The organism is Nonomuraea sp. NPDC052116, from assembly GCF_040680035.1.
Classification (GTDB): Bacteria; Actinomycetota; Actinomycetes; order Streptosporangiales; family Streptosporangiaceae; genus Nonomuraea; species Nonomuraea angiospora_A.
Window position 1 is genome coordinate 1 of the sequence record NZ_JBFAWA010000054.1, and the last position, 57671, is coordinate 57671.

Genomic DNA, 57671 nt, shown 5'->3' on the forward strand with positions numbered 1-57671 from the left:
GATGGTACTGCACTCGGGAGGGTGTGGGAGAGTAGGTCGCCGCCGGACAATCTTTGAGGGGGTTCGACGCCTTGGGCGTCGGACCCCCTTTTTTTGTGCCATCACGGCCCCCGGTCGGGACCGCTGCCGGCGGTCAGTAGGGTTAAGGGGTGGATTATCGTGCGGTAGAACGCGCGATCATGGAGCGCGGCGTCGAGTGGGATTTCGAGCCGACGCTCGACAGGATCGCGGCCCTTCTTGATGTGCTCGGTTCGCCGCAGAGGGCGTACCCGGTCATACACATCGCGGGCACCAACGGAAAGACGAGCACGGCCCGGCTCACCGAGGCTCTGCTCAAGGAGCGCAATCTCAGAGTGGGGCGGTTCACCAGCCCTCATCTGGTGTCGGTGCGCGAGCGGATCACGGTGGACGGCGAGCCGCTGAGCGAGGAGCGGTTCGCCGAGGTCTACGAGGAGATCATCCCGTATGTCGAGCTGACCGACACCCAGGGGCGGCGCATCCAGTTCTTCGAGCTGCTGACCGCCATGGCCTTCGCCGCCTTCGCCGACACCCCGGTCGACGTCGCCGTGATCGAGGCCGGCATGGGTGGGTCCTGGGACGCGACGAACGTGGCCGATGGCCTCGTGTCCGTCATCACGCCCATCTCGCTCGATCACACCGACCGTCTGGGTCCCGACATTCCCAGCATCGCCGGCGAGAAGGCGGGCATCATCAAGCCCGGCTCGACCACCGTGCTCGCCCAGCAGGAGCTGGCCGCCGCAGAGGTGCTCATGCGGCGGGCGGCCGAGGTGGGCGCGGTCGTGGCCCGTGAGGGGCTCGAGTTCGGCGTGCTCAACCGGGAGGTGGCCATCGGCGGGCAGCTGCTCACCCTGCGCGGCCTCAAGGGGGTCTACGACGAGGTCTACCTGCCGCTCTACGGCGCGCACCAGGCGAGCAACGCGGTCTGCGCGCTGGCCGCTGTCGAGGCGCTGACCGGCGGTGACGACCCGCTCGACGTCGACCTCGTACGGCAGGCGTTCGCGCAGGCCGCCTCGCCGGGGCGGATGGAGGTCGTGCGGCGGACGCCGACGGTCGTGATCGACGCGGCCCACAACCCGGGCGGCATGCAGGCGACCCTGGAGGGGCTGCACGAGGCGTTCGACTTCGCCAAGGTCGTCGGGGTCCTCGCGGTCATGCGGGACAAGGACGTCGACGCGCTGCTCGAGCTGCTCGAACCGATGCTCGACGAGATCATCGTCACGCGTAACTCCTCGCCCAGGTCCATGTCGCCGGAGGAATTGGCGTCCCTGGCCGAGCCGCTGTTCGGTGAGGAGCGCGTACACGTGGTCGAGCGGCTCGACGACGCCATCGACCAGGCCATCGGCGTCGCCGACGCCGATGGCGAGTTCAGCGGCACCGGCGTGTTCATCACCGGGTCGGTCGTGACGGCGGGTGACGCGCGGCAGCTGCTCAAGGCGGATGGTTCGCGATGAATTTCCAGGTGACTCCAGGTATGCGCAGGCTGGGCGCCAGCGTGCTCGGCATGGAGGCCATCGTGGCGGGGCTGATCACGCCCGTGGCGATCACCGTGGGCGGGGTGGCGCCCGCGCTCGCGGTGACCGCCGGCATCGGGCTTGCCGTGCTGTGCGTGGTCGCCGCGGGCCTGCTCAAGCGGCCTTTCGGCTACATCCTCGGCAGCCTCGTACAGGTGCTGGCGATCTGCACGGGCTTCCTCGTGCCGATGATGTTCTTCCTCGGCGCGATCTTCACGGCGCTGTGGATCACGGCGATTATCGTCGCTCGCCGTGTTGAGGGCGCTACTTCCCGCTAAAGTCGGGCGCATGACCGTCCCCCCGATTCAGCGGTCGGCCGGGCCCAGGGTCCCATGGCTGCTCGATGTGACGCTCGGGCTGCTCGTCGTTGCCGCCTTGCCGCTGGCGATCGTCACCGTTCCCAATACGCTCTCCGTCGTCGCCAAGCTGCTGCCCGGCGATGTCGACCAGGTCGGGCTGATGCGCACGCACGGGCTCGCCCTGCCCGCGCTGATGCTGACCGTGCCGCTGGCGGCGGTGGTGCTGCGGCGCGTGCAGGTGGTTCACGTGGTGCTGCTGGGGCTGGCCCTGGTGGCCCTGTCCGACGTCGCCGGTGGATACGCGGACTCGGAGCTTCTCGCCGGAGCGGTGCGGGTGCTGCGCGGCGTCGGCGCGGGCCTGGTCGTGCCAGCCACGCTGGCGGCCGTCTGGGACCGTGTGCCGGTGCTGCGGGCGCTGTGGGTGGGCGTCTTCAGCGTGAGCCTGCTCGCGGCCGAGGCGCTGGCGCTGTGGCCGCTCGACAAGGCGAGCAGCTGGAAGGTCACGCTGCAGCCGTACCCGATGCTGACGGGGATCGCGCTGGCTCTGGCGGGCGCGTACCTGCTCATCTGGATCCTGCTCGGGCGGCCGGCCACGCCGATGCTCAACGACGGGGAGCGGAGCCGGCTGCTGCTGGCCGCCGTGCCGGCGGCGGGCATCGCGGTCGTGGCGATCAGCACCGCGACCGAGGGATGGCGGGCCATGCCGGTGATCGTGCTGGCGGTGGTGGCCGTGGCCGGGCTGCTGGGGCTGGCCACGATAGGGGCCGCAGAGAGCCGTACGCTGGCGTACTCCATGGTGGCGGTCGGCGTGGTGCTGCTGCCCAGCGCGGCGCAGGTCACGCTGGTGGAGATGGGCGGGCTCGGCGGGCCGGGCCTGCGGGGGCTCTGGGTGCCGTTCGCGGTGGCCGGGCTGCTCGCCGTCGGCGCTGCGACGGCCGTGCGCCGGTTCGCGCCGGCCCCCGGGCGATGGCTGGTGCCTTTCGGGTTGCTCGCGATGGTCGTGGGGCTATGCTCGGTGCGGCTCGTCGTGCCGTCGGCCGACGGGTTGGTGCTGGCGGTGCCGTTCACGCTGCTCGCCGTGGGGGCGGCGGTGGCGTTGACGTCGGCGCTGCAGGAGGTGGGGGTCGGGACGGCCGTCTTCGGGCTCTCGCTGTGCGTCGCGGGGGTGCTGGCGGGGTTCCTGCTCGGTACGGGCGTGCAGATGGCGATGCTGGACGGGGTTTCGTCGGCCCAGGAGCTGGTCGACAGCTTCGTCGGGGCGCTGCACTCGTGGGCCCTGATCGGCGGCTTCCTCGTGGTGCTGGTCATCGTGCTCTCCACCGTGATGGCCCGGCGGAGTGCCGCCAGGCCCGAAGAAACGGCGTCCGCGTCACCTGCGGAGGGGGACGACAAGGCGGAGGATGAGGACGAATCTGCCGATTCGGTGCCCGCCGTGCCGCCGCAGGGCCAATCGCCCGAGGACACCGCCTCTCCATGACGCCGTTCCGTAGGAAAGCGAGGGTGGGGGCGCGGGACGGTAAGCTGAGGCCCAAGCCACGGCGACGCGTGGGCCCGTCCCCCGCGAAGCATCCCGCGGCCGGGCCGGGCGCCCGTGATCGCGATCCTCACTCTGTTCGAAGGAGAACTCCAAGTGTCCGAGCGCACTCTTGTCCTGATCAAGCCCGACGGGGTTAAGCGCGGCCTCATCGGTGACGTGATCGCCCGTGTGGAGCGCAAGGGCCTCAAGGTCGTGGCGATGGACCTGCGCACCCTCGACGCCGACACGGCCAAGTCGCACTACGCCGAGCACTCCGAGCGGCCGTTCTTCGGTGAGCTCGTCGAGTTCATCACGTCGGGGCCGCTCGTCGCCCTGGTCCTCGAGGGCCCGCGCGCCGTCGAGGCGTTCCGCGCGCTGGCCGGCGCCACCGACCCGGTCAAGTCGGCCCCCGGCACGATCCGCGGCGACCACGCCCTCGAGATCGGCGAAAACGTCGTCCACGGCTCCGACTCGCCCGAGTCGGCCGCCAGGGAGATCAAGATCTTCTTCCCTGACCGTTTCTAGGCGATTCGCCTCGCCAATCCGCGCCCGCGCAGCATGTCGCTGCGCGGGCGCGCGTTTTTGACGGGCGCCTGTCGTAGGGTGGCGAGGTCTTGGTGTGCGGGGCCGATTCGTGGGCGTGGCGGGGGCGGGATTTTGTCGGCGCTTCGGCGTACGGTTGGCAGGGTCGATACGTGAGGCCTCGGGCCGATGGGCGTTTTGGATCGTTCCAGCAAGCCTTTGGGTGTTGTGGTGCAATCCGGGCAAAATCGCGGTTGAGGTAGGGGCTGGAGATTTTTGTGGGGCGCGAGGGCTCATTGCGCCCATCGGTGGGTACGTCACGTTACGATTCGAATTCGATCCGTAATCATTCGCGAACGACGTTACGGAGGGCTCCGTTCCCCATGGGCAGCAAGCTCGCGTTTCTCGGCCGTGACATGGCGGTCGACCTGGGCACCGCCAACACGCTGGTCTACGTGCGCGGCCGGGGCATCGTGCTCAACGAGCCCTCAGTCGTAGCGATCAACACCGCCACAGGCAAGATCGTGGCGGTCGGCATCGAGGCCAAGCGGATGATCGGCCGTACGCCTGGCAACATCGTCGCCGTCCGCCCGCTCAAAGACGGCGTGATCGCCGACTTCGATGTCACTGAGCGGATGTTGCGATATTTCATCCAGAGGGTGCACCGACGTCGGCATCTCGCCAAGCCACGCATCATCATCGCCGTGCCGAGCGGCATCACCAGCGTGGAGCAGCGCGCGGTGAAGGAAGCCGGCTACCAGGCAGGCGCCAGGAAGGTCTACATCGTTGAGGAGCCCATGGCCGCCGCCATCGGGGCCGGGCTCCCGGTGCACGAGCCGACCGGAAACATGGTGGTCGACATCGGCGGGGGCACCACCGAGGTGGCGATCATCTCGATGGGCGGCGTGGTCACCAGCCAGTCCATCAGGATCGGCGGCGACGAGCTCGACCAGGCGGTGATCGCGTTCGCCAAGAAGGAATACTCGCTGATGCTCGGCGAGCGCACCGCCGAGGAGATCAAGATCGCCATCGGCTCGGCCGGCCCGACCGGCGAGGAGTCGCACGCGGAGATCCGCGGGCGCGACCTGGTCAGCGGGCTGCCCAAGACCATCGTCGTGTCGAGCGAAGAGGTCAGGAAGGCCATCGAGGAGCCGGTCAACGCCATCGTCGACGCGGTCAAGACCACGCTCGACAAGTGTCCGCCCGAGCTGTCCGGCGACATCATGGACCGCGGCATCGCGCTCACCGGCGGGGGCGCCCTGCTCAAGGGGCTGGACGAGCGCGTCAAGGCGGAGACGGGCATGCCTGTGCACCTGGTCGAAAACGCGCTCGACTCGGTCGCCATCGGCTCCGGCAAGTGCGCCGAGGAGTTCGAGGCGCTCCAGCAGGTCCTGGTGCCGGAGTCGCGGCACTGATGAGAGACTCTCGCCATGCGCGGCTGATCCTGGGCGGGCTGCTGACAGCGGCCCTGATCATCCTGACCGTCGACCATCGCACTGGCGACAGCTCGCCGCTGCGGCCGCTGCGAACGGCGGCGGCTTATGTGTTCGGCACAGCGGAACAGTTCGGCGGGGGGCTGGTGCGCCCCGTCAGCGGGTTCGTCCGCGCTCTCGTGGACGCGCCCGGCGCCCAGGACCGCATCAACGCGCTCAAAGCGGAGAACGCCCAGCTCCGGGCCGGCCTGGTCGCCAGCAAGCTCGACGCGACCCGCTCCAAGGAGCTCAAGCAGTTGCTCGGCCTGTCGGGGTCGGGTGGATACAAGGTGGTCCCGGCCAACGTGGTCGCCCGGCGCGGGCTGCCGGGCTTCGAGGACGCCGTGCAGATCGACGCGGGCACGAGTGACGGCATCCGTACGGAGATGACCGTGCTCAGCGGCGACGGTCTGGTCGGGCGCGTCATCAACGCGGCCCCGCACAGCTCGACGGTGGTGCTCCTCAGCGACCCGGCCTCGGCCGTCGGGGCGCGGCTGGAGGGGGGCAAGGAGATCGGGGTGGTGCATGGGGTGGGGGAGAACGGGCGGCTCGTCCAGTTCCGGCTCCTCGACTCCACGGCCCCGCTGACCAGCGGCGCGCGGATCGTCAGCTTCGGCTCGCAGAACGGCAGCCCGTATGTGCCGGGGGTGCCTATCGGGGTGATCGAGCGGGTGGAGTCGACTCCGGGGGAGCTGACCCGCATCGCGTACGCCCGTCCGTACGCGGATCTTTCTTCGCTGGACGTGGTCGGTGTGGTGGTGGAGGCTCCGAAGCGGGATCCGCGTGACGCGGTGCTGCCTGCCAAGGCGCTGCCTGCCACGGAGGGATCACGATGATCGGGCGGCGGGCGGTTTCACGGCGCCTGCCGATCAATGGGCATGGTGATCCGGGTGCGCGCGGAAACGGTGCTGGCGCGTCTCTGGCCTCGTGGGGCAGCGCCGGCGGGAGCGTAGGCGCGAGATGGGGTGCTGGCGGGCGTGTGGGCGCGTGTCAGGGCGGCAGTGGCCACATGGAGCGTTCCATGGGAGGTCGGCGCTGCGCGTCTCTGAGAGCGCTTGTGGCGGCGTCTGACGAGGGTTGGGCGTGGGCGGTGCGGAGGCCTTCCGAGTGGATCGGCCCGCGAGCGCCGCGCGGCAGCTCAGCTCCGGGGCGGGAGCCGGTGAAGACGTCGGCTTGGGTGTCGGGCTCGCGTGGGCTCCGGTCGCCGGCCCGGGGCCGGTCGTTGGCGCGGGTCCGAGCGGCCGGCGGTGGCCGGTGGGCGTCGGTGGCTGTTGGGCTGGATCGCCGGTGGGTGTCGACGGAGACCCGGCTCGATCGCCGGTCTCCGTCGGCGGTGGTCCGGCCGGCTCTCCGGTCCGCGTCGGCGGAGACCCGGCCGGGTCTCCGGTCTGCGTCGGTGGTGGCCGGGGCGGATCGGTGGTGGGTGTCGGTGTCCGCTCGGCTGGATTGCCAGGGGGCGTCGGTAGCGGGTGGGTCGGATCGTTGGTGGCTCGGTTCGCTGGAACGGCTCGAACGACCTGGCCGGGCTCCATCCGGCGGGTCGGGCATGGGGCGGGCGTGCGGGGCGGGGCGGATTGTGAGGGATTCCCGGGAGGGGGCGCGGTGATCGGCGGGTTGTCCGTGTTGTTGGCCTTGCTGGCGCAGGTCATGTTGGTCAACCGATTTCCCCTGCCGGCCGGGGGCTCGCCCGACCTGGTGCTGCTGGCCGTGATCGGGGCGGCGTTGGGGCGGGGCGCGTCGTCCGGGGCGGTGCTCGGGTTCAGCGCCGGGCTGCTCGTCGATGTCATGCCGCCGACCGCGCACCTCGTGGGGCAGTACGCGTTCGTGCTGGCGCTCGTCGGTTACGTGGCCGGGCGCGGCGCGGGTGGGCCGGTCATCACCGTGGTGTTGTGCGTGCTGATGGCGCCGTTGCTGGCGGCGGTCGTGAGCGGGCTGATCGCCGATCCCCGGGTGACGATCTCCACGCTGACCGAGCAGGTGCCCGTCACCATCGTCTACACGCTGGTCGTGTCCCCCATCGTGATCTGGCTGACCACACGGGGCAGGGAGGCGGGGTTCTCGACATGATGCGGATGCGGGCCAGGCTGCTGCTGGTGCAGGTGCTCGTCGTGACGTTGCTGGTCGTGCTGGCCGTGCGCCTGTGGCAGGTGCAGGTGGTGCGCGGGAACGAGTTCGTGACGCGGGCGACGGAGACCAGGACACGGGCCGTGATCGTGCCCGCCGTGCGGGGGCAGATCCTCGACTCGCACGGGCGGCCGTTGGTGCGCAACAAGACCGCGTTGGTCGTGTCCGTGGACCGGACCAGGCTGACCAGGATGAAGGACGGCGGGCTCAAGGTGCTGAGCAAGCTGTCGGCGGTGCTCGGCCGGCCCGTCGCCGATCTGCAGCAGCGCATCACGCCGTGCGGGCCGGGAGTCCGCAAGCCCTGCTGGACGGGATCGCCGTACCAGCCGGTTCCGCTCGACGAGAAGGTGGACACTCGGGAGGCGCTGCAGATCCTCGAGCGGCAGGAGGAGTTTCCCGGGGTGACGGCGGAGATCCACTCCGTCAGGCAGTATCCCGGCGGGCGCGACGGGGCGCAGATGCTCGGCTACCTGCAGCCGGTCACCGAGGCCGAGCTGGAGAAGCGCGAAGGGCTGAAGGCCAGCTTCTCCGGGGTGGACCTGGCGGGGCGTGACGGGCTCGAGTACGTCTACGACGAGGCGCTGCGCGGCAAGTCGGGGCTGCGCAGGGTGCAGGTCGACAGGATGGGCAAGGCGCTCGGCGTTGAGGAGCAGATCACCCCGATTCCCGGCGACCACCTGGTGACCAGCATCGACTCGCGGGTGCAGTCCGTGGTGGAGAAGGCGCTGGCGAAGGCGATGAAGTCCGCGCCGGCGGCTGACGGCGGCGCGGGGGTGGTGCTCGACGCGCGTACGGGACGGGTGGTGGCGCTGGCCAGCGCTCCCGGATACGACCCGGCGGTCTGGGCGGGCGGGATCTCGACGCGCGGATATCAGTGGCTGCTGTCTGATAAGTCCGACATGCCGCTCGTGTCCCGGGCGATCAACGGCCAGTTCGCCCCGGGTTCGACGTTCAAGATCTCGTCGGTGTCGGCGATGCTGAGGTCCGGATACCCGCTGAACGGCACGTACGAATGCCCCGGCTCCTACATGGTCGGCGACCGGGCGTTCAGCAACTTCCGCGGCGTTTCGCTCGGCTCGCTCAGCCTGCACACCGCGCTGGTCAAGTCGTGCGACACGATCTTCTACAAAGCCGCGTACGAGCAGTACCTGAAGGACGGCGGGCGCAACCCGAAGAAGGCCACCAAGGAGATCTTCGCCAACACGGCCAGGGCGTTCGGGTTCGGCAGGCCGACCGGGGTGGATCTGCCGGGCGAGTCCTCCGGGCGCATCCCCGACCGGGCGTGGAAGAAGGACTTGTGGAACCGCACCAACGCCGTGAGCTGCGAGCGGTCGCGCAAGGGATATCCGGAGGTCAAGGATCGGGCGCGGGCCGACTTCCTCAAACGGCTCGCGCTGGAGAACTGCACCGAAGGGTTCCTGCTGCGGCCGGGCGACTCGGCCAACTTCTCCATCGGCCAGGGCGACGTGCTGGTGACGCCGATGCAGCTCGCGCGGGCGTACATGGCACTGGTGAGCGACGGGAAGCTGCGCAGCCCGCGCATCGGGTGGGCGCAGGTGCGGCCTGACGGCAAGGTCGTCAGGACCATCCCGGTGCCGGTCGTGGGCAAGCTGCCGATCAGCGAGAAGGAACGGCTCTACATCAAGAACGCGCTGAGCCAGGTCCCCTCGGACGGCACCGCGGCGGGGGCCTTCGCCGGGTTCCCGATGGACAAGGTGCGCATCGGCGGCAAGACCGGCACCGCGGAGGTCTGGGGTAAGCAGGACACCTCGTGGTTCGCGTCATTCGCGCCCACGAAGAATCCGCAGTACGTGGTCGTGGTCATGGTCTCGCAGGGTGGCATGGGCGCGCAGACGGCGGCGCCGGCCGTGCGGGAGATCTACGAAGGGATCTACGGCATCAAGCGGCCTCCCGCCGTGCCCGGCGGGAAGCTCACGACGAGGCTGCCCAGCTTCTCGCCTGACGGAACGGTGGCCGGAGGATGAGGGCCCAGAGCCTGGAGCCGGGTGCGGGCGGTCGGGTGGTCGGCGCCGGCGGTGGTCGTGGGGGTCGGTCGGTGGTGAGCGGGGGCCGGCCTGTGGCGGGTGGCGGCCGGAGACGTTGGTTGGCGGTGGGGGATCGCCGTGGGGGCCGGCCCGTCGCGGGTGGTGCGGGCCGGGGGCGGTCGGTGGGCGGCGCGCGCAGGGGTTGGCCCGTGCGCAGGGGTTGGCCCGTGGTGGGCGGTGGGCGGAGTGGGGTTCGGCGGCCGGGTGGTGGGCCGGCGGGCCGGTGGGTGGTCGGCCGTGAGACCGGAGGGGTGATCCGCTGCGCGGGGCGGTGGGTGGTCGGTCGCGTGGTCGGAGGGGTGGTCGGCTGGGCGGCCGGGTGGGTGATCGGCTGTGTGGTCGGGTGGGTGACTGGCCGCGTGGTCGGGTGGATGGTCGCTGGGATGGAGGTGCGGAGGTGATCGATCGAACGGTGGCCGTCCGGCGGCCGTCGCTGTTCCGCCGAGTCGCCGGTGAGAACTCGACGGTGCGCAGGCTGGATGCCCTGATGCTGGTCGCGGTGGCCGGGCTGTGCGTGATCGGCACGCTGCTCGTCTGGTCGTCCACCAGAACCTGGGCCCCGGGCTCGACGGGGCTGGTCAAGAAGCACGTCTTCAACGAGATGATCGGGATCATCCTGTGCGCGATCGTGGCGACGGTCGACCATCGCGCGATGCGCGCGTACGCGCCGCTGGTGTTCCTGGTGTCGCTGATAGGGCTGGGGCTGGTCATCACGCCGCTGGGCGCGACGATCAACGGGTCGCATTCGTGGATCCTGCTCGGTGGCGGGTTCGCGGTGCAGCCGTCGGAGTTCGCCAAGGTCGGGCTGCTGCTGATCATCGCGATGCTGCTCGCGCAGCCGGCCGAGGGCAGTGATCGGCCGCGCGCGCTGGACATATGGCTGGCGCTCCTCGCCTCGGGGGTCACGATGGGGCTGGTGATGCTCCAACCGGACCTCGGGACGGCGCTGGTGCTGGCGGTGATCACGGCCGCCGGGCTGATCATCGCGGGGGTGCGCAAGCGGTGGATCGCGGCGCTGACGCTGGTGGCGGCCGGCGGGGTGTTCTCGGTGTTCTACTTCCAGCTGCTCGAGCCGTACCAGGTGGCCCGATTTACGGCGTTCGTCGATCCGAGCGTCGATCCGCGCGGGGTGGGCTACAACAGCACGCAGTCGATGATCGCGATCGGCTCCGGGCAGCTCCTGGGAAAGGGGCTGCTGGGCGGCGGGCAGACGACCGGGCGGTTCGTGCCCGAGCAGCACACCGACTTCATCTTCACGGTGGCGGGGGAGGAGTTCGGGTTCCTCGGGTCGGTCACGGTGGTGCTGCTGCTCGGGGTGGTGCTGCTGCGCGGGCTGAAGATCGCCAGGCAGTGCGACGACAGGTTCGGGACGCTGGTAGCGGGCACGATCGTGTGCTGGTTCGCGTTCCAGACGTTCATCAATGTGGGCATGACGATCGGGATCATGCCGATCACGGGGCTGCCGCTGCCGTTCGTGTCATATGGCGGTACGGCCACGTTCGCGAATCTCATTGCGATTGGGCTTCTCCAAGCCATCAGGGTGCGAAGACAGTCGTTTAATTAGAGACATGTTCTTGGCCTATTGCGATGAGTGCGAGGAGCGCTTTCTGCTGCCCGCGAACCATGTCGTCGGCGTGCACAATCTGGCGAGCGGCGTGATCGCCGTCGAGCTGACCTGCTATGAAGGGCACCGCCTCCTGGTGCTCATCGGCAACGACATCGACATCCCTGGACCTGCCACCGTCTGAGCGCCGCTACCCTGGACCGTATGTCTGTCGAGTCGGTGTTCCCCCGCCTGGAAGCGCTGCTCCCCAAGGTGCAGAAGCCCATCCAGTACGTCGGGGGTGAGCTCAACTCGACCGTCAAGGACTGGGACTCCGCCGACGTGCGGTGGGCGCTGATGTACCCGGACGCCTACGAGGTCGGGCTGCCCAACCAGGGTGTGGCGATCCTCTACGAGATCCTCAACGAGCTGCCCGCCACGCTGGCCGAGCGCACCTACGCGGTGTGGCCGGATCTCGAGGCGCTCATGCGGGCCGAGGGCGTCCCGCAGTTCACCGTCGACGCGCACCGGCCGGTGCGCGCCTTTGACGTGTTCGGCGTGTCCTTCTCGACCGAGCTGGGCTACACCAACATGCTCAACGCGCTCGATCTGGCGGGCATCCCGCTGATGGCCGTGGACCGGGGCGAGGACGACCCGATCGTGCTCGCCGGCGGCCACGCGGCCTTCAACCCGGAGCCGATCGCCGACTTCCTCGACGCGGCCGTGCTCGGCGACGGAGAGCAGATCTCCATCGCCATCTCCGAGGTCATCCGCGAGTGGAAGGCCGAGGGCAGACCCGGCGGGCGGGACGAGCTGCTCATGCGGCTCGCCGAGTCCGGCGGGGTATATATCCCGAAATTTTACGATGTGGACTACCACCCGGACGGTCGCATCAAGCGCGTCGCCCCCAACAGGGCCGACGTGCCGTGGCGGGTGCACAAGCACACCGTGATGGACCTCGACGAGTGGCCCTACCCGAAGAAGCCGCTGGTCCCGCTGGCCGAGACCGTGCACGAGCGGTTCAGCGTGGAGATCTTCCGCGGCTGCACCCGTGGCTGCAGGTTCTGCCAGGCGGGCATGATCACGCGCCCGGTGCGGGAGCGCTCGATCACCACCATCGGCGCGATGGTCGAAAACGGCATCAAGGAGTCCGGCTTCAACGAGGTCGGCCTGCTGTCGCTGTCGTCGGCCGACCACTCCGAGATCGGTGACGTCGCCAAGGGCCTGGCCGACCGCTACGAGGGCACCAACACCTCGCTCTCGCTGCCGTCCACCAGGGTTGACGCGTTCAACATCGACCTGGCCAACGAGTTCTCCAGGAACGGCAGGCGTTCCGGCCTGACGTTCGCGCCGGAGGGCGGCTCCGAGCGCATGCGCAAGGTGATCAACAAGATGGTCACCGAGGAAGACCTGATCCGCACCGTCACCACGGCCTATTCGCAGGGGTGGCGGCAGGTCAAGCTCTACTTCATGTGCGGCCTGCCCACCGAGCAGGACGAGGACGTGCTGGGCATCGCCGACCTGGCCAAGAAGGTCATCCAGGCGGGCCGCGAGGCGACCGGCAGCCGCGACATCCGCTGCACGGTCTCCATCGGCGGCTTCGTGCCCAAGCCGCACACGCCGTTCCAGTGGGCCGGACAGGCCGACCACGAGACCGTCGACCGACGGCTCAAGCAGCTGCGCGACTCGCTGAGAGGCGACAAGCAGTACGGCAGAGCCATCGGCTTCCGCTACCACGACGGCAAGCCCTCGATCGTGGAGGGCCTGCTCTCGCGCGGCGACCGCCGGGTCGGCGCCGTGATCCGGGGCGTCTGGGAGGACGGCGGCAGGTTCGACGGCTGGAGCGAGCACTTCTCCTACGAGCGCTGGATGGCGTCCGCCGAGAAGGCGGGCGTCGACGTCGACTGGTACACCACGCGCGAGCGGGCGGAGAACGAGGTCCTGCCATGGGACCACCTCGACGCCGGGCTCGACCGTGAGTGGCTCTGGCAGGACTGGCAGGAGGCCGTCTCCGGCGGCGAGGTCGAAGACTGCCGCTGGACTCCTTGCTACGACTGCGGCGTCTGCCCGACGATGGGCACGGAAATTCAGATCGGCCCCACGGGGCGAAAACTCCTTCCTCTTACGGTGGTCTAGCGCGCTCAGTGGGCAGCCGGTGCCTCGGCGTACACGTACACGCGCCAGGGCGGCTTATCCTGAGACGAAGGAACTCTTACAAGGGAAGGACGACAAGCTCTGAAACCTGTTCCCGAAGGGCCTCCGCCCGCGCCCACGGTGCAGCGCCTTCGCGTGCGCTACGCCAAGCGCGGCCGCCTGCGCTTCACCAGCCACCGCGACATTTCGCGGGCCGTTGAGAGAGCGGTTCGCCGTGCCGGCATACCGGTGGCCTACAGCGCAGGTTTCTCGCCCCACCCGAAGATCTCCTACGCGGGCGCGGCGCCGACCGGTGTCGCCAGCGAAGCCGAATATCTCGAGATCGGTGTCACCACGCCGTGCGATCCCGAGCAGGTGAGACAGGACCTGGACGGGTCGCTGCCGCCGGGGCTCGATGTGCTCGACGTTGTGACAGCGGGCCCGGGTGGGCTGGCTGACCGCTTGGAGGTCTCCGACTGGGAGGTGCGGCTGCCCGGTGCCGATCGCGAGCTCGCCGAGGTGGCGGCGGAGAAGTTTCTCGCGGCAGGCGCTGTGGAGGTCGAACGCCTCACCAAGAAGGGCCCCCGTCGCTTCGACGCGCGGGAGGCCGTCCTGGGGCTCACGGTGTCCGAGGGAACAGACAGAACTGCAGCTCAGGTGCTCGGAGGGCCGTGTGTCATACTGCGCATGGTTGTTCGGCACATGACGCCTGCCGTTCGACCCGACGATGTGCTCACAGGGCTGCGCCTTGTGGCCGACTTCGCGCCGCCGGTTCCCCCCGAGGTGACCAGGCTGGCGCAGGGGCCGCTCGACGTCAGCACTGGTGCGCTTGCCGATCCGCTCGACCTGGACCGCGACACCACGCGCGGCGGCGAGGCGGGACCGGCGAGTGAGCACGTCGCCGGTTGAGGAGGTGCCTCGCGCGAGCGGGGCACGACCGCTGACAGGACTTAGCGCCGACACCCCCACCTCGGGGGCGTTGGCGGACAACGAGACACGAGGGCTCCTGCGCGGCGCGGCGACGCGCCCGGGAGCTGACGGGAGAGCGCCCGCATGCTCGAGAACGAGCCCAACGCCGGGGCCATTGGCCCTGACGGGGAGACAATTGAACAGCCAGAGGTGACCCCACGTCGCCGCTCCGCCAGCCGCCCGGCGGGTCCGCCGCCGGAGCCGGAGGAGCCTGTCCACGTTCCGGTCACCACTGCGGCGGCGCAGACCGCGCCGTCGGTGGCTGACGTACAACCGGTGCAGAGCACCGCCGCGCAGCGCGCGGCGGGAGAGCCCGCGCCCGAGATCCGCACCGCCGCGCCCGAGCCGGCGACCGCGCCGGAGAGCCCGGTCGAGGCGGCCGTGGCCGAGACCGTGGCCGAGGCCGTGGCCGAGGAGAAGCCCAAGAGGACCACGCGGACCCGGTCCACCGCCACGACGACGCGGCGCCGTACGACCAAGAAGGCCGCCGAGGCCGAAGCCGAGGCTGCCCCCGTGGTGGAGGAGCCGCCCGCTGAGGCCGCCGAGCCGGTGAAGCGGCGCAGGACGCGCAAGAAGGTGGAAGAGCCCGTCGAGGAGGCCGTCGCAGGCGCTGTGGGGGCGGTGGCCGACTCCGAGAAGGCCGCCGCGAGCGAGGGCCCGGTAGGCAAGGCCGCGACGACGGCGCCGACCGCCGAGGCGGCGCCCGCCCGTGGTGCGCAGGCCGAGGCGAAGCGGGCCGGTGATGTCGAGGCGGCCGAGGATGAGGACATCCTTGAGATCCTGCCCGACAACGAGCCCCTCGACGACGAGCCCGCGGGCGAGGACCTCGACGAGGAGCCCGCACGGTCGAGCCTGCTGTCCGACCCGTTCGGGTTCGCCGCGCGCACGCCGGCCGAGCCCGGCACCGCGTTCCAGCGGCCGGCGGCCATCTTCGCGCCGCTGTTCCAGGCGCCCGACCCCAGCCAGGCCAAGCCCGCCGTCACCCGGCGGGCCGAGGCGCCGCAGCCCGCTCCCGAGCCCGAGGAGGTCGAGGAGCCGGTCGACGAGTCCGCGGTAGAGGACGAGACCGACCTCGACACCTCCGACGAGCAGGAGGAGGAAGAGGGCGCGGGCCGTCGCCGCCGTCGCAGGCGGGGCGGCCGGGGCCGCGGCAAGGCGCGCGAGCGGGACGAGGGTGAGGAAGGCGACGAGCAGGACGAGGAGACCGAGGAGGAGCAGGCCGAGGAGGGCGCCGCTCACGACGAGGAGTCCTCGACCTCGCGCCGCCGCCGTCGCCGTCGCCGCCGGGGCTCCGAGGAGGGCGCCGAGCCGGCCAGCGACGACCCGCCGAACACGGTGGTGCGCATCCGCGCGCCGCGTGCGGGCCGCAGCAGCGGGCTGGAAACCGCGACCGACGGAGTGCAGAGCGTGCGCGGCTCCACCCGGCTCGAGGCCAAGAAGCAGCGCCGCCGCGAGGGGCGCGAGCTGGGCCGCAGGCGTCCGCCGATCATCACGGAGTCGGAGTTCCTGGCCCGCCGCGAGTCCGTCGACCGGATGATGGTGGTGCGCCGCCAGGGCGACCGTACGCAGATCGCGGTCCTGGAGGACGGCGTGCTCGTCGAGCACTACGTCAACCGCGAGGCCAGCCAGTCCTACGTCGGCAACGTCTACCTCGGCAAGGTCCAGAACGTGCTGCCCTCGATGGAGGCGGCGTTCGTGGACATCGGCAAGGGCCGCAACGCCGTCCTGTACGCCGGTGAGGTCAACTTCGACACCGCCGGGCTGGAGGGCCAGCCCAAGCGCATCGAGGCGGCGCTGAAGTCGGGCCAGTCGGTGCTCGTACAGGTCACGAAGGACCCGATCGGGCACAAGGGCGCCCGGCTCACGTCCCAGATCAGCCTGCCCGGGCGCTACCTCGTCTACGTGCCGGACGGGTCGATGACCGGCATCAGCCGCAAGCTGCCCGACAAGGAGCGCACGCGGCTCAAGAGCATCCTGAAGAAGGTCATGCCGGAGAACGCCGGTGTGATCGTGCGTACCGCCGCGGAGGGCGCCTCCGAGGACGAGCTGGCGCGTGACGTGGCCCGCCTGTCCGCCCAGTGGGAGAGCATCCAGAAGAAGGCCAAGTCGGCCAGCCCGCCCGAGCTGCTGTCCGCCGAGCCCGATCTCACGATCCGGGTCGTGCGCGACGTCTTCAACGAGGACTTCACCTCGCTGATCGTGCAGGGCGCCGACGCCTGGGACACGGTGGACGACTACGTCAAGTACGTCGCGCCGCACCTGGGCGAGCGCCTGGCGCGGTGGGACGGCGACCAGGGTGACGTGTTCGAGCACTACCGGATCGACGAGCAGCTCGGCAAGGCGCTGGAGCGCAAGGTCTGGCTGCCCAGCGGCGGCTCGCTGGTGATCGACCGTACTGAGGCGATGACCGTCGTCGACGTCAACACCGGCAAGTTCACCGGGCAGGGCGGCAACCTCGAGGAGACCGTCACCCGCAACAACCTCGAGGCGGCCGAGGAGATCGTGCGCCAGCTCAGGCTGCGCGACATCGGCGGCATCATCGTGATCGACTTCATCGACATGGTGCTGGAGTCCAACCGCGACCTGGTGCTGCGGCGGCTGCTGGAGTGCCTGGCCCGCGACAGGACCAAGCACCAGGTGGCCGAGGTCACCTCGCTGGGCCTGGTCCAGATGACGCGTAAGCGGGTCGGACAGGGGCTGCTGGAGGCCTTCTCCACGCCGTGCGAGTGCTGCAACGGGCGTGGCCTGCTCGTCTCCACGGAGCCGGTCGAGCCCAAGCCTGAGCCGCGCGGCACGCAGGGGAAGATGGCCATCGAGAAGGCGGTCTCCGACAAGGTTTCCGCGGCCAAGGACACCCCGAGCCGTGATACGGTGACCGGTGCGCTTGAAGACGTCCCGGCTGAGGACGACCAGGCCAGCCAGACTTCCGGCAGAGGGCGGCGACGCTCGCGCCGAGCCAAGTCGGCCGAGTAGTTCTCGGCAGGCTTCCGACGTTCCGTCCGGTTCGCCTAGGGGACCGTTAATCCGGTACCCTGGTGTATCGGTGCGTCAGGTGACGTGCCCTGTTGGCGCGCTTACTCGGTTCGTCGGTTTGAGACAGGCCGAATGACAGGCGCAGCATTCGGCGGCCGCCTCTCGATGAGGCGGCTGATGTACGAGACAACAGTGAGTCAGAAGGGTTCCGCGGTGTACGCGATCGTTCGTTGCGGCGGCAGGCAGCAGAAGGTCTCCGTCGGTGACGTCCTCGAGGTGGACAAGGTCGCCGGCGAGGTCGGCTCTTCGGTTTCGCTGCCGACGGTGCTCGTCGTCAACGACGGCGATGTGACCACGGAGGCGGGCAAGTTCACGGTCAACGCCGAGATCCTCGGCGAGACCAAGGGCCCGAAGATCCGGATCCTCAAGTACAAGAACAAGACCGGTTACAAGAAGCGCCAGGGTCACCGTCAGCGGTACACCCAGGTGAAGATCACCGGTATCGAGCAGGCCTGAACGGGAGTTTGAGAGATGGCACACAAGAAGGGCGCGTCGTCCACCCGGAACGGTCGTGACTCCAACGCTCAGCGCCTGGGCGTCAAGCGCTTCGGCGGCCAGCTGGTCAACGCGGGCGAGATCATCGTCCGTCAGCGTGGCACCCACTTCCACCCCGGCGACAACGTGGGGCGTGGCGGCGACGACACGCTGTTCGCGCTGGCGGCCGGGCACGTGCAGTTCGGTGTCAAGCGCGGCCGGCGGGCCGTGAGCATCGTTCCCGTCGCGGAGTAGGGGTTCTTCCTCTCCGTAGACCTTGGGTTTTCTTGCCAAAGGGGTGGATCGCGGTGTCGATCCGCCCCTTTGCTTTTGGCTGACTTCCGCCGGTGGGCGGTGTGTGTGGAGGAGTGCAGAGTGCCGGACTTTGTGGACCAGGTGGTCCTTCATATCGGTGCCGGTGACGGGGGGAACGGGTGCGCCTCCATCCACCGGGAGAAGTTCAAGCCGCTCGGCGGCCCCGACGGCGGCAACGGCGGCCGGGGCGGTGACGTCGTCCTCGAGGTCGACCCCAACACGGCGACGCTGCTCGAGTACCACCGCCGGCCGCACCGCAAGGCCGAGAACGGCAAGCAGGGGCAGGGCTCCAACCGGGACGGGGCCAACGGGCCGGACGTGGTCCTGCCGGTGCCCAACGGCACCGTCGTGAAGAACGCCTCCACGGGTGAGGTGCTGGTCGACCTCGTGGGTGTCGGCACGCGGTACGTCATCGCCGAGGGCGGGCACGGCGGCCTGGGGAACGCCGCCCTCGCCACGACCAGGCGGAAGGCGCCCGGGTTCGCGCTGCTCGGGGAGCCCGGGGACGCGCTCGACGTCATGCTGGAGCTCAAGAGCGTGGCGGACGTGGCGCTGGTCGGGTTCCCGAGCGCCGGCAAGTCCTCGCTGATCGCCGCCCTGAGCGCGGCCAAGCCCAAGATCGCGGACTATCCGTTCACGACCCTGATCCCCAACCTGGGGGTGGTGACCGCGGGGGAGACGGTGTTCACCGTCGCCGACGTGCCCGGTCTGATCCCCGGGGCCTCGCAGGGGAAGGGGCTCGGGCACGAGTTCCTGCGGCACGTCGAGCGGTGCGACATGCTCGTGCACGTCATCGACTGCGCCACCATGGAGCCCGGGCGCGACCCGATCACGGACTACGAGGTCATCGAGTCGGAGCTGCACGCGTACGGGAAGCTGGAGGACCGGCCCCGGCTGGTCGTGCTGAACAAGGCGGACGTGCCCGACGCGCGGGAGCTGGCCGAGCTGGTCAGGCCCGAGTTCGAGGCGCGGGGGCTGCGGGTGTTCACGATCTCCGCCGCCACGCATGACGGGCTGCGGGAGCTCACGTACGCGATGGGCGAGTGGGTCGCCGCGGCCAGGGCCCAGAAGCCGGTCGAGGAGCCCACCAGGCTGGTCATCAGGCCCAAGCAGCTCGGCGAGGCCGGGTTCCGGGTGCGGCGGGTCAACGAGAACCTGTTCCAGATCACCGGCGAGAAGCCGGAGCGGTGGATCAGGCAGACGGACTTCACCAACGACGAGGCCGTGGGCTACCTCGCCGACCGGCTCGAACGGCTCGGCGTGGAGGCGGAGCTGGCCAAGGCCGGCGCCACCGCCGGCGCCGAGGTGGTCATCGGGTCGATGGAGGGCGGCTACGTCTTCGACTGGCAGCCCACGCTCAGCGCCGAGTCCGTACGGCAGGGCCCGCGAGGGTCCGACAACCGCCTCTGACAGGAGCGCCGCGGGCGCATCGATGACCTGAGCGCCGACCGTCCCTGAACTGCGGCGCGGGGTGGGGGCCGTGGAGGTGGCCGCCGTCATGCGCCGGGCCGCCCGGGTGGCGGGCGGGTCTTCGGGCCGTATCCCGCCGGGCTCCGGGACCGAAGGGCCCTCGGGGCTCGGATAGGCTGCCAGACGTGCGGGAACAGATCAGCTCAGCGTCGAAGGTCGTTGTCAAGGTCGGCTCCTCCTCGCTCACCACCCCCCAGGGCACGATCGACGTCGATCGGGTCGACGCCCTTGTGGATGTGCTGGCGGCGCGGCGCCGTACGGGGACCCAGATCGTCCTGGTCTCCTCCGGGGCGATCGCGGCGGGCCTCGGCCCGCTCGGGCTGACCGCGCGACCACGCGACCTGGCCACCCAGCAGGCGGCGGCGTCCGTCGGGCAGGGTGTGCTCGTCGCCCGCTACACCTCCTCCTTCGCCCGCTACTCCCTGCGCGTGGGCCAGGTGCTGCTGACCGCCGACGACATGATGCGGCGCGCCCACCACGCCAACGCCCAGCGCACGCTCGCGCGCCTGCTGGAGCTGGGCATCGTGCCCATCGTCAACGAGAACGACACCGTGGCCACCGACGAGATCCGCTTCGGCGACAACGACCGGCTGGCGGCCCTGGTGGCGCACCTGATCCACGCCGACGCGCTCGTCCTGCTGTCCGATGTCGACGCCCTGTACGACGGCCCGCCCAGCCGCAGCGGCTCCCAGCGCCTGTCGGAGATCCGCGGGCCGGAAGACCTGGTCGGCGTCGAGCTCGGGAAGAACGGCGCGGCGGTGGGCACCGGCGGCATGGTGACCAAGGTGCAGGCCGCCAGGATCGCCACGGGGGCGGGCGTTCCCGTGGTGCTCACGGCGGCCGCTCACGCCGCCCAGGCGCTCGGCGGAGCCGATGTCGGCACCTACTTCCACCCGGGTGGCCGCCATCCCGGCACGCGGCTGCTGTGGCTCGCGCACGCCACCACCGGGCGTGGCCGCCTCCACCTCGACCAGGGGGCGGTGGAGGCCATCGTGGGGCGGCGCAAGTCGCTGCTGCCCGCGGGGGTGACGTCCGTGGAGGGTGAGTTCGCGGCGGGCGATCCGGTGGATCTGTGCGGGCCTCAGGGGCTTGTGGTGGCTCGCGGGCTGGTCAACTTCGACGCCACCGAGATCCCGGGTCTGCTCGGCCGCTCCACCAGGGAGCTGGCCAGCGCGCTCGGTCCGGAATATGAGCGTGAGCTGATCCACCGTGACGACATCGTCATACTGGAAGCTCACAACTAGTCCCCATCCCTGGGGCAACGAGCGTGCTGGGAACGCAGGGAGCGGAGCCATGAGCACAGAGTTCTTGAAGGTCGCCCAGGCGGCGCGAGAGGCCGCCGCCGAGCTGGCCCCGCTGCCGCGGGCGCCGAAGGACCGGGCGCTGCGTGCCGTGGCCGACGCCCTGGTCGCGCACGCGGCGGAGATCGTCGAGGCCAACGCCAAGGACGTCGAGCAGGCCAGGGCACAGGGCACGTCCGAGGCGATGATCGACCGGCTCCGGCTCGACGAGGCCAGGGTCGGCGCCATCGCCGAGGCCGTGCGCCAGGTGGCCGACCTGCCCGACCCGGTCGGCGAGGTCGTCCGCGGCGCCACCCTGCCCAACGGGCTGGAGCTGCGCCAGCTCAGGGTGCCGCTCGGCGTCATCGGCATCATCTACGAGGGCCGCCCCAACGTCACCGTCGACGCCGCCGCGCTCTGCCTCAAGAGCGGCAACGCGGTCCTGCTCAGGGGCTCCTCCAGCGCCTACTCCTCCAACACGGCCCTGGTGAAGGTCATGCAGGACGCGCTGGAGGGCACCGAGGTGCCCGCCGGAGCCGTCCAGCTCGTGCCGGGGCAGACCCGCGACTCGGTCAAGGAGCTCATGCGCGCCCGCGGCCTGGTCGACGTGCTGATCCCGCGCGGGGGCGCCTCGCTGATCAACTCGGTGGTGGAGGAGTCCACGGTGCCGGTGATCGAGACCGGCGTCGGCAACTGCCACGTCTACGTGGACGCCGAGGCCGACGTCGACCTGGCCGTGCAGATCCTGGTCAACGCCAAGGCGCAGCGGCCGTCGGTGTGCAACGCGGCCGAGACGTTCCTCGTCCACGAGGACGTCGCCGACGCGTTCGTGCCGCGGGCGCTGGCGGCGCTCGCCGAGGCGGGCGTGACCGTGCACGGTGACGAGCGCATCGCCGGGCACGGCTCGGGCGTCGTGCCCGTCACCGAGGACGACTTCTACGCCGAATACCTCTCGCTCGACATCGCCGCCGCGGTCGTCGGCTCGCTGGAGGAGGCGGTGGCCCACATCAGGAAGTACGGCTCCGGCCACACCGACGCCATCGTCACCAGGTCGCAGCGGGCGGCGCGCAGGTTCGTGGCGCTGGTCGACTCGGCGGCCGTGGCGGTCAACGCCTCGACGAGGTTCACCGACGGCGGGGAGTTCGGGTTCGGGGCGGAAATCGGCATCTCCACGCAGAAGCTCCACGCGCGCGGCCCGATGGGGCTGCCCGAGCTCACCTCCACCAAGTGGATCTACACCGGTGAGGGGCATTTGCGCACGTCAGAAGGCACGGTGGTGGCCGGTTGATCGGCGTGTCGGCCTGACCGGCGCCGTGGAGCGCAGGTTGACTGAGAGGCATGGAGATTGTCATCGCCCTTGTCTTCTCGGCTGCCGTGCTGTTCGGCGCCGACCGGTTGCTGCTCTGGCTCGAGAGCCGCGGACACGTCCACTGGCGCAGGAAGGGGCGCAGGCAGCTGTCGGACGAGCCCACGGCCCGGCTCGACAGCATGCTCTCCGATCACACTCGCCGATAATCCTTCGGCGTGCCTCAAGCGCCGACAGGGGTCCCAGCGCTAAGGTTAGGTCCCTTATGGGCGGGCCGGGCGGGGAGAGACGGTGAGCAAGCTCGGCAAGATCGGGCCGTACACCCTGGTCGAGCGGCTCGGTCGCGGCGGCATGGGCGAGGTCTACCTCGCGACCACCCGCCGGAGCGAGAGCGTCGCTCTCAAGGTCCTGCACGACCTGGCCGAGGATGAGACCTCCCGTGTCCGGCTGGAGCGCGAGGTCCGGGCGCTGCGCAGGGTCGAGAGCCCGTACGTGGCCAAGGTGCTCGACGCCGACCTGAGCTGCGCCCGCCCGTACCTGGTCATGGAGTACATCGAGGGCGCCACGCTCCTCGACCGCGTACGCCAGAGCGGCGCGCTCGACGTGTCCGACCTCGTGGACCTGGCGCAGGGCATCGCCGCGGCCCTGGCGATCATTCACGCGGCCGGGGTCGTGCACCGGGATCTCAAACCGGGCAACATCATCATGGGCTCCGAGGGGCCCGTGCTCATCGACTTCGGCATCGCGCAGGTGCTCGACGCGACCCGGCTCACCATGACCGGCACGTTCCTCGGCACGCCCGGCTACACCGCGCCGGAGATCTTCGCCGACGAGCAGGTCGACTCGCCCGCCGACGTGCACGCCTGGGCGGCGACGGTGGCGTTCGCGGCGACGGGGCGGCCGACGTTCGGGCGGGGGACGGCCGAGGCGCAGATGTACGCGGTGCTGAACGGGCAGGCCGACCTCAAGGGCGTGCCCGTGGAGCTGCTGCCGCTGGTACGCGCCGCGCTCAACAGGGAGCCGGGCAAGCGCCCCACGGCGGCGTTGCTGGCCGATCGGCTGTCGCGGCTGGCCAGAGCCACCAGCGCGGCCGAGCCTGAGCCCGCCGCCGGGTCCTCGGAGGAGGCCAAGACTGGCCGCGCCACCCCCGAGGAGAAATCCGCCCGGAGCCGGGCGAACACAGATAGTAAGGTGCCCGCACCGCGTACCCGTGCGAACCCCGACACGAAGGGCTCGGCCGTCCGCGCCGACGGCAAGGGCGCCGCGGCGCGGGGCCGTACCGGCACGGATGGGAAGAGCGCCGCGGTCCGCAGTCGCACGGAGGTGCCCGCGCCGCGCGGGCGCACGGGCGCGGCGGACGGGAAGTCCGCTCTCGCGCGTTCCAAGATGACCGCGCCGCGCCAGCGTGCGGCGGCGGCCGTCCGGAGCCGGCCTCAGGTGCGCAAAAAGGCCGGGCTCAGGGCGGAGTCGACCACCACGCTGCCCGCGGGCAACGGCGCCCTGCTGATGCTGGCCGTGCTCGCGGTGCCGTGCGTGGTGACCTCGGTGATCTGGCCGATCGCCTCCATCGCGATCACCACGGTGTTCGTGGTGCTGACCAGGACGCTCTGGATGAGCCACTGGCTGGTCAGGAACCGCAGCTCGCGGCGTACGCGGGTGGCGCTGCGCGTGCTGCTCTTCCCGGTCGCCCTGGTCGGGGCGGCCGCCACCGCCGGCGTGTGGCCGGGCGTGCCGGTCGCGCTGGCGTCGGGCGGCGCGCTCTGGGTGACCGGCGGCGGAGTGATCGACTCCGACTGGTGGCAGCAGCCCGCGCCCGTGACGGTGGCGGGCGTGGTGTTCGGGATGCTGTGTGGTGGTTTCGCCGGGCGCGAGATCGAGCGGATCGGGCATCGGCTGCCCGATCTGCGCAGGGAAGGGCTGCGCGCACTGGCCGTGCTGGGCGGGTTCGTCGCCCTGTGCGCGGCCGCCGTGCGCGCTATCGCTCTCCTGCTCTGACCTGCCGCTCTCCAAGGCAGGCCGAAGCTGCCCCGTGGGGTTCGGAACCCGCCGCTCGTCGCCGATCGCGGTGGGTTTCGCGGCCGATCAAGCTGATCGGCCGCGTACGGCGGTGCGGCAGGTCAGCCCTGGCCGCCGTCGCGGCGCGAGAAGCGGTTGAAGATGCGCTCGCCCGCGTTGACCGCGCCCTCGGCCACGTCGCGCAGGACACCGATGAACGGGTCCTGCGACTGGGACCAGGACGCGCGGTAGGACTCGGCCGCGGCCTTGATCTCGTCGGTCACTCGTGCGTTGGGGTCGTCCTCCCTGCGCGGGTAGTCCCCGCCCAGGATGCGCTCGTACTCGCCGCTGCGCTGCCACTTGTCCAGCTCGGCCACGCGCACCACCGCGAACGGGTGGGTCGTGCCGAGCAGGTTGAGCACCTTGAGGAAGCCGTCGCGAAGGTCGCCCGCGGTGTCGTATTCCTGGTACTGCTCCAGGAACGCCTCGATGTTCATCTCGTGGGTGTAGTCGCCGCCGGCGAGCTTCATCAGCGCCCTCTTGGCCGCCTCGGGGTCCTGGCCGACGAGCAGGCCGCCGCGGTCGGAGGACAGCTCCGACTTGCGGTACCACTCCTCCAGGCCCGCGACGATCGCGCGCAGGCCGATGTAGCCGAGCGGGATCCAGGCGACGCGGGTGGCGAGGCGGGTGAGGATGTCGAGCATCGTCCGGTAGACCGCGTGTCCCGACAGGATGTGGGCGGTCTCGTGGCCGATGACGAAGCGCTGCTCCTCCTCGTTCATGAGGTTGAGCAGGCCGGTGGTCACGACGATGAACGGGTCGTCGAAGCCGATGGCCTTGGCCTGGACCTGCGGATCCTGCTGGATGTAGATCTCGGGGATCCGGTGCAGGTCGAGCGTGTAGGCGGCGTCGCGGCCCATGTCGTAGATGGAGCGGAACTGGGTCTCGCTCACGCGTACGGCAGACGCCAGGTACATCAGGCGCAGCCGGCGCTCGCTGATGAGGCCGGACATCTGCTTGAGAACCGTGTCGAACCCACTCAACTTACGCAGAGCGACCAGGGCGGACCGGTCTGCGGGGTGTTCGTAGGCTCGGGACGAGATGCCGGGCAGTTGGACGCGGTTGCGGTCCGGGGTGGTCGTCATGCCCGGCATGCTACGTCCGCAACGGGAGCGATGCGCGGTCATCACCAAGGGGGGTGCCATCATGTTGTGGTACAAGGTCCGCGTAAGGTCCGTTTCATGATGAATGCACCTGGTGTGCAGGGGAAGCGGCGAGTCGGAGTGATGGGTGGGACGTTCGATCCCATCCACCATGGCCACTTGGTGGCCGCCAGCGAGGTGGCCCACCACTTCGACCTGGACGAAGTCGTGTTCGTGCCGACCGGGCGGCCGTACCAGAAGGCCGAGCGCGAGGTGTCGGCCGCGGAGGACCGCTATCTGATGACGGTCATCGCGACCGCGTCCAATCCCCGGTTCTCGGTGAGCAGGGTGGACGTTGATCGCCCGGGGCCGACGTTCACCATCGATACTTTGCGTGATATTTCGGAAATTTACGGTCCTGGGGTTGAGCTGTATTTCATCACCGGCGCGGACGCGCTCGGCGCCATCCTGGACTGGCAGAACGCGGAGGAGCTGTTCGAGCTGGCCCATTTCGTCGGCTGTACCCGTCCGGGGCACACGCTCCACGATCCCGGGCTGCCGGAGGGGCGCGTGACGTTGCTGGAAATTCCCGCACTGGCCATCTCGTCGTCCGAGTGCCGGCAACGTGTCGCCAAGGGAGAGCCGATTTGGTATCTGGTGCCGGACGGAATCGTCCAGTACATCAACAAACGGGGGCTGTATCACGCGGAAGGATGACGGCCTCCGTGCCATAGGTGAGGGGTTTCGGCCCGGAAGGGTACCCTCAACGTATAGGCATGCTGCCGACACAGGAGGACAGACCCGCATCGTGACCGCATCCGACAGATCCGTCCAGCTCGTGCGCATCGCCGCGGAGGCCGCGGCGGACAAGCTGGCCGATGACATCCTCGCATACGACGTGAGCGAACAGCTCGTCATCACCGACGCCTTCCTGCTCTGCTCCGCCACCAACGACCGCCAGGTACGCGCCATCGTCGACGAGATCGAGGAGCGGCTGCGCACCGAGGCCGACGCCAAGCCCGTGCGCCGAGAGGGCGAGCGCGAGGGCCGCTGGGTGCTGCTCGACTACATCGACATCGTGGTGCACGTCCAGCACGAGGAAGACCGCACGTTCTACGCGCTCGAGCGCCTGTGGAAGGACTGCCCGGCCATCTCGCTGCCGGAGAGCGTCATGCAGGCCAACCTCCAGCGGGCGCGCGCGTGAGCGGGCTCCCCCATCTCGAGTCCGAGCGTTCCGCATGAGCAAGAGGATCGTCTGCCTCCGGCACGGGCAGACCTTGTGGAACGTCGAGCAGCGATTCCAGGGACACTCCGACATCCCCCTCGACGAGACCGGCATCGCGCAGGCCGCCAGGGCGGCGTCGTTGCTGGCCTCCTTGCGGCCCACCCTGATCGTCTCGTCCGATCTCCAGCGCGCCAACGACACGGCGCTGGCGCTCGCGCGGGTCGTCGGGCTGGACGTGAGCGTGGACAAGGACCTCCGCGAGCGCGGGGGCGGCGAATGGGAAGGCCTCACGCGCGACGAGATCGCGTCGCGCTGGCCCGAGGAATACGTGGCCTGGGAGGCGCCGGGTGGAGAGCCCGTCGCCGACGTGGCCACCAGAGTGGCCGCCGCCATGCGGCGCTGGGCGGCCAAGCTCGACGACGACGGCCTGCTGGTCGTGGCCTCCCACGGGGCCGCGCTGCGGCTTGGGATCTGCGAGCTGCTCGGGCTGCCCGAGTCGCTCTGGCCGGCGCTGGGCGGGCTGGGCAACTGCTCGTGGTCGGTGTTGCAGGAGGGGCGCAGGGGATGGCGGTTGCTGGAGCACAACGCCGGGACGCTGCCTGAGCCCGTCCGCAGCGACGACCGGCCGGAGGCCGAGGCATAGCGAGTCCGTACGGCTCGGGGGCCGTACGGCCAGCGCGCTCCGATTAGGCGAATCGGCGCGGATGGCTATATGCTCTCGGAGCGCCGCAACGGGTGGACTCGGAGCGGTGACCAGGGGCTATAGCGCAGTTGGTAGCGCGCCTCCATGGCATGGAGGAGGTCTGGGGTTCGAATCCCCATAGCTCCACAAGCGGATTCGATCAGCGGCGGTGTCCTTCGGGGCATCGCCGTTTTTGCGCGTTTGGGGCAAGGCCCGTGCTGGGAGTGGACACCGCAAACGATCATGGTGCCGTACTATGGCCGCGGGCCTGGCGGCCGTCGTCTGGGTGATGGGCCGGTCCCGGCGGCGCGGACAGACCCGCAGGGCCGCTGCCGCCGCGTATCGCGCGCTCCTCGTCGGTGCCTCGCCTGGCCGCGCGAACGCCGGTCACGCCGTCGCGGGCGACCGACCCGACGCCTGCACCCGTCTCCTGCGGACCTTCCTGACCGAACGGTAGTGTGCGGGAAAACATGATCGAAAGGTATGAACCTTGGCAGCCTCCCTCGTCGCTTTAGCGCTCGCCTCGCTGCTCACCGCTCCGTCCTCCGCCCTGCCCGCGTGCCCGCTGATCTTCGGGCACGGCGGCTACCCCACGGGCGCCAACGCCTGGGAGCGGGACCAGGTGCGTCAGCCCAACAACCCCACGGCCATCCACCGCTACCAGTCCTGGGGCGCGTCAGGCGTCGAGGCCGACCTGCAGCTCACCAAGGACGGCACCAAGGCCGTCATGTGGCACAACACCTCTACCTGGGGCCTGACGGGCACGAAGAAGAACATCACCGACATCTGGTGGGCGGCGGGTGACACCGCGCTCAAGGGCCGGACCATCAACCGCGGCATCTTCCAGGGCGAGACCGTCTACACCTTCCGCGAGTGGCTGGCCGAGATGAAGAGCGCCGGCATGATCGGGCTGGTCGAGATCAAGCCGGAGGCCCGGCAGTCGCTGCTCAACTCCGACGCCGCGATCAAGGCGCGGGCCTGGGCCGAGGTGCTCGACCCGGTCAAGGAGCGCTACCAGTCGCAGGAGATCATCCTGTACTCCCACAACAGCGAGATCGCCGCCGAGCTCAGGAGCCGGGTGAGCGCCGCGGGCATGACCAAGGTGCTGAGCGGCGGGCCCATCTGGCCGGAGGTCACCAAGTGGGAGGAGCCGCCTCCCTCGTGGACGCTGAACGAGAGCGCGTGGCAAGGGGCGCTCGATCGTGGCGCCAAGCGGGTGGCCACCGACTACACGGCCCAGTTCAACGCGTGGCTGAAGGGGAAGTGCCAATGACGCGGTGACGGGTCCGGTCTTCGGCGTCCGGTGGCTGATCGGTTTGGGTCGCCGTTACGGGCGTGCCAGCGGTCCGGGCCGATCAGTTGAGGGCGCCGTTGCGGGCCTGCCAGCGGGTCCGGTGGCGTTCGGCGGCGCCCTCGGCCAGGGCCGTCGCCGCAATGGGCACCGGCTCGGCGGCCCAGGAGTCGAGCCGGCTCTCCATCCGGTCCACGAAGGTCACCCCGTGCTCCGTCAGCCGGCCGCTGCTCAGGAGGGTGCGGGTGACCAGGTGGGCCGCCGCCCGCCAGCGGGCGAACTCGGCGCTCGCGCGGATCTCGTCCTCGCCCGACTCGTGCTGCCGCTGCCGCCGCCAGAAGTCCGTCACGCCCAGGTACGCGTACGCGCCCTGGAGCAGCCCGCCGGCGGGCCTGGGGTCCTCGCGCCAGGGCGCGTAGTAGCGGGAGCCGTCGTCGGGCTCGGTCAGCGGCACGATGTCGAGCAGGGCCGAGAGCTTGGCGTGCTGGGCCTCGTGGGTGAGGGTCTCCGCCAGCGTGCGGGGGTCCGGCGGGTCGGAGAGGGCGATGCAGCCGTAGGCGTCGCGCGAGGAGGCGCTGGACGAGCCCGTCGAGGGGGCGGTCAGCGGCGTGAGGACCGTGATGCCGGCCGACACCTCCTCGGCGATCGGCTCGTGGTGGCTCACCAGGAGCTGCCAGGATTCGTCCAGGAGGCGCTGCCAGCGGGCCGCCTCCGCGTCCGTGAGCCGACCGTGCAGGTCGGTCGCCCCCGGCAGCCGGTGCGGGTCCAGATCGTCGATGAGCACGTTCAGGCGCCTGCCCCGGGACTCGGCGGAGAGGGCGCGCAGCCGCTGCCAGCCAGGGGCGTCGTCGCGGATCTCGACCACCAGGTCGCCCGCGCTCACCTCCGCGCCCTCCGGCCAGCAGTGCACGGTCGCCATGGTCACGCCGCCGGGGAAGGCGACCTGCCCCAGCGACGGCAGCATGGCCCGGCCGGCGAAGACCGGAACGTCCACCTCGCACGTCGTACGGGCGTGGATGGCCGCCGCCGCGGCCAGGGCGGCCAGTTGCTCAGGCGCGCGCCGGGAACGGATCGCGTCGCGGGCCCAGGCGCCCACCGACGGGTGCTGCAGGACCCGGCCGACCGCCTCCGGATGGCTCGTCTGGAGCGTGGCGAGCAGGTCGTAGGCGCGGCGCGTCCGCGCCCAGGAGGTGTGGCCCAGCTCGCGGGCCACGTCCAGGACACCTCTGATGAGCAGCAGGTGCTTGCTGTACTGGGCGGCCTTGAGCCGCCGCACGGCGCCGCCGCCTCCGCCGCCGTTGGCGAGGGCGTCGAAGGCGTCCGCCGGGATCCGGTGGTCAGTGAGGTTCATCGGGGATCCTTAGTACGGCGACGGACGTCGGCCTGCACGGTCCGGCCGACGTGCTTGATCAGGCGCAGCAGGTCGGCGCAGTAGACCGAGGGATTGTGGAAGCCGTTGCCCGCTCTGTAGCGGTGGGCGAACAGGCCGCCACCGCAGATCATGCCCACCTCGCACGCGGCGCACTCCGGCGCGGGGTCGAGGCGGGCGATCTGGCGGGCGGCGGTGAAGGGCAGGAGCAGGAGGTCGTCGAAGGAGTCGCGGGTCACGTGCAGCCCGGTGCTCCCGGCGCCCTCGAACGCCGACTTGAGCAGGTCGGACTGCTCGATCTCGCCGTCGGTCTCGATCACGATCATGGCCGCGGGCGAGAGACCGATCTGCTCGGTGGCCGACTCCCCGCCGAGGAGCAGGTGGATGATCTCGTCGAACAGCCGGACGCGGGTGCCGTGGGACGGGGTGGCGTACCACTGGTCGAAGACGGTCGCCAGCCAGGTCGCGTACGGGGTGTCCGGCGAGCCGGGGACCCTGCCGGGCGGCGGCTCGGACCAGTTGCCGTGGGGGAGCAGGAAGTCGATCAGCGGCGGGTCGAAGCCCAGGAGGGCGGTGTAGGTGCCCAGGGGGTCGTTGCGGAGATCGACCGTGCACAGCAGCCCGTGGAACAGGTGACGGAAGTCCTCGGACGTGAGGAGCTCCAGCGCGGCGGCCACCCGGTGGTAGCTGCCGCGGCCGTCGGCGGTGCGGCGGGAGCGGTCGTGGTCGGCCTGCCCGCCGTCGAGGCTGACCCCGACGCCGATCTCCAGCTCGTCGAAGAGCCGCAGGAAGCGCGCGTCGAGGAGCGTCGCGTTGGTCTGCACGCTGACGTCCACGCGGACCGGCACGGCGGACCTGACGACGCCCACGAGGTCGCGGATCTCGTCGTGGCCGGCCAGGAGCGGCTCACCGCCGTGCAGGATCACGTCGACGCTGTCGAGATCGTGCGCCTTGGCGTGTTCGGCGATCCTGCCCGCGGTGGCCTCGACCGTTTCCCGAGACATACGTTTTGGGCGAAATCTCCAGCTTTGATCCGCCATTTCGTACATGTAGCAATATGTGCATGACAAATCACATCTGCTATGTACTTTCAGGATGAACTGCCGGAACGGCGTCGGCCGCCAGCCGCGGACCAGCAGCGCGTCGACGTCCAATGTCGCTGGCCACTCTGACACCGCGGATCAGCCTCCACATTGAGACTTGCGAGGTGCCCAGCATATGACGTCATTCTGATAGTCGAAGCATCTCGTTGGCCCTGTCGAGCGCCTCGTCGGTGAGCAGGGGAAAGATGCCGTGAACCACGGCCGCGGCGGCTCGGGGAGTGCCCGAACGGTGAAATGCCTCCGCTAGTGCCATTTGTGCAGATATGTCATTCGGTGCGAGGGTCACTGCCGCGTTGATCTGCTCGATCGCTTTGGTGAGATCCCCGTGGGCCAGGTGCCAGCGGCCGTCGATGGTGAGCGCGCGGGCGACCCCGTCGAAGCGTCCGCGCTCGGCGTACAGGCTCACCGCCTCCTCGCAGTAGCGGCGTACCTGCTTGACGTCGCCCTGGGCGAGCGCCGCGTCGGCGTGGATCTCGGCGACCTCGGCCCGCACCCAGGAGTCGTCGGGCTCGGCCGCGTGCCTGGCCTCGTCGGCGAGCCGGGCGGCGAGCGGCCAGTTGCGCTGGGCCCGCGCCGTGCGGGCCGCCTCCAGGTACGTCGCGGGCGAGCCGCGGTGCGAGACCGGGCCGATGAGCCGGTCGTGGGCCAGCTCGTACCAGCGGCTGCCCATGCGGTGCTCGCCGCGCAGGATGTGCCGGTCATCGAGGGCGCGGGCCACGGCGTTGGGCATGCCCATGGTCTGCTCGATGCCCTCGTAGGCGATGTTGCGGGTGCCGTGGTCGGTGATGAACGTGCGGCGCAGCCAGAGCAGCAGCTCCCCGACGGGGACGTCGAACTCGCGCGCCACCTCCCCGACCGCGCGCTTGAAGAAGTCGAACAGGAACTCCTCCACCACCGCGTAGACGCGCACGTGCTCCTCGCCGATCTCCGTCACCTCGTCGGGCAGCGAGTCCCACAGCGCGGAGCAGACCACCTGGAGCTGGACCGGCTCCACCAGATCCAGCTCGACGGTGGACGGGTTGCCCCACGCGTCCTTGACGGTGGCCGAGCGCAGCTCGCCGACGAGGAGCCGGGTGGCGGCGCTCGTGATGGTCCTGGACGTGCGGTCCAGCGGCCGCTCCACCGCCTGCCTCGCCGCCTCGGGGGAGAGCGGCTGCAGGTGGAAGCGGGCCCGCGAGCCCTGGCCGAACGGGCGCTCGTAGGGCAGGACGAGGAACAGGTACTCCTCGCGGAGCGAGAGCAGGAGGTGCAGGCCGGGGTGGTCGCGCATGGCCCGTACGAGCTGGTCGACGAGCTCCTTGCGGTCGCGCTGGCGGGCCAGGTCGCTGTGGAACAGGGTCTCCGCCTGGTCGATGGCGGCCAGGACGGGCAGCGGGTCGCCGTACTCGTCCTCGCGCCCGGGACGCTCGGTCAGGAAGCGCGTGATGGTCAGGCTCGCCAGCGAGCCGGGCGAGGCGTCCGGCGCCCAGGCCGACAGCAGCGCCATGACGTACGGGTTGCCGCCCGCGATCGGGAGCGGGGTGTGCGGCGAGATCCTGGCGACGGGCAGCACGTCGGCCCGCTCCTGGTCGATCCTGGGCAGCACGCCCGCGTTGAGCAGCGAGGTCTTGCCCACGCCGGAAGCGCCGTAGAGCACGGTCAGCCCGGCCGCCCGCCAGAGCGTGGCGATCTCCCGCGACTCCTGCTCCCTTCCGTGGAACAGGTCGCTGTCGGCACGGCCGAAGGGGCGCAGCCCGACGAACGGCCGGCCGGCGGGATCGGTCACGGTCATAGCGGCGTCCTCGCATTCCAGTCGAGCAGTTCCTTGAAGAACGCGGACGTGGTGCCGACGTAGATCGAGATCTTCAGGTCGGCGTAATAGCTCTTCAGGTATTCGCCGGCCAGATTCTCGGCGTCGGTCAGCGACGTGTTCAGCTCCGGCAGGAGTTGCACGCTGATATGCCGGCGCTGCCGGGTGGAGGGAATGGATTTGATCAGCCCGTGGAAGAGCACCCGGAAGTTCCAGTCCTGGAGGCTGTAGCCGAGGAAGAGCAGCGGGCTCGAGGTCATGGCGTCGAGCACCGGATCGGGAATCGGGAGGAGCTGGCGGCCGTTCGCGTCGTCGACGTCGCGCAGATTGAGGAGATACTGCACGTAATCGTTCTCGGTCAGCACGATGGAGGAGGGGTCGTCCCAGTTCCCGTGCAGATGATAGATCAGCGGATGGTCCGGATCGGGGTCGGGCACGACGGCCCGCTTCGTCGGCTCCCACCACGTCGACCTGCACACATTCGGGGTCCGCGGACCTTTGCGGCAGTGCTGTAAAGCCTGGAGCATGAAGTCGTCGTAGTTGGTGGTGAGAAAAGTCTTGATCGGGAACTCGGCCAGCACCGTGTGCGGGTCGAGCGGATCGGTGGCGCCCGCCGCGCGCTGTTTCAGGTATGCGCAGACTTCCACTTTGAGATCAGTGGGATCGTTATGCACGTGAGCCGCGTACTGCATCACGTGCGCGAGATTTCCGTGGTCGGCGAACGGAAAGCCGTACTCCTTCGAGAAGTGTTTGCTGAGCTCCTTGCCGGTCGGAAGTCGCCCATAGCAGGCGCCCGCCCCGAGAAGCGGGGTACAGTCGCCTCTGCGGAGCTGTCTGACCAATCGCACCCAGTCCGCTTCGTTCACGCGCCACCCCACCGGCAGGACCATTCTTGTGCTGAGGAGTATATGACCCGGGACGGATGGAAATATGTGAATGTTTTCGGGCTGGCCTAAATGTGGGGGAAGTGCCGGCCCGCAGGTCAGGCGTGGCGGCCGACCCGCGGGCTGGCTCAGATGGAAGACTGGAATTTGGCCACGGGCGTCACGCCGGTCTCGTCGAGAAGGCGGTCTATGGCGTCCTTCAACCGGGAGTCGTCGATGTCTTTGAGCTCCTCCAGGGTGCGCCCGCTGACATCAATGAGCCCACCGCCGTACCCCTGCACTGCTTCCTTGTTCATCGCTCTCCCTGGACCTGATGGATCTAGCGGATCCTATCTATCTCTGGCTTCAATATGCTGTCTATGCTTGTCTCAGCTGACGTGACGACCGGCCGACTCGAGGCGATATCGTGACAAATTCGCACTCGCAACACGATTCCGGCCATGCGCCGTCCGTATGGGGCAAAGTCCCCCAGCGGAACAAGAACTTCACGGGTCGGGACGACCTCATCGAGAAGCTGCGTACAGGGCTCCAGTCCAAGGTCACTGCCGTCCTCCCCCAGGCACAGGACCAGTCTCAACCCGCGCCGCACGCTCTGCAAGGACTCGGCGGCGTGGGCAAGTCGCAGCTCGCGATCGAGTACGCCCACCGCTTCCGGCACGCCTATGACCTGGTGTGGTGGGTGCCGTCGGCGCAGACGATGCTGGTGAAGTCGTCGCTGGCCGGGTTGGCCAGGGAGTTGCATCTCAAGGTCGGTCCCCACAGCGTCGAGGACGCGGCCGAGGCGGCGCTGGACGCGCTGCGGCGCGGCGACCCGTACCGGAACTGGCTGTTGATCTTCGACAACGCCGAGACCCTGGACATCAACGACATCGTCCCGCGCGGCCCCGGCCACGTGCTGATCACCTCCCGCAACCACAGCTGGCAGGGCGTGGTCGACACCCTGCCCGTGGACGTGTTCGAGCGCGAGGAGAGCGTCGCGTTCCTGGTCAAGCGGGTGGGGCGGGCGATCGACCATGAGCAGGCCGACCGGCTGGCCGAGGCCCTCGGCGACCTGCCGCTGGCCCTGGAGCAGGCGGGCGCGCTGCAGGCCGAGTCGGGGATGTCGACCGATGAGTATCTGCGGCTGCTGAAGAGGCAGACGACCCGGCTCCTGGGCGCCAACAAGCCGTCCGACTACCCGCTGTCGATGACGGCGGCCTGGGCCACCTCGGTGTCGCAGCTCAAGGCCAGGCTGCCCGACGCGGTCGAGCTGCTGCGCTGCTTCGCGTTCTTCGGGCCCGAGCCGATCCCGCGCGACCTGCTGGACGAGCTGCCCGAGGCGTATGCGGCCGGGTCCAAGATCGCCGGCCTGCTGGCCGACCCGATCCAGCTCAGCCAGGTCATCCGGGAGCTGGGCAGGTACGCCCTGGTGCGGATCGACTCGGAGAGCCGTACGGTCCAGGTGCACCGGCTGGTCCAGGCGCTGCTGCGTGACGAGCTCGACGGCGGCGAGGCCGACGCCTTCCGCCGCGAGGTCCACCTCCTGCTGTCGGCCTCGGTGGCCGACTACGAGCCGGACGACACCACGGCCTGGCCCCGCTACGCCAACCTCCTCGGCCACATCACCACGGCCGACGTCAAGGGCAGCCGCGACCCCAACGTCCGCAAGTTCGCCCTCAACATCATCCGCTACGTCTACACCTCGGGCGACTTCGCGTCGGCCCGCGAGCTGGTGCAGGAGTTCCTGGAGGCCTGGCGGGAGGACGGCGGCGAGGACGACCGCCACGTGCTCACCGCCCAGCGCCACTACGCGATCATCATCCGCGAGCTGGGCAGCATCGACGAGTCGTTCGAGCTGAACAAGGCCCTCATGGAACGGATGCGGCGGGTGCTCGGCGAGGGCGACGAGGAGACCCTGCTGCTCACCAACAGCCACGGCGCCGACCTGCGCAACCGCGGCGAGTTCGCGGAGGCGCGGGAGCACGACCAGGAATCGCTGAGCCGGCACGAGGCGGTCTTCGGCCGCTCGCACCGCCGCACCCTGCGCGCCATGAACAACCTCGCCCTCGACCACCTGCTGCTCGGCGACTACCAGGAGGCGCAGTCCCTGCACGCGCGCGTGCTCAAGCTGCAGCGGCAGGCCGGGTCGGGCGCGAGCCGCGCCAACGTGCTCTCCTCGATGAACAACCTCGCCCGCGTCGTACGTCTCCAGGGCCGCTACCGCGAGGCCTGCGACCTCGGCCAGGACGCCTACGACTTCGGTCTCCAGGAGCTGGGCCAGGAGCACCCCTGGACGCTGCGCTGCGCGAAGGACCTGTCGATCGCCAAACGCCGGGCGGGCCTCATCGAAGAGGCGCTCGAACTCGCCGACCGCACCTTCGAGGTGCAGAAACGCGGCACCAGCATCGACCACCCCGACACCCTGGCCGCCGCCCTCTGCCTGGCCAACGCCCAGCGGGCGGCCGACCAGGTGGACGACTCGCTGCGGTTGCTGCGGGACATCGTCTCCAGGTTCGCCAGCATGTACGGCGACGATCACCCGTTCAAGTACGGCTGCGACAGCAACTTCGCCCTGCTGCTGCGGGTGAGCGGCAGCAAGGAGCAGGCCCGGGAGATCGACGAGGCGGCGCTGGCCGGGTTCGACCGGCGGCTGACGCGCAAGCACTACTTCTCCCTGACCTGCGCCATCAACCTCGCCAGTGACCTGGCCGAGGTGGGGCTGCACGCGGAGGCGCGGGTGCTCGGGGAGCAGACCCTGCTGGACCTGCGGGCCCTGTTCGGCGACGACCACCCGGTGACGCTGGCCGCCGGGGCCAACCTCGTCGTCGACCTGCTCGCCACGGGGGCCACGGAGGAGGCGGCGGCGCTGCGCGAGGACGTGCTGGATCGCTACGACCGGGTGCTCGGCGCCAACCATCCCGACGTGCTGGTGTCCCGCCGGGGCAACCGCCTCGACTTCGACTTCGACCCACCTGTCCTCTAGCCGCGAACCGGGACCGCGATCGCCGTCACGATCAGGCCGCCGCTCACCAGCCAGCGGCCCTCGAAGCGGGTCGGCCAGCCCGGGCCGTGGACCGCGATCTCGGCGGCGAAGGTCCCGGACGCGGCCGGCGGGTGCGGGGAAGCGGTGAAGGTGACTGTGGCGTCCAGGAAGCCGAGCCACTGGCCCGTCAGCGGGTGCCACGCCTTGTAGATCGCTTCCTTGGCGCTGAACAGCAGGCGGCCCGGGTCCGGGATGTCCAGGAGGTCCAGGGCGGCGGCTTCCGCAGGGGTCGCGGTTCGTTCCAGGACGCCGCGGGGCATCGGGAGGTGGGGTTCGGCGTCGATGCCGATCGACAGGGCGCCGTGCGCCACCGCCGCCGCCCGGTAGCCCGCGCAGTGCGTGATGCTGCCCGCGACCCCGGGCGGCCAGGCGGGGGCGCCGCGGTCGCCGCGGAGGACGGGGCGGGGGGCCACGCCGAGTCGCCGTAGCGCCAGGTGGGCGCAGTGGCGGGACGTACGGAACTCGCGCCGTCTCTTGTCCGCCGAATCCGAAACGAGGGCCTCCTCCTCCGGGAAGAGCGTGATGTCCGGCGGGTCGCCGAAGAGCTCGGCGGTGGCGACCCACGAGGGCAGGATCTCATCGAGCATGGTGAACGCATTATCGTTCACGGTCTCGGCCGGGTCGCCCGGGCGAAGCGATCGGTGAGGGCGCGGATGCGGCCGAGGAGTTCGGGCGGGTCGAGGACTTCGAAGTCGAACCCGGTGAGTCCGACATAGAGGGCGATCTCGTCGAGCGAGTCGGATCCCGTGTGCAGCAGGCAGGTGTGCTGGTCGATCGCCTCTATCCGGCCCGCCGTGGGTGACATGCCGGCGGCCGCCCGCTCGGCGGAGGTGTGGAGCAGGATCCGGGCCTGATGGCGGTACGGAGCCGACGCGACGGACTCGGAGACGTAACCCGCGACATCCTCGGCCGGAGCCGGGCGCGGGGTGAACCGCGGGCCGGAGGACGGCCGGCTCTCGATGCGGTCGACCCGGAAGGTCCGCCAGTCCTCGCGGCCGGTGTCCCAGGCCACGAGATACCAGCGGCGGGGGGTGTGCACGAGCCGATGGGGCTCGACGACGCGGGTGCTCGCCGTCTCGTCGCGGCTGCGGTAGGCGAAGCGCAGGCGCTCGTGATCGCGGCAGGCGGCGGCGATCGTGGTCAGAGTCTCCGGGTCCACCGTCGGCCCGGTGCCGGGCAGGGACACGGTGGCCGATTGCAGCGCCTCGACCCGGCGGCGCAGCCTGGACGGCAGCACCTGTTCGAGCTTGAGCAGCGCGCGTACCGACGTCTCCTCGATCCCCGCGACGGTGCCGACCGCGGCGCCACGGAGTCCGACGGCGACCGCCACGGCCTCCTCGTCGTCGAGCAGCAGCGGCGGAAGGGCCGCACCGGCGCCGAGGCGGTAGCCGCCCGCCGTGCCCGACGTGGATCCCACCGGATAGCCGAGGCTGCGCAGCTTGTCGATGTCGCGCCGGACGGTTCGCACGTCGACGTCCAGGCGTTCGGCGAGGTCGGCGCCGGACCAGTCGCGTCGCAGCTGAAGCAGCGACAGGAGCCGGAGCAGGCGCGCTGAGGTCTCCAACACAGTTCTCAGTCTGACGCCCCTTGAGGACAGTAGTCGTCCGCAAGATAAATTAACGTCTGGCCCATGCACACCGAAAGCACCGAAGGCACCGAAATCCGGCCGTTCCGCATCGATATCCCGCAGGCCGACCTGGACGTCCTGCGGGACCGGCTGGCGCGTACCCGCTGGCCGGACGAGCTGCCCGGCGTCGGCTGGACCTACGGCGTCCCCGTCGGCTACCTGAAAGGGCTGGCCGAGTACTGGCGGACCTCCTACGACTGGCGCGAGCACGAGAAGAGGCTCAACGACTTCCCGCAGTTCACCACCACGATCGACGGACAGAACATTCACTTCCTGCACGTCCGCTCGCCCGAGCCGGACGCGTTGCCGCTGATCATCACCCACGGGTGGCCGGGCTCGATCGTGGAGTTCATGGACGTGATCGGGCCGCTCACCGATCCCCGTGCCCATGGCGGCGACCCGGCCGACGCGTTCCACGTCATCGCCCCGTCCATCCCCGGTTTCGGCTTCTCCGGGCCGACGCGCGAGACAGGATGGGACATGTCCCGGATCGCCCGTGCCTGGGCGGAGCTGATGAGCCGGCTCGGCTATCAGCGGTACGGCGCCCAAGGCGGCGACACCGGCTCCGTGGTCTCTCCGGAGCTGGCCCGCATCGACTCCGAGCATGTCGTGGGCGTCCACGTCAACGGCAGCCTCGGATTCCCCACCGGGGATCCGGCGGAGCTGGCCGCCCTGAGCGAAGCCGAGCAGGAGCGGCTCGCCCGCCTGCAGCGGCAGATGGAGGAGGGCGCCGGGTACGCGATCATCCAGTCGACCCGTCCGCAGACACTGGGATTCGGGCTCGCTGACTCACCGGTCGGGCAGCTCGCCTGGATCGTCGAGAAGTTCAAGGAGTGGACCGATCCGGCCGCCGAGCTCCCCGAGGACGCCGTCGATCGCGACCTGCTGCTCACCAACGTCAGCGTCTACTGGCTGACCGGTACGGCCACCTCGTCCGCGCGCCTCTACAAGGAGGGCAGGGCCGCCTGGGGGCAGCCGGCGAAGCGGTCCGAGGTGCCCGCCGGGGTGGCGGTGTTCCCCGGCGACTTCGGAGTCCGCTCCATCGCCGAGCGTGACAACAACGTCGTCCACTGGTCGGAGTTCGAGCGCGGCGGCCACTTCGCGGCGATGGAGGTCCCCCAGCTCCTGGTCGGGGACGTGCGGACGTTCTTCCGTGGCCTCCGGTGACCGCCGTGGCGGCACGGCTGTCACCGGAGAGCCCGATCGGTGTTATCTGAGGGCGTAGGCCCGGTTGACGGTCTGGGTGGTCGAGCCGCCCGCCGTGTCCGACGCCGTGACCCGCAGGGACACGAACCCGCTGGTCTGCGCCAGGGCGGGATGCGCCAGCTCCACGCGGAACCGCCCGTCGCCGTGTTTCCTGACGCGCGTCGCGGCCCGCCAGGTGGCCCCGTCGTCGACCGAGAACTCGACCGTGACCTGGTTGACGGCGGGCGCCCGGCGTACGGCCGAGTGCGCGCCGGCGCGCAGGTCGAACGCGAACGGCGCCCCGGCCGGGGCCCGGTTCAGCAGGTCGAGGGGCAGGTCGTAGGTGACCTGGACGGCCGGCTGGAACGCGCACCCCGCCCCGAACGAGCACACGTACCCCCGGGGCGCCCCCGAGGACGGCGGCGGGGAGGAGGCGAAGCGCGCGGTGGTCGTGACCTTGCCGGACAGGGTGCGTCCCGAGGTGTCCACCGCCTCCACCCGGTAGGCCCCGGGGGCCCCGGTGAAGAATCGGGGGCGCCAGCCCTGCGGGGACAGCTCCTGATCGGCCGCGAACAGCCGGGGCGCCGAGGTGACCGGGCTCAGTTCGCTGTAGTGACGGGGATCGGAGTCGCGCCACTGCTCGAAAGGTACGAACCGGTCGGAGTCCCGGCACAGCGCGCACGGCACCTTGACCGGGTACCCCGACGGCACGTCCGCGGCGCCGGGCACCAGCGGCGCCTTGAACCACTGCTCGGAGACCCGCCGGTCGTCACCGGCGAACCGGTCGTCGGAGTGCAGGACCAGCCCGTCGTTCGTGATCGTGCGGGACCACACCACGTCGTCGGACACGGGCCCGAAGTACTCGGTCCGGGTGAGCGGCATCCGCAGCGACCCGCCGTACGCCATCCGCCCCGGCTCCTCGCCGGCGGTCGACTCGCCGTACTCCCAGCCACTGGTATCCGGTTTGTCGGCGTGGTAGGCGGCGTCGATCCGTACCAGCCGCCCCATGTCGACCTTGACGGGCCGCGCGGGCACCCGGCCGCGCGAGTCGAAGCGGAGGTGGTAGGTCGCGCCCGGCCCCGCGTACGGTTCGAGCCGCAGCGACACCGGCCCCTTGGCCAGGGCGGACCGCAGCGAACGTCCCTCGGCGGCGTCCAGCCCCAGCCGCAGGGACCAGCCCTGCGGCACGCGGGCCCGCCCGCCGTCCACGTCGAGGAAGCCGATGACGCCCGCCGCGCCGCGCAGGGAGGCCTCGCGGCCGGCGTCGTCCATCTGGACGCTCGCGTTGACGTAGCCGCTCTCGACGGGGATGCCGACGAGCGCGATCTTGCCGGAGACGTCCACACCCGAGAAGTCCTCCGGCCGCCCCCTTCCGACCGAGACGACGGGGTAGGACGTGACGGAGGTCAGCCTGCGCATGGCCTCCACGTCGTACGCGGGATGCAGGGCCAGCCCGCCCGCCGTGGCCGAGGTGAGCACGGGGGGCTCCAGGTTCCACTGGTGCGACAGCCGCACCTTGCCCGCCTTCACCGAGGACACCGGCGTGACGAACAGCTGCTGCCCGCCGCCCTGGACCCCGCCGTACAGCGAGACCGGCTGGTTGCGGTCGGTGAACGTGCGCACGTAGTACGCGTTCCCGCCCCCGTCCAGCGCCTTCGGCGTGCTCGGCCGGATCGGCGCCGTCTTGCGCGCGTCCAGGGTGACGGTCCGGTCCCCGTCGAGATGGACGTTCTCGATCACCCAGCTCGTACGGTTGCTGATCCGGGTCTCGTTGGCGACGCCGATCACCTCGTAGTCCCCGGCGGGCAGGGAGAACTCGCCGTTGCCCGAATAGTCGGTACGCAGGTAGTAGTACCCGTACGGGTTGAACGGGTCCTCCGGGCTGTTCGCCCGCTTCAACGGGATCGCGTACACCAGGGGCTCGGCCTGGTACCCCGGGAAGAACTCCTTGGTCCCGTACGAGTTGACCAGTGACACCCCCAGCCGGTGCGTGGCGGGACCCGTGTAGTAGCTGAACGGCGTCACCAGCCGCACGTCGCCGCCGCTCGCCGTCACCCAGCCCCCGTAAGCGCCGATCGGGCCGGCCGACGGGTCGGCGGTGAGGGAGACGGCGGCGGTGCCGTTCGCGGGCACGGTGACGCTCTGCGCGCCCAGCTTGACCGCCTTGTCCGGCGCGGGCCTGCCGCTCCAGCCGCGGGTGACGAGCGAGACGGCCAGCGTGACGGGCGCGGAGCCGAGGTTGCGGTACGTGACCTGCCTGGTGGCAGGCTTGCCGAGGAGCCGGAAGTCCACCACGGAGGTGGCGAACACGCTCTGGGTGACGGCGCGGGCCACGTCCACCCGGCCGCTGCCCTGCTCGAACCAGTTGTGCCCGTCGTTGCGCACGGCCGTCGAGGTCAGCGCGTCGCGCAGCTCGGCGGCCCGCCAGCCGGGATGCTGCTGGGCCAGGATCGCGGCGGCTCCGGCGACGTGCGGGGTGGCCATGGAGGTGCCGCTGAAGGTCGTGTACCTGTCGTCGCCCGGGATGCCGGGCAGCGAGGAGTCGGCCGAGCGCGCGGCGACGATGTCCACGCCGGGGGCGACGATGTTCGGCTTGACGGCGGCGTCGTCCAGCCGCGGCCCCTTGCTGGAGAAGTCGGCCAGGGTGGTGCCGGTCTCCTTGTCCACCGCGCCCACGGCCAGCGCCTCGTCGGCCGCGGCCGGGACGCTCACGGTGAGCGGGTCCTCCTCGTTCCCGGCGGCCGTCACGAAGAGCGTGCCGTACTTCTTCGTGAGCTCGTTCAGCGCCTGGCTCATCGGATCGGTGCCGTTGCCGCAGCAGGAGCCCAGGCTCATGTTGACCACGTCGGCGCCCTGCGCGGCGGCCCACTCCATGCCGGAGATGGCCCACGACCAGTCGCCCTGGCCGTTGTCCGCGAGGATCTTGCCGACCAGCAGGGACGCGGCCGGTGCCACGCCCTTGTACGTCGGGCCGGCGCCCGCGATCGTCGAGGCGACGTGCGTGCCGTGTCCGACCCTGTCGGCGATGCCGGCGGAGTCGGAGAAGTTCTCGCTCGCGAGAATCCGTCCCGCGAAGTCGGGGTGGGCGGCGTCGATCCCGGTGTCGAGGACGGCGACCTTGACCCCCTTGCCGTCGAACCCGCGCTCCCACCCGGCCGGCGCGCCGATGAGGGGCACGCTCTTGTCGAGCGAGGCCCGCGTCTTGCGGTCCAGCCAGATCTTGGAGATCGCGCCGCCGGTCAGTTTGGCGCCGGTGTTGAGCCCGGCCCAGAAGTCGTCGGCCCGGTCGGCGCGTACCGTGAGCGCGGCGCCGTTGACGCTGTCGAGCACCCGCACGTTCTCGCCGGCCGTCAGCGACCGGGCGGATCTGGCGAGCGTGGCGGGGGCGGGGTCGCCCGGGTAGGTGACGAGCAGCGGGATCGCCTCGACGCGCCGGTCCCGCGCCAGCGTCTCGACGTCGAACAGCTCCTCGTCCAGCGTTCCGGCGGCGACCATGGGGGCCGCGTCGGAGGGCAGGACCAGATATCCGCCGTCCTTGCCGGGCAGCGTGGCGAACGTGACGTCCGCGCCGTCGGGCCTGGGCGCCGGCCTGATGGCGATGGAGGGGACGCCGCCCTGCGACGGCGCGTACTCGACGACGTCGCCGGTGATGAGGGTGAGGGTGATCCGGGCCGGCTGGGTCTCAGCGGGCTCGGTGGCCGCGGCTGCCGCCTGGTGGAGCGGCGCGAGTCCGGCGGCGAGCACGAGCGCCGAGCCCGATAACACCGCCGATAACCGCGTGTGAAATTTGGACAAGTTATGCCCTTTCGGTTGAGCGAGAGCACTTTCGGGAGCGCTCCCAAATTCTCCGAGAAGGGCCAGTATCCATCAGATGATCACACCGGGCTCAGGAGGGTCCGAGCCCGGTGTGATCGAGCGGTCAGGTGCAGGTGGCGCCGTTGAGGGTGAAGGCGGACGGCTTGGACGTGTTCCCCGTGTGGGTGGCCTGGAAGCCGAACGAGGCGGACGCGCCCGGGGCGACCGTGCCGTTGTAGCTGACGTTCCTGGCCGTGACCTGGCCGCTCGCGGGCGAGATCGTGGCGTTCCACGCGGAGGTGACGCTCTGGCCCGCGGGGAGCGTGAAGATCAGCGCCCAGGAGGTGAGCTGGCTGGTGCCGGTGTTGGTGAGCGTGACCGCGGCCGTGAAGCCGGTGTTCCAGGTGTTCATCGTGTACGTGACCCGGCACGCCCCGGTACCGGGCGTCGGGGTCGGGGTCGGTGTCGGCGTCGGCGTGGGCCCGCCGCCGCCCTGGTCAAGGCCGAAGAACGCGATCGCGGCGGCGGCCATCCCGCTCATCGGGACGTTGTGGCCGACTCCCTGGAGGCTGATCGCCTCGACGGGGGCCGTCGTGCCGGTGCCGCCGTACCTGGTCCTGTTCCAGCCGGACTGCGGCTGGTCGGTGCTGCTGGGCGTCTGGCTCAGGCCGTGGACGTTGGTCCACTGCTTGATCTCCTCCTGGAAGTTCGGGTACTGCAGCGTGGTGTCCGCGGTGCCGTGCCACACCTGCATGCGCGGGCGGGGGCCGCTGTAGCCGGGGTACGCGCCGCGTACGAGGTCGCCCCACTGCTGCGGCGTCTTGCTGACCTGGCCGTTGGCGCAGGCGCTGTTCCACATCGACCCGTCCGTGGTGGCGAAGCAGGCGAACGGCACCCCGGCGAACGCGGCGCCGGCCTTGAAGACGTCGGGGTAGTCGCCCAGCAGCACGTTCGTCATCATGGCGCCGGACGAAGCCCCCGTGACGAAGGTGCGGTCGGGGTCGGTGCTGTAGCGCTGCTGCACGTACCTGACCATCGAGATGATGCCCACCGGGTCGCTGCCGCCGTCGTGCCGCAGCGCCTGCGGCGAGGAGACGTCGAAGCAGGAGCCGCTCCTGGTCGCGGACGGGTAGATCACGATGAACTTGTACCGGTCGGCCAGCGAGGCGAACTCCGTGCCGGAGTAGAAGGCCGGACCCGATCCCGTGCAGTAGTGCACGGCGACCAGGAGAGGTGGTCGGGTCCCGACGCCGTCCGGGACGTACAGGTGCATGCGCAGGTTTGTCGGGTTAGTGCCGAAGCCGGTCACCTCCGTCAGCTGTGCCGACGAGGCCGGTGGCGCGGTGATCAGCCCCGCGACGATGAGCGTCACGGCGGCGATCAAGGCACCCACGATCCGAGCTCTCACGTTCATCGGGTTCCTCTCGTTCGCCTGAAACATTGCGAGTGTGAAGAGAAACTTTCGCCAACGCAATCGTTGCTGGTGGTGACCCGTCAGGGTAGCTGGGTGACCTGCGGCTAAGGATGAGGCCGGGTTGGCCGGGCGTGAAAGTTTCGGGCGGGCATGGCGCAAAAGAAATTTTCTAAACATGCGCCGAGGAGGAAAATAAATTCCCGAATCGTCTTGACCTTGCCCGTTGACCATGGGAAAGCTGGGACCGGAGAGCCAAAGGTGAAAGGACCCCGATGGTCACAGTCCGCGCCTTCGCGTCCGGTGACGAGGTCTCCCTGGTGGACGCCTGGAACCGCAGCATGCCGGCCGATCCCGCCACCTCCGCCTGGTTCCGCGACTGCGTGTTGCTCGACCCCAACTTCGACCCCGAGGGCCTGCGCGTGGCCGTCGCCGACGGACGGGTGGTGGGCTGCGCGTACGGCGTGCGCCGCCTGACCCCCCTGGCCCCGGGCACCGACCTGGAGCCGGACACCGGGTGGATCCCGTTCTTCTTCGTCGCCCCCGAGCATCGCGGCGGCGGGCTCGGGAGGCGGCTGATGGGCGAGGCGCTGGCGTTCTTGGAGCGGGCCGGCCGGACGAAGGTCGATTTTTCGTCCTATACGCCGAACTATGTGCTCCCCGGGGCGGACGCCGAGCTCTACCCCGACGGCTACCGGCTCCTGAACGGGCTCGGCTTCCGGACCCTGTACTCGCCGGTCGCCATGGACCGGACGCTCGTCGGCTACGTGACCCCCGACGAGGTACGCGAGCTGCGCGCCGAGCGCGAGAGCGAGGGGTACGCCTTCCGCAGCCCCACCGACGGCGAGTTGCCCGAGCTGATCCGCTTCGCGGCCGACGCCTTCAACCCCGACTGGGGCGAGGCGATCCGCCTGCACCGCGACTCCCGACGCATGGTCATCGCGAAAAAAGATCAAATAGTGGGATTCGCTCTGTACGCGGCCTACCGCGGCATCCCCGAACGCTTCGGCCCGTTCGGCGTCGACCCCGAGCAGCGCGGCACCGGCCTCGGCAAGATCCTCCTCCATCTCACCATGACCATGATGCGCGCCGAAGGGCTCCACTCGTCGTGGTTCCTCTGGACCGGCGAGGCGAGCCCGGCCGGCCGCCTCTACACCAAGGCCGGCTACCGGATCACCCGGCGCTTCCACGTGATGAGGCGGTCGGCATGACCCACGTCCTGGCCATCGGCGCGCATGCGGGCGATCTGGACCTGACGGCGGGCGCCGTGCTCGCCCAGCACGTCCTGCGCGGCGACCGGGCCACACTCCTCCACCTCACCCTCGGCGAACGCGGCCACCCCCGCATGCCCGTCCCCGACTACGCCAGGCAGAAGCGCGAGGAAGCCGAGACGTTCGCCGAGCGGATCGGCGCGGGCGTGCGCTTCCTCGACTACGAGGACGGCCTGCTGCCCGAGGACGAAGAGGTCAAGCTGCGCGTCGGCGACCTGATCAGGGAGCTGCGCCCGGACGTCATCCTGACCCATTGGAGCGCGTCCATCCACAAAGATCACGCTCGTACGCACCGGATCGTCGAGGACGCCCGCTTCTACGGCGGGCTCAAGACGCTCGAACGCGAGCACCCGGCCTACTGGGCGGGCGAGCTCTACTACGCCGACAACTGGGAGGACGCCGAGGGGTTCGTCCCCGACGTGTTCGTCGAGCTGACGGAGGAGGCGTACGAGCTCTGGTCACAGGCGATCACCGGATACGCCTACGCCAGAGGCGAGACCTACGGCTTCCCGTACGTCGAGTACTACCGCGCGCTGACGATCGTGCGCGGCGCACCAGCCGGATTCGGCCGCGCCCAGGCCTTCGCCGCACCGAAGGGCTCGCGCGACCTCCGGACGAAGTATTTCGGAAAGGCCACCCCCCAATGAAACGCTGTCTGGCAGTACTCCTCGCCCTGGCTCTCGCAGGCTGTTCGAGCAGCGGCGGTCCCACCGGCAAGAACAGCACGAGCGCGCCCCCGCTGGTGATCCACGCCGTGGACGCGGGGACGTTCCAGGAGGACTTCAACCCGTACCACCTCGAAGGCGTGAACTTCGGCACGAGCGGGATGATCTACGAGACCCTCATGTACTTCAACAAGCTCAAGCCGGGAGAGATCGTCCCGTGGCTGGCGCTGAAGTACGAATGGTCGGACAAGGGCAAGTCGCTCACGTTCACGCTCCGCCCGGGGGTGAAGTGGACCGACGGGCAGCCGTTCACCGCCGACGACGTGGCCTTCACCTTCCAGATGCTGAAGGACCACGCGCAGCTCAACACGTCCGCGCTGGAGATCAAGGACGCGCAGGCGCTGGCTCCGGACAAGGTGCGCGTCGACTTCAAGACCACCTCGTACGCCAAGCTCTACAACATCGCCGGCGGCTCGCCCATCGTGCCCAAGCACCTGTGGGACAAGCAGCAGGACCCGGCGACGTTCACCAACGCCAAGCCGGTCGGCACCGGGCCGTACAAGCTGTCGAAGTTCTCGGCGCAGCTCTACGAGATGGAGAAGAACCCGTCCTACTGGCAGCCGGGCAAGCCGGAGGTGCCGCTGCTGCGCTTCCCGGCGTACACGGCCAATGCCCTGCAGACGGCGCTCCAGCAGGGTGAGGTGGACTGGGCGGGCGCGTTCGTGCCGGACATCCAGAAGATCTTCGTGCAGGGCAAGCCGGAGCAGAACAAGTTCTTCTTCCCGCCGGAGGGCCTGGTCTCGCTGCTGCCGAACCTGACCAACCCGGTCCTGGCCAAGCCGGAGGTACGGCAGGCCATGAGCCTCGCCATCGACCGGGACAAGATCGTCAGGGTGGCCGAGCGCGGCTACACCAAGGTCGCCCACCCGACCGGCGTGCCGATGCCGGGTGGCGAGGCGTACGTGCCGCCGCAGTACAAGGACGCCGCGTTCCAGGTGGACGTGGCCAAGGCCAAGGAACTGCTCAAGGGGGTGAACCCGGCCGACCTGAAGTTCACGCTGCTGGTGCCGTCGCCGTTCACCGACTGGGTGAACGCGGCCCAGCTCATCAGGGAGGACCTGGCCAAGGTCGGCATCACGGTCGAGACCAGGGGCGTGGCCTTCCAGGACTGGGTGTCGAAGGTCGGCAAGGGCGACTACGACCTGTCGATCAGGGGCGCCGAGGCCGGCCCGACCCCGTACTTCCAGATGCGCTTCATGCTCTTCGGCGGCCTGGCCAAGCCCGTCGGCGAGGCCGCGAGCGGCAACTACGAGCGGTGGAAGGACGCCGAGACCGACCGGCTGATCGAGGAGTACGCCGCCACCGACGACCTGGCCGAGCAGCAGAAGGCCACGCAGGGGCTGGGCCGGATCATGGTGGAGAAGCTGCCCCAGCTGCCGCTGTTCTACAGCCCGGGGTGGGCGCAGTTCCGGACCACCAAGTACGTCGGCTGGCCGTCGGAGCAGGATCCGTACGCGATGCCGTCGCCGTACGCCTCGCCCGACGCCGCGGTCGTGCTGCTGCACCTGAAGCCGGCCGTCAAGTGAGGTTCCTGGCCCGGCGGCTCGGCTTCTACCTGCTGACCGCCTGGGCCGCCGTCACGCTCAACTTCCTGATCCCCCGGCTCATGCCGGGGGACCCGGTGGAGCTGCTGGTGGCCCGGATGAAAGGCAACGTCGACCCGGCCGCCATCGACGCGATGCGGCGGGCGTTCGGCATCAGCGACGCGAACCTGTGGCAGCAGTATCTGGACTACCTGGGCAATCTCGCACAAGGGGAGCTGGGCCGCTCGATCACCTTCTTTCCCGCCGAAGTGTCCACGGTCATCGCCGGCAGCCTGCCGTGGACGGTCGGGCTCGTCGGGGTCGCCACCCTGATCAGCTACCTGATGGGCACCTCGCTGGGCGTGCTGATGGCGTGGAAGCGGGGCACCTGGCTCGACGGGGTGCTGCCGGCGGCCACGTTCATGCACGCGGTGCCGTACTTCTGGGTGGCGCTGGCGCTGGTGTTCGTCTTCGGGGTGACGCTGCAGTGGTTCCCCGTGTCGAGGGCGTACGGGCTGGACGTGATGCCCGGCTTCACGGGCGAGTTCGCCGGCAGCGTGGTCTACCACGCGGCGCTGCCCGCGGTGACGATCGTGGTCGCGTCGATGGCCGACCGGATCCTCGGCATGCGCAACGTCATGGTGACCACGCTCGGCGAGGACTACGTGGTGATGGCCGAGGCCAAGGGGCTGACCTCCAGGAGGGTCATGTGGGCCTACGCCGCCCGCAACGCGATCCTGCCGAACATCACCAGCTTCGCCCTGTCGCTCGGCTTCGTGGTGGGCGGCTCGGTGCTGACCGAGATCGTCTTCTCCTATCCCGGGATCGGGTCGATGCTCCTCAAAGGGGTGGAGAACGAGGACTTCCCGCTCATGCAGGGCATCTTCCTCGTCATCTCGCTGGCCGTGCTCGTCGCCAACTTCCTGGCCGACCTGGCGTACGTGGTGCTCGACCCGCGTACCAGGCAGGAGTCCGAATGAAGATCAAGATCGGCATCGGCATCCTCGTCTTCTTCACGCTGATGGCCGTGCTCGGGCCGCTGCTCATCGGCGCCGACCCGGCCGCGACCGGCGACGACGGGCTCCAGGGCCCGTCGGCCGCGCACTGGCTCGGCACCACGCAGACCGGGCAGGACATCCTCACCCAGATCGTGTACGGCGCCCGCGTCTCGATGGGCGTCGGCCTGCTGTCGGCGGTCATCGCCAACGTGATCGCGGTCGCGGTCGGCCTGGTCGGCGGCTATTTCGGCGGCGCGGTGGACGAGGTGCTGTCCGTGCTCACCAACATCTTCCTGGTGCTGCCCGCCCTGCCGCTGATCATCGTGCTGGCCGGCTACCTGCCGCAGCGCGGGGTCGCCTCGGTGGCCGTGGTGATCGCGGTCACCGGCTGGGCCTGGGGCGCGCGGGTGCTGCGGGCGCAGACCCTGTCCGTACGGCGGCGCGACTTCGTCCAGGCCGCGCGGGCGAGCGGCGAGGGGGCCCTCCGGATCGTCTTCTTCGAGATCCTGCCCGTGCTGCTGCCCGTCATCGCCACCAGCTTCCTGGCCACCGTGGTCGCGGCGATCCTGGCCGAGGCCGGGCTGTCGTTCCTCGGCCTGGCCGACCTGTCCACCGTGAGCTGGGGCAGCATGCTCTATTTCGCGCAGAACGGCCAGGCGCTGCTCATCGGGGCCTGGTGGTGGTTCATCCCGCCCGGCCTGTGCATCGCGCTCATCGGCACCGGGCTCGCGCTGGTGAACTTCGGCATCGACGAGATCGCCAACCCCCGGTTGCGAACGGTCAAGGTGAAGGCCCGCACATGAACGTCCTGGAGATCCGCGACCTGAGCGTCGACTACCTGTCCGGCAGCGGCACCGTGCACGCCGTCGCCGACGTCTCCCTCGACCTGCGCCGCGGCGAGGTGCTGGGCCTGGCGGGGGAGAGCGGCAGCGGCAAGTCCACGCTGGCCAACGCCGTCGCCCGGCTGCTGCGGCCGCCCGCCGCGATCACCTCGGGCTCGGTCGTCTACCGCCGCCAGGACGGCTCGTCCGTGGACGTGCTCGGGCTCGGGAAAGGCGAGCTCAGGGCCTTCCGCTGGAAGGAGCTGGCCGTCGTCTTCCAGAGCGCCATGAACGCCCTCAATCCGGTCAGCACCGTCGGTGCCCAGATCGACGACGTCCTGCGCGTCCACGTTCCGGGGATGTCGCGCGGCGACCGTACGGAACGGGCGGTCGAGCTGCTGCGGCGCGTCGGCATCAGCGCCGACAGGCGGCGCTCCTACCCGCACGAGCTGTCCGGCGGCATGCGGCAGCGCGCCGCCATCGCCATCGCGCTCGCGCTCAACCCCGAGATCATCATCATGGACGAGCCGACGACCGCGCTCGACGTGGTGGTCCAGCGCGACATCCTCCACGAGATCAGGGAGCTCAGGCAGGAGTACGGCTTCGCGGTCGTGTTCATCACGCACGATCTGTCGCTGCTCATGGAGATCTCCGACCGGATCGCCATCATGTACGCGGGCCGGGTCGTGGAGACCGGGGCCGCCAGGGCCATCCACAAGTCGCCGCGGCACCCGTACACGCTGGGGCTGCTCCGCTCGTTCCCGCGCCTGCACGGGCCGCGCGAGGAGCTGCTGGGCATCCCCGGCAGCCCGCCCGACCTGAGGTCGCCGCCACCGGGATGCGCGTTCCACCCGCGGTGCGGGGTGGCGGTGGCGGCGTGCTCGTCGGTCCTGCCCGAGCTCGAAGGCGACGTCGCGTGCCTGCTGAACGGCGGCCGCGGTCTGGAGGACGCGTCATGATCGTCCTGGAGGGACGGAACCTCACCAAGCACTTCACCGCGGCCCGCGGTCCCCGAGGCCGCTTCGGCAGGCGGCCGCCGGTGCGGGCCGTCGAGGACGTGTCGATCGCGCTGCGGGCCGGGACGGTGTCGGCGCTGGTGGGGGAGAGCGGCTGCGGCAAGAGCACGGTGGCGCGGCTGCTGGCGCAGGTCTATCCGGCCACGTCGGGCGAGGTGCTGCTGCGCGGCGAGCCGGTACGCGCCCACCGCGGGGCGGCGTTCAGGGACTTCCGGCGGCAGGTGCAGCTCATCTTCCAGGACCCGTTCGCCTCCCTGAACCCCTTCCACCGGGTGCGTTACCACCTGGCCAGGCCGCTGCGCATCCACGGACACGTCCGCTCGGACACGGAGGAACGCGCACAGGTCGCCGAGCTGCTCGAACGCGTCAGCCTCACGCCGGTCGAGCAGTTCATGGACAAGCTGCCGCACGAGCTGTCCGGCGGGCAGCGGCAGCGGGTGGCCATCGCGCGGGCGCTGGCGGTGCGGCCCGTCGCGCTGATCGCCGACGAGCCCGTCTCGATGCTGGACGTGTCGATCAGGCTCGGGGTGCTGCGGCTGCTGGAAGGGCTGGCGAGGGAGAGCGGGCTGGCGCTCCTGTACATCACGCACGACATCGCCGGCGCCCGCTACTTCGCCGAGGACATCACGGTCATGTACGCGGGGCGGCTGATCGAGAGCGGGCCGAGCGAGGAGCTCACGCAGGCGGCGCGGCACCCGTACACGCGGCTGCTGCTGGAGTCGGCGCCGGACCCCGACCGGGTGGCGGCGCCGGAGGTCACGCGGCACGGCGAGCCGCCGAGCCTGATCGATCCGCCGGGCGGGTGCCGGTTCCATCCGCGCTGCCCGGTGGCGCTGCCGGTGTGCTCGGAGGAGGCGCCCGCGCGTACCGCGCTGGTGGACGGCCACTGGACGCACTGCTGGCAGGTGGAATCGGCGGCTCAGGCGGGGAGATAGGCGCGGCGGCTCAGGCGGCGGGGAGCGACGGCTCATGTGGGGCGGCGGCTCAGGCGGGGCGGTAGCGGGCGGCGAGCTCGGCGGCGGTGGTGGCCATGCGGTCGCGCAGCTCGGCGGGGGCGAGCACCTCGGCGTCCGTGCCCAGCCGCAGGAACTCGGCGAGCGCGTGCTCGATCGACTCGATCGGCACCGTGACCCGCGTCCAGCCCTCCTCGTCGGGCGGCTGCGCGCTCTCCCTGGCCGCCGCCACCACGCCGGGGGTCATGAGGTCCGGCACGCGTTCGACGCCGCGCGGCGACAGCCGGAGCACCGCCTCGCCCCGCCGCAGCCGGGCCTCGAACTCGGCCAGGTACCCCTGCCAGTAAGCCGCCAAGTCGAAGCCGTCCGGCCTGGTGAAGCCCTCGGGGAGCGGGTGCAGGTCGAGGATCTGCGAGACGCGGTAGGTGCGCACGTCCTCGCCCGCCCGCGCGACGAGATACCACCGCCCGGCCTTGACGACCAGCCCGTACGGGTCCAGCCGCCGCTCCACCTCCTGGGGCGCCTTCCAGCGGCGGTATCTGACCTGGATGCGGCGCTCGTTCCAGACGGCGTCGGCCACGGCGGGCAGATAGGTCACCGGATCCTGGTCGCGGTACCAGGTGGGCGCGTCGAGATGGAAGCGTTCCTGGATGCGCCCGGCGCGGTCGCGCAGCTCCACGGGCAGCGCCGCCATGAGCTTGAGCTGCGCGGCGGTGACCACCGCGCCCAGCCCCAGCTCCGCCGCCGGACCCGGCAGGCCGGCCAGGAACAGCGACTCGGCCTCGTCGGTCGTCAGCCCGGTGAGCCGGGTGCGATAGCCGTCGAGCAGCTGGTAGCCGCCCTTCGGGCCCGCGTCGCCGTACAGGGGGATGCCGGCGGAGTGGAGGGACTCGACGTCGCGGTAGATGGTGCGCACCGAGACCTCCAGCCGCTCGGCCAGATCCTGCGCGGTCATCCGGCCGCGCGTCTGCAGGAGCAGGAGGATCGAGACGAGGCGGGAAGCACGCACATTCACTGACACTACCTGTCAGTGACCACCGCCTACCGTCGCCCGCATGAACGATTTCGCCTTTCTCGCCGGCCACTGGAACGTCGACAACCGCCGGCTCGTGAAGGCGCTCGCCGGCAGCGACGAATGGGACGAGTTCCCCGGCCGTTCGGTCGCCAGCCGGCACTTCGACGGGGCGGCCAGCTTCGACGAGATCACGTTCCCAACCAAGGGGTCCAGCGGGCTGACCGTCCGCGTGTACAACCCCGAGTCGCGGCAGTGGGCCATCTACTGGGCCAGCAGCACGAGGGGCACGCTCGACAGCTCGCCTATGGTGGGCGAGTTCGGGGGGGACCGGGGCGAGTTCTACGGGGAGGAGGCGTATGAGGGCAGGCAGGTGCGGTGCCGGTTCATCTGGACGGTGCTCGGCCCGGACGCGGCCCGCTGGGAGCAGGCGTACTCGGCGGACGACGGGCTGACCTGGGAGACGAACTGGACGATGGACTTCAGCCGGGCCTAGGCGCCGGAGCGGGCCCACAGGACCGCCGCCACCGCGACGGCCGCGATCAGCAGCACCAGCGACCCGGCCACGATCGCCCACCACCAGGCCGATTGAGGCGGCTTGGCCTCGTAGTGGGACACGTCGGGCAGCATGTCCGGCGTGTAGGGGAGCCGCTGCGTGGAGGGCGGATCCTGCGGCCGTCCGGGCCGGGGCACGCGCACGGTCGGCGGGGCCGGGGGTGGCGGCACGCGCACGGTCGGAGGGCCCTGCGGGGGCGGGTGTCCGTGCCGCGGCGGCGGGACCTGTCCGGGAGGTCCCTGCCGGGTGGGCTGCGTCGGGTTGGGCTGGGTCGGGAAGGGCCGGCTGTGCCTGATCGTCTGGTGGGGATCCTGGCCCTGCGGGTCAGGTTGCTCTCGAGTCATGATCTCCTCAGGAGCCGCTGCGGAGAGTGGGGGCGTGCCCTCCTATTGTCACACTTCGCAGGGGGACCCGTCCCGCGGGTTCGTCAGCCCTGGCCCTGGCCGTAGGGCGGCTGCGGCGGGTTCTGCCAGCCGGGCTGCTGCTGCTGGTACGGCTGCTGCTGGTAGGGGGGCTGCTGCGGCCAGCCGGGGCCCTGCGGAGGCTGAGCGGGCTGGCTCGGCTTGCGCCGGGCCACCACGGCCCAGATCAGCAGGGCGGTACCGCCCGCGTCGAAGAGCAGGGAGACCAGGCTGGTGACGGTCACGGTCGTCTGAATGTCCGTCGACGAGGTCAGCTGCGGGAACAGCACGTACGAGCGGAAGATGTTGAACAGCAGTCCCAGCAGAAGCAGGATGCAGCCCGCCATGCCGATCATCGCGGCCGAGCCGTGCTCGCGCCGGGCCATCGCGGTCATGACGACGCCGAGGAGCAACAGGATGCCCATCACGCCAAAGGTGAGGATACCGGCGATCGTTGATATCACAGGGAACTCCGTTCGAGGCCAAGCCGGACGCGACGACGCTACGGGGATTCGCGCAGATCGTCCAATGCTCTGCTGATCGACCCCTCGTCCAGGCGGCCCTGGTAGCGCACGCCGTTCAGGAAGAGCGTGGGGGTGCCGCGCACGCCGCTGTCGCGGCCGGACTCCTCGTGCAGGGCGATCCGCGCGGCGTGGCCCGGCACGTCGGACCAGGGGTCGATGCCCAGCTCGGCGGCGTAGTGCTCGAGGTCGGCGTCGGTGAGGAAGCGCTGGTTGTCGTAGAGGATGTCGTGCATCTCCCAGAACCTGCCCTGGTCGGCCGCGGCCTCGGAGACGATGGCGGCCGACGTGGCCCGGGGGTGCAGCGTGCGGATCGGGTAATGCCGGAAAACCATCCGTACATCAGGATTTTTCCGGAGGATCTCCTCCAGGACCGGGTGCAGTCGCCCGCAGTACGGGCACTCGAAGTCCCCGTACTCGACGATCGTGATCTTGGCGTCCTCGGGCCCGCGCACGTGGTCCGCCGGCCCGACCGGCACGGTGAGCCGGTCGGGCAGCTCCTCGGGCGGCTCGGCCTCGGGCGGCGCGCACACCCCGCCCCGATCCCACGCCAACCGGAAGATCACCCACCCCAGCAGGGCGGACAGCAGCGACCCGGCCAGGATGCCGATCTTCGCCTGGGCGTGGACGGGTGACCCGTCGAAGGCCAGGTCCACGATGAACAGCGCCACCGTGAACCCGATCCCGGACACGGCCGCCCCGCCCAGCAGTTGCCCCCACACCAGGTTGCCGGGCAGGATCCCCCAGCCGAACCGCAGCGGGAGCCACGTGCCGAGGGAGATCCCGACGAACTTCCCGACCACCAGCCCCAGCGCCACCCCGATGGAGACGGGCGAGGTGAGGGCGGCCCGCAGGGTCTCGCCGTCGAGCCGCACCCCGGCGTTGGCCAGGGCGAAGATCGGCACGATCACGTAGCTGCTCCACGGGTGCAGGCGCAGTTGCAGCCGCTCGTTGACGGAGACGGCCCGCTGGACCCGCCGCGTGGCCTCCCTGGCGGCCCGCGCGCTCGGCTCGCTGGTGAACTCCTGCACGGCCTCACCGGCCAGCAGGAGCTTCTGGTCCGTGGGCGCGTAGACGAAGACCAGCAGGCCCAGCGCGATGCCGACCAGCGTCGGGTGGATCCCGCTCTCAAGGGTGGCCACCCAGAGCGCGAACCCCAGCACGACGTAGGCGGGTGCCCGCCAGATCCTCAGCCACCGCAGGGTCACGATGGCCGCGAGGAGCAGGACGGCGGTGATGAGCGCGGGGATGGAGAGGCTGGCGGTGTAGAAGATCGCGATGATCATGATCGCCAGCACGTCGTCCACGATGGCCAGCGTCAGCAGGAACGCCCGCAGCGGATCCGGGCACCGGGCCCCCACGACGGCGAGCACGCCCAGCACGAACGCCGTGTCGGTGGCGATGGGCACGCCCCACCCGCCCGCGCCCGGCCCGCCGAAGTTGAGCAGGAGGTAGACGCCGGCCGGCACCAGCATCCCGCCCAGGGCCGCGACGGCGGGCACGGCGATGAGCCGCCGGTCCCTGAGCTGCCCGAGCCGCACCTCGTACGAGACCTCGAGGCCGATGAGGAAGAAGAAGACGGTCATCAGCCCGTCGTTGACCCAGTGCCGCAGGTCCAGCGAGAAGTCGGCGTCCCCGAAGGAGATGCCCATGGGGGTGTGCCAGAACGCCTCGTAGGTGTCACCCCATGGCGAATTGGCCCAGAGCAGGGCAAGCACCGTGGCCACCAGCAGCACGGTCGTGCTGCCTGCCTCGGTCCGCAGGAACGCCCGCAACATCACAGATCTCCCCCCGAAGATCCAGCGGAGGCATCCGATCCTACGGGTTCTGGAAGAACAGATAAAACGCCGCATCCCGGGCAAGCAAGAAACCGATGATGGCAACGCCCCAGCTCAGGGCCGACGCCGCGTGCTTGCTCATCCAGGTCCGCAGCCACTCCAGCTTCGGCTCCAGCCAGGCTCCCGCCACGGCGCGCAGCCCCATGAGCGCCAGCGGCGGCAGGATCATGACGAGCACGTACGCGCCCAGCACCGGCACCCACTGCCCGACGGTCAGCCCCGCCGTGGTCATGATGCCGATCGCGGCGAGGTAGGGCACCATCGTCGCCACCTCCAGCACCCCGGCGGTCAGCCCCAGCAGCACCATCACGCGCGGACCGCCCACCCGGGGCTCGAAGCGGCGCTCGGGCTTGCCCCGCTTCGCGCGCCGCTTGGGGTCGAGCCTGAAGCTCAGCGCGAACAGCCCCACGCCCAGCACGAGCTGCACCCAGTACGCGGGACCGCTGCGCAGCACGTCGCCGAAGCGGTCCATCACCGTGGACAGCCCCAGCATGAGCGCGACCCCCACCAGGAAGTAGAAGACCGTGATGGTGGCCAGATAGATCAACAACCCGCGCGACCGTTTCGAGGCCAGCAGCAGGTAGACGGGAATGCCGAGGGTGCCGAAGCTGGTGCTGTCGACGAGGGCCAGGGCGGCGAGGGCGAGCAGCAGTCCGATGGTCATGCTCTCGATCGTGCTGGTTCGCGAGCGCCGACTCCTCCTCCGGCGGGGTGAACCGGGCGTACATACTTCTTCGTATCGCGCCGGAGGCGGCCGGGCCGCGGACGGGCCCGGCCTCTCCCGGTTACAGGTTCCGCAGGTACGCCAGCGACGGCGCGAAGAAGTACTCGCCGCCCTTCATCGTGACCGTCTGGGCCACCTGGGCCTGCGGCGCCGACAGCTCCGGCTTGCCCCAGACCTTCGGGAACGCGACCTTGATGTCCCGATCGCCCTGCCCGATCACCGGGTCGTGCCCGGTGGCCGGGTTCTCGAAGTCCGGGTTGTCGGCCCACGACTGCTGCGTGAACTCGAACTGGCTCAGCAGGCTGCCGTTGAACGCCATGAACAGCAGCCCGACCTCGCCGCTCGGCCGGGTCTCCGGCGGCGAGTCGTCCCACGGCTCGTCGGTCCGCTCCCCGTACGTCTGGCCGCGCCGCGCCATGAGCACCTCACGCCCGAACGAGCGCGGGTTCGTCTTCCTGATGTGCCCGCTGAACGGGCACTTGCTGCCGTCGTCGCCGTCGAAGGTGAAGTCGTTGCTCACCGGCCCGCCGCCCGCCTCGGGCTTGCTGGTCAGGGGCGTGCCGTCCCTGAACCGGCCGACGATCATGGCGCCCGCCCGGTCGCGGTCGGCGCCGACCAGGCCCAGGCCGTCGGCCAGCTCCTGCTCGATCGTCTTGAACGCCCGTACGTTCTGCTCCAGCTTCCGGAACACCAGGTAGCTGCCGTGGTGGCGGACGGGGTTCGGCGCGAAGGGGTCGGGCACGAGCACGTTGCTCAGCG

At 70.3% G+C, this 57671-nt stretch carries 50 protein-coding genes and 1 tRNA gene (1 of these 51 running past the window's edge); 35 read left to right on the plus strand and 16 right to left on the minus strand.

Annotated features, from left to right (window positions below):
- Positions 1 to 179: 179 nt before the first annotated feature.
- From AB0L65_RS57445 to AB0L65_RS57540, 20 genes are all read left to right on the plus strand, one after another.
- Positions 180 to 1472, plus strand: coding sequence for a folylpolyglutamate synthase/dihydrofolate synthase family protein (locus AB0L65_RS57445; RefSeq protein WP_364265306.1), 1293 nt, complete (start codon positions 180 to 182; stop codon positions 1470 to 1472).
- A 20-nt stretch (positions 1473 to 1492) separates the two neighbouring features.
- Positions 1493 to 1810, plus strand: a complete 318-nt coding sequence (locus tag AB0L65_RS57450) for a DUF4233 domain-containing protein (protein ID WP_192786901.1) — start codon at positions 1493 to 1495, stop codon at positions 1808 to 1810.
- Positions 1811 to 1820: 10 nt separating this feature from the next.
- Positions 1821 to 3308: a hypothetical protein gene (locus AB0L65_RS57455; protein ID WP_364265213.1), complete on the plus strand. Its 1488-nt coding sequence runs from the start codon at positions 1821 to 1823 to the stop codon at positions 3306 to 3308.
- A 153-nt stretch (positions 3309 to 3461) separates the two neighbouring features.
- Positions 3462 to 3872, plus strand: a complete 411-nt coding sequence (gene ndk / locus AB0L65_RS57460) for a nucleoside-diphosphate kinase (RefSeq protein WP_350740740.1) — start codon at positions 3462 to 3464, stop codon at positions 3870 to 3872.
- A gap of 380 nt (positions 3873 to 4252) precedes the next feature.
- Entirely contained in the window at positions 4253 to 5284 is a 1032-nt protein-coding gene (locus tag AB0L65_RS57465) for a rod shape-determining protein (protein ID WP_185078196.1), read from the plus strand.
- A complete protein-coding gene (gene mreC, locus AB0L65_RS57470; protein ID WP_364265215.1) occupies positions 5284 to 6177 on the plus strand; it encodes a rod shape-determining protein MreC in 894 nt (297 codons plus the stop codon). Before AB0L65_RS57465 ends, mreC begins: the two co-directional genes overlap by 1 nt.
- A gap of 766 nt (positions 6178 to 6943) precedes the next feature.
- Positions 6944 to 7408, plus strand: coding sequence for a rod shape-determining protein MreD (gene mreD / locus AB0L65_RS57475; protein ID WP_364265217.1), 465 nt, complete (start codon positions 6944 to 6946; stop codon positions 7406 to 7408).
- Positions 7405 to 9450, plus strand: coding sequence for a penicillin-binding protein 2 (gene mrdA, locus AB0L65_RS57480; protein WP_350740734.1), 2046 nt, complete (start codon positions 7405 to 7407; stop codon positions 9448 to 9450). The genes mreD and mrdA overlap by 4 nt, the downstream gene beginning before the upstream one ends.
- 457 nt (positions 9451 to 9907) lie before the next feature.
- Positions 9908 to 11074: a rod shape-determining protein RodA gene (gene rodA, locus AB0L65_RS57485; RefSeq protein WP_350740732.1), complete on the plus strand. Its 1167-nt coding sequence runs from the start codon at positions 9908 to 9910 to the stop codon at positions 11072 to 11074.
- Positions 11075 to 11078: 4 nt separating this feature from the next.
- The gene (locus tag AB0L65_RS57490; RefSeq protein ID WP_350740730.1) at positions 11079 to 11258 is read left to right on the plus strand and encodes a hypothetical protein; all 180 of its coding nucleotides are present in this window, start codon (positions 11079 to 11081) and stop codon (positions 11256 to 11258) included.
- Between the two features lie 20 nt (positions 11259 to 11278).
- Entirely contained in the window at positions 11279 to 13189 is a 1911-nt protein-coding gene (locus AB0L65_RS57495) for a TIGR03960 family B12-binding radical SAM protein (RefSeq protein WP_364265219.1), read from the plus strand.
- Positions 13190 to 13342: 153 nt separating this feature from the next.
- Entirely contained in the window at positions 13343 to 14095 is a 753-nt protein-coding gene (locus AB0L65_RS57500) for a TIGR03936 family radical SAM-associated protein (RefSeq protein ID WP_350740726.1), read from the plus strand.
- Positions 14096 to 14239: 144 nt separating this feature from the next.
- Positions 14240 to 17128, plus strand: a complete 2889-nt coding sequence (locus tag AB0L65_RS57505; protein ID WP_364265220.1) for an Rne/Rng family ribonuclease — start codon at positions 14240 to 14242, stop codon at positions 17126 to 17128.
- Positions 17129 to 17341: 213 nt separating this feature from the next.
- Positions 17342 to 17644 (plus strand): 50S ribosomal protein L21, encoded by a 303-nt coding sequence (rplU, locus tag AB0L65_RS57510; protein ID WP_080046162.1) that lies wholly within the window; start codon positions 17342 to 17344, stop codon positions 17642 to 17644.
- Positions 17645 to 17659: 15 nt separating this feature from the next.
- Positions 17660 to 17917: a 50S ribosomal protein L27 gene (gene rpmA / locus AB0L65_RS57515; RefSeq protein WP_012893687.1), complete on the plus strand. Its 258-nt coding sequence runs from the start codon at positions 17660 to 17662 to the stop codon at positions 17915 to 17917.
- 120 nt (positions 17918 to 18037) lie between these two features.
- On the plus strand, positions 18038 to 19387 hold the full coding sequence (gene obgE / locus AB0L65_RS57520; protein ID WP_350740722.1) for a GTPase ObgE: 1350 nt from the start codon (positions 18038 to 18040) through the stop codon (positions 19385 to 19387).
- Positions 19388 to 19563: 176 nt separating this feature from the next.
- Entirely contained in the window at positions 19564 to 20691 is a 1128-nt protein-coding gene (proB, locus tag AB0L65_RS57525; RefSeq protein ID WP_319712644.1) for a glutamate 5-kinase, read from the plus strand.
- Between the two features lie 49 nt (positions 20692 to 20740).
- Entirely contained in the window at positions 20741 to 22015 is a 1275-nt protein-coding gene (locus AB0L65_RS57530) for a glutamate-5-semialdehyde dehydrogenase (protein ID WP_350740720.1), read from the plus strand.
- Positions 22016 to 22065: 50 nt separating this feature from the next.
- Positions 22066 to 22242, plus strand: coding sequence for a hypothetical protein (locus tag AB0L65_RS57535; protein WP_350740718.1), 177 nt, complete (start codon positions 22066 to 22068; stop codon positions 22240 to 22242).
- Positions 22243 to 22324: 82 nt separating this feature from the next.
- Positions 22325 to 24028: a protein kinase gene (locus AB0L65_RS57540; protein WP_364265223.1), complete on the plus strand. Its 1704-nt coding sequence runs from the start codon at positions 22325 to 22327 to the stop codon at positions 24026 to 24028.
- A 122-nt stretch (positions 24029 to 24150) separates the two neighbouring features.
- Here AB0L65_RS57540 and AB0L65_RS57545 read toward each other — a convergent pair whose 3' ends face one another.
- A complete protein-coding gene (locus AB0L65_RS57545) occupies positions 24151 to 25173 on the minus strand; it encodes a M48 family metallopeptidase (RefSeq protein ID WP_350740714.1) in 1023 nt (340 codons plus the stop codon).
- Between the two features lie 96 nt (positions 25174 to 25269).
- Between AB0L65_RS57545 and nadD the strand changes: the two genes are divergently transcribed.
- From nadD to AB0L65_RS57570, 5 genes are all read left to right on the plus strand, one after another.
- Positions 25270 to 25887 carry a nicotinate-nucleotide adenylyltransferase gene (nadD, locus tag AB0L65_RS57550; RefSeq protein WP_364265225.1) on the plus strand — a complete coding sequence of 206 codons (618 nt, stop codon included), beginning with the start codon at positions 25270 to 25272 and terminating at the stop codon, positions 25885 to 25887.
- A gap of 91 nt (positions 25888 to 25978) precedes the next feature.
- On the plus strand, positions 25979 to 26374 hold the full coding sequence (gene rsfS, locus AB0L65_RS57555) for a ribosome silencing factor (protein WP_080046168.1): 396 nt from the start codon (positions 25979 to 25981) through the stop codon (positions 26372 to 26374).
- Positions 26375 to 26408: 34 nt separating this feature from the next.
- Complete coding sequence (locus AB0L65_RS57560) at positions 26409 to 27038, plus strand: histidine phosphatase family protein (protein WP_364265227.1); 630 nt, start codon at positions 26409 to 26411, stop codon at positions 27036 to 27038.
- A 113-nt stretch (positions 27039 to 27151) separates the two neighbouring features.
- A tRNA-Ala gene (locus tag AB0L65_RS57565) sits at positions 27152 to 27224 on the plus strand.
- A gap of 343 nt (positions 27225 to 27567) precedes the next feature.
- On the plus strand, positions 27568 to 28350 hold the full coding sequence (locus AB0L65_RS57570; RefSeq protein WP_364265229.1) for a glycerophosphodiester phosphodiesterase family protein: 783 nt from the start codon (positions 27568 to 27570) through the stop codon (positions 28348 to 28350).
- Positions 28351 to 28432: 82 nt separating this feature from the next.
- Here the strand turns inward: AB0L65_RS57570 and AB0L65_RS57575 are convergent, their stop codons facing one another.
- The 5 genes from AB0L65_RS57575 to AB0L65_RS57595 form a co-directional block, all read right to left on the minus strand.
- A complete protein-coding gene (locus AB0L65_RS57575; protein ID WP_364265231.1) occupies positions 28433 to 29719 on the minus strand; it encodes an HEXXH motif domain-containing protein in 1287 nt (428 codons plus the stop codon).
- Complete coding sequence (locus AB0L65_RS57580; protein WP_364265233.1) at positions 29716 to 30912, minus strand: FxsB family cyclophane-forming radical SAM/SPASM peptide maturase; 1197 nt, start codon at positions 30910 to 30912, stop codon at positions 29716 to 29718. The genes AB0L65_RS57575 and AB0L65_RS57580 overlap by 4 nt, the downstream gene beginning before the upstream one ends.
- A gap of 49 nt (positions 30913 to 30961) precedes the next feature.
- Positions 30962 to 32611 (minus strand): hypothetical protein, encoded by a 1650-nt coding sequence (locus AB0L65_RS57585; RefSeq protein WP_364265235.1) that lies wholly within the window; start codon positions 32609 to 32611, stop codon positions 30962 to 30964.
- Positions 32608 to 33495: an SIR2 family protein gene (locus tag AB0L65_RS57590; protein ID WP_364265237.1), complete on the minus strand. Its 888-nt coding sequence runs from the start codon at positions 33493 to 33495 to the stop codon at positions 32608 to 32610. The genes AB0L65_RS57585 and AB0L65_RS57590 overlap by 4 nt, the downstream gene beginning before the upstream one ends.
- A 146-nt stretch (positions 33496 to 33641) precedes the next feature.
- Positions 33642 to 33809: a hypothetical protein gene (locus AB0L65_RS57595; RefSeq protein WP_185078173.1), complete on the minus strand. Its 168-nt coding sequence runs from the start codon at positions 33807 to 33809 to the stop codon at positions 33642 to 33644.
- Positions 33810 to 33919: 110 nt separating this feature from the next.
- On the opposite strand from AB0L65_RS57595, the gene fxsT reads away from it, so the two are divergent.
- Positions 33920 to 36475, plus strand: a complete 2556-nt coding sequence (gene fxsT / locus AB0L65_RS57600; protein ID WP_364265239.1) for an FxSxx-COOH system tetratricopeptide repeat protein — start codon at positions 33920 to 33922, stop codon at positions 36473 to 36475.
- Here fxsT and AB0L65_RS57605 read toward each other — a convergent pair.
- Positions 36472 to 37122 (minus strand): 4'-phosphopantetheinyl transferase superfamily protein, encoded by a 651-nt coding sequence (locus AB0L65_RS57605; RefSeq protein WP_364265241.1) that lies wholly within the window; start codon positions 37120 to 37122, stop codon positions 36472 to 36474. The genes fxsT and AB0L65_RS57605 overlap by 4 nt on opposite strands.
- A 17-nt stretch (positions 37123 to 37139) precedes the next feature.
- A complete protein-coding gene (locus AB0L65_RS57610) occupies positions 37140 to 38102 on the minus strand; it encodes a YafY family protein (protein WP_364265243.1) in 963 nt (320 codons plus the stop codon).
- 63 nt (positions 38103 to 38165) lie between these two features.
- Between AB0L65_RS57610 and AB0L65_RS57615 the strand changes: the two genes are divergently transcribed.
- Complete coding sequence (locus AB0L65_RS57615; protein WP_364265245.1) at positions 38166 to 39329, plus strand: epoxide hydrolase family protein; 1164 nt, start codon at positions 38166 to 38168, stop codon at positions 39327 to 39329.
- A gap of 42 nt (positions 39330 to 39371) precedes the next feature.
- Here the strand turns inward: AB0L65_RS57615 and AB0L65_RS57620 are convergent, their stop codons facing one another.
- Positions 39372 to 43142: a S8 family serine peptidase gene (locus tag AB0L65_RS57620; RefSeq protein ID WP_364265247.1), complete on the minus strand. Its 3771-nt coding sequence runs from the start codon at positions 43140 to 43142 to the stop codon at positions 39372 to 39374.
- A gap of 124 nt (positions 43143 to 43266) precedes the next feature.
- Positions 43267 to 44556 (minus strand): PHB depolymerase family esterase, encoded by a 1290-nt coding sequence (locus AB0L65_RS57625; RefSeq protein WP_364265249.1) that lies wholly within the window; start codon positions 44554 to 44556, stop codon positions 43267 to 43269.
- 272 nt (positions 44557 to 44828) lie between these two features.
- Here AB0L65_RS57625 and AB0L65_RS57630 point away from each other — a divergent pair, with 272 nt between their 5' ends.
- The 7 genes from AB0L65_RS57630 to AB0L65_RS57660 are packed head-to-tail and all read left to right on the plus strand — an operon-like array spanning position 44829 to position 51842.
- A complete protein-coding gene (locus AB0L65_RS57630) occupies positions 44829 to 45764 on the plus strand; it encodes a GNAT family N-acetyltransferase (RefSeq protein ID WP_364265251.1) in 936 nt (311 codons plus the stop codon).
- Positions 45761 to 46471, plus strand: coding sequence for a PIG-L family deacetylase (locus AB0L65_RS57635; protein ID WP_364265253.1), 711 nt, complete (start codon positions 45761 to 45763; stop codon positions 46469 to 46471). Before AB0L65_RS57630 ends, AB0L65_RS57635 begins: the two co-directional genes overlap by 4 nt.
- A complete protein-coding gene (locus AB0L65_RS57640) occupies positions 46468 to 48075 on the plus strand; it encodes an ABC transporter substrate-binding protein (RefSeq protein ID WP_364265255.1) in 1608 nt (535 codons plus the stop codon). The genes AB0L65_RS57635 and AB0L65_RS57640 overlap by 4 nt, the downstream gene beginning before the upstream one ends.
- Complete coding sequence (locus AB0L65_RS57645) at positions 48072 to 49052, plus strand: ABC transporter permease (protein WP_355204964.1); 981 nt, start codon at positions 48072 to 48074, stop codon at positions 49050 to 49052. The genes AB0L65_RS57640 and AB0L65_RS57645 overlap by 4 nt, the downstream gene beginning before the upstream one ends.
- Positions 49049 to 49873, plus strand: a complete 825-nt coding sequence (locus AB0L65_RS57650) for an ABC transporter permease (protein ID WP_364265257.1) — start codon at positions 49049 to 49051, stop codon at positions 49871 to 49873. Before AB0L65_RS57645 ends, AB0L65_RS57650 begins: the two co-directional genes overlap by 4 nt.
- Complete coding sequence (locus AB0L65_RS57655; RefSeq protein WP_364265259.1) at positions 49870 to 50850, plus strand: ABC transporter ATP-binding protein; 981 nt, start codon at positions 49870 to 49872, stop codon at positions 50848 to 50850. Before AB0L65_RS57650 ends, AB0L65_RS57655 begins: the two co-directional genes overlap by 4 nt.
- Positions 50847 to 51842, plus strand: coding sequence for an ABC transporter ATP-binding protein (locus AB0L65_RS57660; RefSeq protein ID WP_364265261.1), 996 nt, complete (start codon positions 50847 to 50849; stop codon positions 51840 to 51842). Before AB0L65_RS57655 ends, AB0L65_RS57660 begins: the two co-directional genes overlap by 4 nt.
- A gap of 49 nt (positions 51843 to 51891) precedes the next feature.
- On the opposite strand, the gene AB0L65_RS57665 is transcribed toward AB0L65_RS57660, so the two are convergent.
- The gene (locus AB0L65_RS57665; RefSeq protein ID WP_364265263.1) at positions 51892 to 52869 is read right to left on the minus strand and encodes a YafY family protein; all 978 of its coding nucleotides are present in this window, start codon (positions 52867 to 52869) and stop codon (positions 51892 to 51894) included.
- A gap of 46 nt (positions 52870 to 52915) precedes the next feature.
- Here AB0L65_RS57665 and AB0L65_RS57670 point away from each other — a divergent pair, with 46 nt between their 5' ends.
- The gene (locus AB0L65_RS57670) at positions 52916 to 53368 is read left to right on the plus strand and encodes a hypothetical protein (protein WP_364265265.1); all 453 of its coding nucleotides are present in this window, start codon (positions 52916 to 52918) and stop codon (positions 53366 to 53368) included.
- Here AB0L65_RS57670 and AB0L65_RS57675 read toward each other — a convergent pair.
- From AB0L65_RS57675 to AB0L65_RS57695, 5 genes are all read right to left on the minus strand, one after another.
- Positions 53365 to 53772: a hypothetical protein gene (locus AB0L65_RS57675; RefSeq protein ID WP_364265267.1), complete on the minus strand. Its 408-nt coding sequence runs from the start codon at positions 53770 to 53772 to the stop codon at positions 53365 to 53367. The two genes, AB0L65_RS57670 and AB0L65_RS57675, sit on opposite strands and share 4 nt — an antisense overlap.
- An 83-nt stretch (positions 53773 to 53855) precedes the next feature.
- Positions 53856 to 54254, minus strand: a complete 399-nt coding sequence (locus AB0L65_RS57680; protein WP_364265269.1) for a hypothetical protein — start codon at positions 54252 to 54254, stop codon at positions 53856 to 53858.
- Positions 54255 to 54331: 77 nt separating this feature from the next.
- A complete protein-coding gene (gene nhaA / locus AB0L65_RS57685; RefSeq protein ID WP_364265271.1) occupies positions 54332 to 56128 on the minus strand; it encodes a Na+/H+ antiporter NhaA in 1797 nt (598 codons plus the stop codon).
- A gap of 40 nt (positions 56129 to 56168) precedes the next feature.
- Positions 56169 to 56852: a GAP family protein gene (locus tag AB0L65_RS57690; RefSeq protein ID WP_364265273.1), complete on the minus strand. Its 684-nt coding sequence runs from the start codon at positions 56850 to 56852 to the stop codon at positions 56169 to 56171.
- Positions 56853 to 56973: 121 nt separating this feature from the next.
- Positions 56974 to 57671: the 3' portion of a Dyp-type peroxidase gene (locus AB0L65_RS57695; protein WP_364265275.1), read on the minus strand. The gene runs 673 nt beyond the window's last position; the window shows 698 of its 1371 coding nt (coding positions 674–1371); its start codon lies beyond the right edge, outside the window — the gene reads right to left on this strand; its stop codon occupies positions 56974 to 56976.

Coding starts and splice junctions, on each gene's coding strand:
- AB0L65_RS57445 (WP_364265306.1), top strand. CDS start 180: ATGGAGCGCGGCGTCGAGTGGGATTTCGAGCCGACGCTCGACAGGATC.
- AB0L65_RS57450 (WP_192786901.1), top strand. CDS start 1,493: ATGCGCAGGCTGGGCGCCAGCGTGCTCGGCATGGAGGCCATCGTGGCG.
- AB0L65_RS57455 (WP_364265213.1), top strand. CDS start 1,821: ATGACCGTCCCCCCGATTCAGCGGTCGGCCGGGCCCAGGGTCCCATGG.
- AB0L65_RS57465 (WP_185078196.1), top strand. CDS start 4,253: ATGGGCAGCAAGCTCGCGTTTCTCGGCCGTGACATGGCGGTCGACCTG.
- mreC (WP_364265215.1), top strand. CDS start 5,284: ATGAGAGACTCTCGCCATGCGCGGCTGATCCTGGGCGGGCTGCTGACA.
- mrdA (WP_350740734.1), top strand. CDS start 7,405: ATGATGCGGATGCGGGCCAGGCTGCTGCTGGTGCAGGTGCTCGTCGTG.
- AB0L65_RS57490 (WP_350740730.1), top strand. CDS start 11,079: ATGTTCTTGGCCTATTGCGATGAGTGCGAGGAGCGCTTTCTGCTGCCC.
- AB0L65_RS57495 (WP_364265219.1), top strand. CDS start 11,279: ATGTCTGTCGAGTCGGTGTTCCCCCGCCTGGAAGCGCTGCTCCCCAAG.
- AB0L65_RS57505 (WP_364265220.1), top strand. CDS start 14,240: ATGCTCGAGAACGAGCCCAACGCCGGGGCCATTGGCCCTGACGGGGAG.
- rpmA (WP_012893687.1), top strand. CDS start 17,660: ATGGCACACAAGAAGGGCGCGTCGTCCACCCGGAACGGTCGTGACTCC.
- AB0L65_RS57530 (WP_350740720.1), top strand. CDS start 20,741: ATGAGCACAGAGTTCTTGAAGGTCGCCCAGGCGGCGCGAGAGGCCGCC.
- AB0L65_RS57535 (WP_350740718.1), top strand. CDS start 22,066: ATGGAGATTGTCATCGCCCTTGTCTTCTCGGCTGCCGTGCTGTTCGGC.
- AB0L65_RS57545 (WP_350740714.1), bottom strand. CDS start 25,173: ATGACGACCACCCCGGACCGCAACCGCGTCCAACTGCCCGGCATCTCG.
- nadD (WP_364265225.1), top strand. CDS start 25,270: ATGATGAATGCACCTGGTGTGCAGGGGAAGCGGCGAGTCGGAGTGATG.
- AB0L65_RS57560 (WP_364265227.1), top strand. CDS start 26,409: ATGAGCAAGAGGATCGTCTGCCTCCGGCACGGGCAGACCTTGTGGAAC.
- AB0L65_RS57575 (WP_364265231.1), bottom strand. CDS start 29,719: ATGAACCTCACTGACCACCGGATCCCGGCGGACGCCTTCGACGCCCTC.
- AB0L65_RS57585 (WP_364265235.1), bottom strand. CDS start 32,611: ATGACCGTGACCGATCCCGCCGGCCGGCCGTTCGTCGGGCTGCGCCCC.
- AB0L65_RS57595 (WP_185078173.1), bottom strand. CDS start 33,809: ATGAACAAGGAAGCAGTGCAGGGGTACGGCGGTGGGCTCATTGATGTC.
- AB0L65_RS57605 (WP_364265241.1), bottom strand. CDS start 37,122: ATGCTCGATGAGATCCTGCCCTCGTGGGTCGCCACCGCCGAGCTCTTC.
- AB0L65_RS57615 (WP_364265245.1), top strand. CDS start 38,166: ATGCACACCGAAAGCACCGAAGGCACCGAAATCCGGCCGTTCCGCATC.
- AB0L65_RS57625 (WP_364265249.1), bottom strand. CDS start 44,556: ATGAACGTGAGAGCTCGGATCGTGGGTGCCTTGATCGCCGCCGTGACG.
- AB0L65_RS57630 (WP_364265251.1), top strand. CDS start 44,829: ATGGTCACAGTCCGCGCCTTCGCGTCCGGTGACGAGGTCTCCCTGGTG.
- AB0L65_RS57635 (WP_364265253.1), top strand. CDS start 45,761: ATGACCCACGTCCTGGCCATCGGCGCGCATGCGGGCGATCTGGACCTG.
- AB0L65_RS57640 (WP_364265255.1), top strand. CDS start 46,468: ATGAAACGCTGTCTGGCAGTACTCCTCGCCCTGGCTCTCGCAGGCTGT.
- AB0L65_RS57650 (WP_364265257.1), top strand. CDS start 49,049: ATGAAGATCAAGATCGGCATCGGCATCCTCGTCTTCTTCACGCTGATG.
- AB0L65_RS57655 (WP_364265259.1), top strand. CDS start 49,870: ATGAACGTCCTGGAGATCCGCGACCTGAGCGTCGACTACCTGTCCGGC.
- AB0L65_RS57660 (WP_364265261.1), top strand. CDS start 50,847: ATGATCGTCCTGGAGGGACGGAACCTCACCAAGCACTTCACCGCGGCC.
- AB0L65_RS57670 (WP_364265265.1), top strand. CDS start 52,916: ATGAACGATTTCGCCTTTCTCGCCGGCCACTGGAACGTCGACAACCGC.
- AB0L65_RS57675 (WP_364265267.1), bottom strand. CDS start 53,772: ATGACTCGAGAGCAACCTGACCCGCAGGGCCAGGATCCCCACCAGACG.
- AB0L65_RS57680 (WP_364265269.1), bottom strand. CDS start 54,254: ATGGGCATCCTGTTGCTCCTCGGCGTCGTCATGACCGCGATGGCCCGG.
- nhaA (WP_364265271.1), bottom strand. CDS start 56,128: ATGTTGCGGGCGTTCCTGCGGACCGAGGCAGGCAGCACGACCGTGCTG.
- AB0L65_RS57690 (WP_364265273.1), bottom strand. CDS start 56,852: ATGACCATCGGACTGCTGCTCGCCCTCGCCGCCCTGGCCCTCGTCGAC.